The following is a 55,722-nucleotide window of genomic DNA, read 5'->3' as shown; positions in this document are numbered from 1 at the left end:
ATGAGCGGCATCGCCGCGCCCCTGGCCATCGACCTGATCAACACCCGGGCCACGGCCCTGCTGTCCTAGGTAGGCCAGGGGAAAAAAGGTCTTTCGCCCCCGCCGCCAAGCGGGTTATTTTAGCCGGGTCGGGCCGCGCGCCCGGCCCGCCCCTTTTTCATCCCCCTTAGCCGGAAGATGGCCTCATGGACGACAGCGACAGCATCAAAATCAGCTTGCCCTCGGCGACCAAGCCCCATGTCCCCCAGGAGGAGCGGCCCTTGGAGCAGTGCATCGCCGAGGCCAAGATGCTCCTGGTGGAGCTGGAGGGCGCGCTCAGCGACGGGCTGACCACCCTGCACCCCGACGGCTCCGAGAGCGTGGAGCTGTTCCGGGCCGACATCCTGGGCCTGGAAGCCTGGGTGGCCGCCGGGCGCCAGCTGGTCATCCTGGCCCGGCCCGGCCTGGCCGTGGCCGAGGTGTTGGCCGAGCGCTTGGGCGCGCTCTTGCGCACCACCGGCGGGGACAAGGACGTTTTGTTCAAGCAGGTGATCTGGGAGAACGAGATGCAGGCCGGTCAGGCGGCCTATATGGGGCGGGACATGGACGACCTGCCCGCCCTGGGCCTGGCCGGGCTGGCGGTGTGCCCGCCCGAGGCCTCGGCCTGGGTGCAAGGGGTCTGCCACATCGTAACCGAGGCCCCGGCGGGACGGGGCGCGGTGCGCGAGCTGGTGGACCGCCTGCTGGCCGATTACGTGCCCGAGGAAATCTGAGCATGTTCGATTCCGACAAGCCCGACGCCTATGAAAAGGTCTACCTCGGCCTGACCGAGCGCCTGGCCCAGATGGACCTGGCCCCGGCCGGGGCCAGCCTGGGCCTGGAGCGGCGCGGGTCCGAGTGGGCCGTTACGCTCCTGGGCCGGGAGTACCTGGTGGGCCCGCAGGGGGTGCGCGCGGCCGACGGCGGCAACTCCACCGTGTCCCAGCGCATCGTGCTGGCCTGGCTTCTGATCCACGGGGGCAGCGGCGAGCCGGCCGGGAGCTTCGTGCCCTACCGCGAGCTGCCCGGCGGGGCCGACTTCGCCCGCACCCTGAGCCAGCTGGTGGATGTTCGCCTGGCCGGGGCCTTTGCCGGCAAGCTGGCGCAGCTGAGCGCCGCCGCCGCCGAGCTGGGCGGCGAGGCCCTGCCCACCAGCAGCGCCTCGGACGGGGCCTGGCGCTTCCCGGCCCTGCCCAAGCTGCCCCTGGAGCTTCGCTTCTACGACGCGGACGAGGAGTTCCCGGCCGAGGCCAAGATGCTCTACGACATCACCGCGCCCAACTTCCTGGACCTGGAGTGCCTGGCCGCGCTGGGCCATATCCTGGTCTTGGAGCTGGAGCGGGCGGCGGGGATGTCCGCCACCGCTTGACCGGCGCGCCTTCAGCGGTCAAAGTTTGATATATGCGAATACTTCTGCATATATGCTGCGGGCCTTGCGCCATCATGCCGGTTCACGACCTGCGCCACGAGGGGCATGAGCTGCGCGCGCTGTTCTACAACCCCAACATCCAGCCCTACACCGAGAACCAGCGTCGCCTTCAGACCCTGGAGTCCTGGGCGGCCGGGGAAGAGTTGCCTCTCATCGTGCAGGACGAGTACGACCCCGAATCCTGGCTGCGAAATGTGGCCTGGCGCGAGAGCGAGCGCTGCGCCCCCTGCCTGGCCCAGCGCCTGGAGCGGGCGGCGGCGGTGGCCAAGCGGGGCGGGTTTGATGCCTTTAGCAGCACTCTGTTATACTCCAAACGGCAGAAGCACCGGCTCATCAAGGAGTTGGGCACGGCGGCCGGCAAGCGGCGGGGGGTGGAATTCCTCTACCGCGACTGGCGGCCTTTCTGGCAAGAAGGTATAGAACGCTCCAAGGCGGCTGGGATGTACCGCCAGCAGTACTGCGGATGCATCTTCTCGGAGCGGGACCGCTTTTTGGGGAGCCCCGCTGGTCCGACGGGGAGAAAACAATCGTGAGCGAGAAAAACGGCCCGGACATAATCCTGGAATTCGACGGCGGGGTGATGACCATCCGCACCGAAAAAGCGGTGTATCAGGTCAGCGTCAGCACCCTGGACCAAGGCGCGCGCCGCTTGCCCCCGGCCGGGGAGCAGCACGCCCTGCCGGGCATGGAAAAGCCGGCCCAAAAGGAGCAGCGCGAGCTGCCCCCGGGCGAGCGCCCCGCGCTGGGCCCACCGGCCACGGATTATTACGGCGAGCTGAGCCACGACCTCTACCGCGAGTTGGGCCACCTGGCGCGCGGCCTGGCCGCCTCGCTGAAAAAGCTGGCCGCCCCCGGAGGCAAGGGCCCCGACGCCGCCGAGCTGGGCCAGGACATGGGCCAGGCCCTGGAGCAGGCCCAGGCCGTGGCCGCCGAGCTGAAGCTGGCCGAAAAGGCCCGCGCCGCCGCCGCCGCCGAGCGCCGCAAGCTGGCCAAGGTGATCACCAACGGCAAGCCGGTGGCCAACCCCCTGGGCGCCCTGGCCGACGGCGCCGCCAGCCTCATGGGCGAGGTGTCCCGCGCGCGGGTGCAAAGCAACCAGGCGGCGGGCTACCGCTTCGGCCTGGAGAGCGTGTTCCAGGGCATCTACGACCATTGCATCAACCAGACGGTGCGCAAGCACATCCAGACCATGTGGGACGACCCCACCGAGTTCGACGAGCGCGCGGTGGAGCAGCTGCTCAACCAGAGCGCCCCGGCCGAGCCGCCCCCCGGCGGTTTGGTGCGCCTGCCGCTGCCCATGGTGCTGGCCGCCCTGCAACAGAGCACGGCCAACGCGCGCTTCTCGCAGATTTTGGCCAAGATGCAGGCCAACGCGGCTCAGCTCTTTCCGGACGAGAACCTCTACCTGGAGGCCGAGGTGCTCGGCCCCGGCGGCGAGGCCCCGGACCCCCTGCTCCTGGAGCGCCTGGAGGGCTTCCTGGACCGCGTGGCCCAGACCGCCCGGCGGCCCGGCCCTGGCCTGCCCGAGGAGCTCTCCGACCTCACCGACCTGTTCGACGAGTCCGAGCCCGGCGCGGAGAAGCAGGCCGCCGCCTCCCTGGAGGAGCTGAGCAAGACCCTGGCCTCCCTGGCCAAGATGGCCGCCGCCGTGCCGGGCGCGGCCAACAAGAGCGCGCCGGGCAACCTGCGGCCCATGGGCGAGGCGCTCATGTCCCTGCTGGCCCTGCTGGTGGGGCTCAAGGCCAAGCTCACCGCCCGCGAGGCCGACCCGGACATGAACGCCTTCCGGGCCGAGCAAAAGGCCCAGTCCGAGGTGGAGGCGGCCCTGAGCGGCCTGGAGCTGCCCCTGGACGGCGAGGCTTCTTCCCTGCCGGACATGAAGAAGGTGGACAAGCTTTTAGAGAGTCTCGGCTTCTAAAAGACGGCTTTTCCCGTTGATCGCCCGACGCCTTGCCGCCCCCCTCGGCAAGGCTCTTTTTTGTGGCCGCTTCGCAGCCTTGCCGACCGGGCCGGGGTGACGTAGGATATTTCCCGGCAACCACCGGAGATAAGCCATGCGCATCATCAAGGCCAGTCACAACTTCCCCGCCATCGTGCCCCTCCTGCGCGAGTTTCTGCCCGGCCACGACCTCGTCCCCGTGGGCGAGGAGGAGCTGGCCGAGGCCTGCCGCGGGGCCGACGTGCTCATACCCACCATGGCCCGCATCCCGGCCGAGGTGATCACCGGCTCCTCGCTCAAGCTCATCCAGCAGATGGGGGTGGGCCTGGAAGGGGTGGACATCGCGGCGGCCACGGCCCGGGGCATCCCGGTGTGCAACGTGCCCGCCGACCAGGCAACGGCCAACGCGGAGAGCACCTCTGAGCACGCGGTGTTTCTGATGATGGCCGCGGCCCGCCGTTTGGGCGAGCACCGGGCCCATTTGGACAGCGGCCCCTGGGGCGCGCCCTTGGGGATGGCCCTGCACGGCAGCAAGGCCCTGGTGGTGGGCCTAGGCCGGGTGGGTAAGGCCCTGGCTCAGAGGCTCGTCGCCTTGGGCATGAGCGTCAGCGCGGTCAAGGCCACGCCGTCGCCCGGCCTGGCCGAGGAGCTGGGCCTGGCCGAGCTGGGCGGGCCGGATGACTTCCTGCGTCTATTGGGCCAAGCCGACTTCGTCACCGCCGCGCTCACCGCCAACCCCGGCACCCTGGGCCTGTTCAATGTGGAGGCCTTTTTGGCCATGAAGCCCGGGGCCATCCTGGTCAACGTGGGCCGGGGCGGGGTGATCGACGAGCGGGCCCTGATCGGGGCCTTGGACGCGGGCCGTTTGGGCGGGGTGGGCCTGGACGTTTTCGCGGCCGAGCCCCCCGCGCCGGACAACCCCCTGTTGCACCACCCCCTGGTGGTGGCCACCCCCCATGTGGCCGGGGTCACCGCCCAGAGCTTCGCCCAGATCGGCCGCCAGGTGGCGGACAACATCCTGCGCCTGGAGCGCGGCGAAAAGCTGAAGTTCCGGGCGAACTAGGCGGGCCGTCAAGCTTTCTTCTTCTCTGCTGCCCCCGATAGCTGTGCTATCGGGGCCGTGAGGCTCTTGCCGAGCGGCAAGAAATCCCCGCCAACACGCTCCCCCAACCCCATTGACCCCACCCCCGCCCTTGTCCTAGGATAACACCCACACATCAACCGGGATTTGAGCAACGTGGGGGCAGCGGCCGCCGTGGGGGAGGCCGTTCCGGCTCGGCGTCCCAAAATCATCACAGCGAACACCACCGGCCGGGGGGCGCGGGCGAAGGATCATTCCTTTTGGGGGAGAGTCATGTCCGTGGATAAAAGCAAAAACGGCCAGGAGGTAACCAAAAAATATCTGTCCGAAAGGGTGGGGAAGCTCCTGTTGGATGTGGACGCCATGGTCGATTATGTGGGCGAAACCGGCAAGGAAATGTCCCAGGAACTAATCGGCGCCCTAGCGGAGTTGGACTGTGAACGCGGTGTGCTTACCACAGCTTCGGTAAATGGAGAGACTTGCGAGACTGAATACAGCAACCTGATCAAGGTGCACAATTTGCTGCTTCCTCTGGTTGCCCCGGCCACGCCTGCCTCATTGCAAGCCACCGAGCGCAAAGGGCTTGGACTTTTCATTAACAATTTTTCAGTCAACCTAATCCTTATCCTAACCACTTTCAGCCTTGTTGCTCTGTTGGTCCTATATGTCGGGGTAAAGACGGAGTTGTTTAAAACGGCAACTTCCGCTGCGTGGGCCAAGGCCGCCAATGACTGGCGACCCCACCTCATGATCCTCCTGGCAGCCATGCTGGGCTCTGGACTCTATTTTCTCAACGTGGCCCGTGGCTACATCCTAAATCGGACATTCAATCCGCAATATCATCTTGCTTATTACATTCGTTATTTCATGGGTGTTGTCTCCGGTGTCATCCTCGGCTGCTTTGGTCCGGAGTTGATCGACTTTGCAAGTGAAGAAGGTAAAAACGCGGACGAATTGAGTACTGTGGTGCTTGCCCTTGTGGGCGGTTTTGCGGCTGAGGCAGTCTTGCAGATTTTGCAAAGGGTGGGTGACACCCTGCTTACTTTAGTGCGGGGCAGCGACAAGGCTGTGGCCGAGAAAAAAGGGGAAGCCGCCAGAGCAGAGGCCGGCGCGGCCGTAGCCAAAGCCAAAGGCGAATTAGCAGTTAAGCTGCAGGGTATTTCCAATAATTTGGATGGAGAAAACAAACAAAAGATCAACGAGCTGATCAAGAAGATCACGCCCTGACCCCAACATCCGCGCACTACCCCCCCCGCCCCTTGCCGGGCGGGGGTTTTTGTTGGGTAGCGCCAGATGGCGCTTGAACTCAGGCAATCCCGCGTAGTTCAATAGGGCAATGGTGACTGCCCCGCCAGGTGGGGCAATTATGTGCCCAGCCCGGGGAGGAACCATGACTCGCTATTCGTTGCCGCTGATTGTGCTGATCGCCTTGTTGTTGGCCGCCGCGCCCGCCTGGGCCGTTGAGACCAACCCCGCCCTTTCCGCCCTCACCCAGGCCCAGGGGGAGCTGGAGCAGGGCAAGAAAATGGAAGCCTTCCGGACCACCGAAAAGGCCCTGTCCGCCTTGTGGGACCATATCCCCTTTTCCCTGGACGCCGTGGTTTTGACCGAGGGCCCCACTCAAGGCTATGGCCTGTTCACCCCCCGGAAGAGCAACACCTATCGCCAGGGGCAAACCATATACGCCTACGTGGAGCCCCTGGGACAGCGCATCAGGAAGAAGGGTGATCTGTACGTCTTTTCCCTGAGCGCGGACGTGGCCCTGCTCAAACCGGACGGCACCATCCTGTGGGGCAAGGACGATTTCGCCCAGTGGAAGTTCACCAGCCGGCGGGCCAACCGGGAGTTCTTCATCAACATCCGGCTGACCCTGAACAAGATCCCGGCCGGGGAATACCTGCTCTCCATCCGGGTGAACGACCGGCTCACGGGCCGGGCGGCCAGCCACAAGCTCAAGGTGGTCTTCGCCAAGTGAGCCGCGCAGCCCCGCCTATCGCATAAAAAACCCCCGCCCGTTGCCGGGCGGGGGTTCTTGCTTAACCTAGACAGGTGGTTTCTGAACTAGACCTCTTTGGTCAGCTCGGGCACCACGTCGAACAGGTCGGCTACCACGCAATAGTCGGCCTTGGTGTGGATGGGCGCGTCGGCGTCCTTGTTGATGGCCACGATGACCTTGGAGGAGCCCATGCCCGCCAGGTGCTGGATGGCGCCGGAGATGCCGCAGGCGATGTACAGGTTGGGGGTGACGACCTTGCCGGTCTGGCCAACCTGATCGGTGTGGTGACGCCAGCCGGCGTCCACCGCGCTGCGCGAGGCGCCCACGGCGGCGTTGAGCTTGCCGGCCAGCTCTTCCAGCAGCTTGAAGTTGTCGGCCTCTTTCATGCCGCGGCCGCCGCTGACGATGACGGTGGCCTCGGTGAGGTCGATCTTGCCTTCCTCGGCGGCCTGGACCTCGGCCACGGCGGCCTTGATCTCGCCCGCGTCCGCGCTGGCGGCTTCCACCGCCGCCTCGCCGCCCGCCTCGACCACGTCAAAGACGTTGGGGCGAAGCGATGCGATCTGCGGGGTGCCGTTGATGATGACGTCGGCGTAGACCTTGCCGGCGTAAATGGGGCGGGTGGCCTTGAGCTTGCCGTCGGCCACGGCCAGGGCGGTGCAGTCCACCGCGATGCCCGTGTCCAGGCGGGCCGCCAGGCGGCCGCCCAGGTCCTTGCCCTGGGTGCTGGCGCCAAAGAGCACCACGTCCGGGGCGCCGTCTTTGATCAGGGCGCCGGCGGCGTTGGTGTAGGCGTCGGTGGTGTAGGTGGCGAAAGCGTCGCCGTCCACGTAGAGCACCTTGGCCACGCCGTACTTGCCCAGCTCGGCGCAGGCGTCCTGCATCCCGGAACCAAGCACCACCGCGGTCACCTCGGTGCCCAGCTCGTCGGCCACCTTCTTGGCCGCGCTGGCCACCTCATAAGTTATTTTTCTGAACTCGCCGTCACGCTGTTCGGCGATGATCCAAACACCAGCCATGATATATGCACTCCCTTCGTGCGAAAGGTGATGACCTGATAAAGGCCCTTAGATGACCTTGGCCTCTTCCTTGAGCAGCTTGGCCAGGTTGGCGGCCAGCTCCCCAGGAGTCTCGCCTTCCACGGTCTTGCCGGGAGCCCGCTCGGGGGGCGGGTTCAGGGCGGCGATCTCGATGAAGTCGCTGCGCTCGGCGCCCAGGTCGGCCGGGGTCTTGGTCTCCAGAGGCTTTTTCTTGGCCTTCATGATGCCCGGCAGGCTGGCGTAGCGGGGCTCGTTGAGGCCCTTCTGCGCGCTGATCACGGCCGGCAGGGAGGCCTCGAGCACCACGGTCTGGCCCTCGATGGGCCGGGTGCCCTTAACCTTGCCGTCGGCCAGCTCCACCTTGGTGATGACCGAAAGCTGAGGCATGCCCAGGAACTCGGCCACGGCCGAGCTGACCACGCCCGAGTCGTCGTCCACGGCGCGCTGGCCGAAGAAAACGATGTCCGGGTTCAGGGGCTCGATGGCCTTGGCCAGCATCTTGGCCACGGCGATGGGGTCGGCGCCGTAGAGATCGTCGTCCTGAATGTGGACGGCCTTGTCCGCGCCCATGGCCAGGGCGGTACGCAGGGCCTCCACCACGCGGGCGGGGCCGGCCCCCACCACGGTCACTTCGCCACCCTGGTCTTTGACGATGCGCAGCGCCTCTTCCACGCCGAACTCGTCATAGGGATTCATCACCCACTTGATGTCACCGGTGTCGATGGACATGCCGTCGCCCGCGATCTTGATCACCGACTCGGTGTCCGGCACCTGCTTGATGCACACCACAATGTTCACTTAGTCACCCCTCCTTTCTTGAAAAACAATTGGGGTAGATATGGACTCATGGTCAAAGTCGTTAGGCCGTTTCCGGCCGGGCCAGCATGCCTTGGATGAAAAAGGAGCTAATCTGCTGGGCGGCCACGGCGGTGGAATACTTCTTAACCGGAGACAGGATCCAATAGCGGCTCATCTCGTCCAGGGCGCCGAAAAAGGCGCGCTTGGCCACGCCGGGCAGGATGTCCTTGCGGAACACCCCCTGCTCTTGGCCTTGTTTGATGATGCTGCTGATAAGGTTCAGGTACTGGTGGAAGCCGTCGTTCTTGTACTCCTTCATGAACTTGGATGATTGCCTCAGCTCCACCTGGATGATCTCGGCCAGCTCCTGGTTCTCCTCCAGCATGATCAGATGCTGCTGGGCGAAGCGCTCCAGCTTGACCGCCGGATCGGCCACAGTTTGCAGCGACTGGCGCATTTTGTCCAGAATATTGCCCATCTCCTCTTCGAACAAGGAGATCAGGATGTCGTCCTTGTTCTGGAAGTAGAGATAGATGGTGCCGTCGGCCACGTTGGCGGCGCGGGCGATCTCGCTGACCTTGGAGTTGTAAAAACCGTTCTGAGCGAAAACCTTGAGCGCCGCTTCCATGATGCGCCGGTGTTTGTCGCTATTTTTCTTTTTATCTTTCAAAGCTTTACATCCATTGCCTCCGGCCGGGCCGGGGCGAACAGGGGCAGCTACACTGAATGATGATTCATTCAAACATTTTGGTAGCACGCAGGCGGGGGGCTGTCAACGATTTTTTGAAGGCGGTTCATCGCCCTGGACCCCGCGCGGCCCGGCAAACATACAATGGAAATGAACCGCCTTCAACAAAAAACTGAACTCTCATTCAGCCCAGTGAACGCCCCCTTTTGCCTGCCGGTTGTATTGCGTCCCGGCCTGCTTTATGATGCCATTCATGCCCAGCCACGCACTCAAATCGCGCTCCCGCGCCCTGGTTCTGGCCCTGCTTTTGGCCCTGGGCGGCCTGCTGGCGGCGCCTCCGGCCGGGGCCAAGGTGCCCGAGCCCCTGGTGCCGCCCAAGGAGCTGCCCTATGCCGAGCGGGCCGAGCTGGAGGGCAAGCGCAACGAGCTTTTGATGCAGTGGGACGGCCTGGTGCGGGCGGTGCGCGACCACAACCAGCAGTGCGAAGGGGTGGTGCCTTCCTCGCCCCAGGGGGTGCGCTGCCAGGTGAAGCTCAGGGGCATCAAGGAGCGCATCGGCAAGCACCTCGACGCCGTGGAGCGCTACAACATCTCCGTGACCGCGGCCCAGATCCGCCAGGAACAGGGCCTGCCCGCCAACTAATTCTTACTGTCAATCCGTGTCTTGCTGGGCTGCGCCGCGCGCCGGTGGCGCTGGTATTTGTCCACCGCCTTGACGTGTTGGGCATAGGTCACCGAGAACTGGTGCTCGCCGTCGCCCTTGGCCACGAAGTAAAGATAGGGGGCCTTGGCGGGCTGGATGGCGGCCAAGAGCGCCTCGCGCCCGGGCGAGCAGATGGGCCCGGGCGGCAGGCCCCGCCGGGTGTAGGTGTTGTAAGGGGTGTCCTTTTCCAGGTCAGAACGGGTCAGGTTGCCGTCAAAGGCCGCGCCCAGGCCGTAGATCACGGTGGGGTCGGCCTGGAGGCGCATGCCCCGCTTCAGGCGGTTGGAGTACACCGCGCCGACCAGGGGCATCTCCCGGTTCACCGCGGTCTCCCTCTGAATGATGCTGGCCAGGATCACCACCTTGGCCTGGGCCATGCCGGCGGCCTTGGCCAAGGGAGCCAGACCGGCCCACACCTTGTCGAAGCGCCCCACCATGGCCGAGAGGACGGCCCGGGCCCCCAGATGGCGCGGGAAGCGGTAGGTGTCCGGGAAGAGATAGCCCTCCAGGGTGGGGTGGTCGATGCCCAGCCCGGCGGCGAAGTCCGGGTCGCGCCCCAGGCGCAACACCTCGCCCTGCTCGGCGATGCCCGACTCGCCCAAACGGGCCGCGATCTGGCGCAGGGTGTAGCCCTCGGGGATGAGCACGTAGTGCAGCTTCACCCGCCCCTGGCGCAAGAACTGAAGGATGCGCGCCGCGTTCATGGCCGGGGAAAGCTCGTACTCCCCGGCCCGGATGGGGCCCTCCTCGGCGGTGATGCGCCCGGCCAGGGCGAACCAGCGGGCGTTGTCCACCACCCCGGCCTTGGCCAGGATCTCGGCGGCCGAGCGCAGGTTGGCGCCCTTGGGGATATCCACCACCACCGCCACCCCGCTGGGGCTGGCCCTCCGGCCCAGGAGCCAGGTGGTGCCCACCAGATAGGCCCCGAACCCGGCCAGGCCCAGCAGCAGCACCGCCACCGCCAGGCCCACCGTGCTCTTGACCCCGGGCCTCAAGCGCGGGCCTCCAGCCAGCGGCGCAGGATAACCGCCGCCGCCGCCCGGTCCACCACCCGCTTGCGCTTGGCCCGGCTCACCCCGGCCTCGATCATCACCTCGTGAGCCTCCGCCGTGGACAGCGCCTCGTCCATCATCTCCACCGGCAGGCCCAGGCGGCGCTCCAGGCGCTTGGCCAGGGACACCACGCGCTCGCCCTCGGGGCTCAGGCCGCCGCCCGCCCGGGCGGGCAGGCCCACCACGAGAAGCGTGGCTCCCTGCTCGGCCGCGATCTCGCCGATGGCCTCCACGTCCGCGTCGCGGTTGATGCGCTCATAGACCGACAGCGGCGCGGCGGTGCGCCGCTCCGGGTCGCTAACCGCCAGGCCGATGCGCTTGAGCCCCACGTCCAGGGCCAGCACCACTCCAGGGGCTCGATTAGACATGGGGGTCATTATGCCGTGGACACGCTTGGTTAACAACCCGCCAGGCAAGAGGGAAGGGGGCGACTGAGGTGGAGGGGAAAGAAGAGGTTGGGAAATGAAAAAGAAAAATGTAGGGGCGGGGTTTATCCCCGCCCAAGAGCGCCTGCCCTGGCTATGGCACCCGCCGCACTGCCTGACATGCTTTTCCTGCTGCCCCCGATAGCTCTGCTATCGGGGTGGCGGCGCACCCGCGTTGCCACAAGAAATCTTCCGGGTGGCCCAGACCGCGTGTTGTCTGGGTCGCGTCGCCTCGGCGGCGCGACAAGAGGTGTGGCGGGCGGCCGCGATTATCTCTGGCGGCAAGATTATGGCGCAGCCTCCTCCCCAAATAAACCGGGCGGCGGCCCCCAAAAAGGATATAATCTAGAAAAATAGTATTTTTTTAGGAAATTAAAATATTGGCCGCCGGAGAGAGCGAGGGGCGGCGTCGCCTCCAGGCTCCCGGAAACACACCCAGGGTAAACGCGGCGGCTGCCTTGATTGCGGAATTGAAAGCGGTGTTCAAATGAAAGCTCTCCTGATCTACCCCCAAAACCCGGAAACTTTCTGGAGCTTCAAGTACGCCCTGAAGTTCATCTCCAAGAAAGCCCTGCACCCGCCCCTGGGCCTGGCCACCGTGGCGGCCATGCTGCCCGAGGCCTGGGAAAAGAAGCTCGTCGACGAGAACGTGGAGCCCCTCAGGGACAAGCACCTGCACTGGGCCGACTACGTGTTCATCAGCGCCATGGCCATCCAGCGCAAGTCCGTCCAGCGGCTGTTGGACCGCTGCCGGGCCATGGGGGTCAAGGTGGTGGCCGGCGGCCCCCTTTTCACCACCTGCCACCAGGATTTCCAGGGCGTGGACCACTTCGTCCTGGGCGAGGCCGAGATAACCCTGCCCCCCTTCCTGCAAGACCTGGAGGCCGGCCGGGCCAAGCCCCTGTACGCCACGGACCAATACCCCTCCCTGGTCGACACCCCCCCGCCCCTGTGGAGCCTGTTCAAGCTCAGGCGCTACGCCTCCATGAGCCTGCAATACTCCCGGGGTTGCCCCTTCCAGTGCGAGTTCTGCGACATCACCTCCCTGTTTGGCCGCAAGGTGCGCACCAAGGGAGCCAATCAGGTCCTGGCCGAGTTGGACAGCCTCTATACCGCGGGTTGGCGGGGAGCCCTGTTCATCGTGGACGACAACTTCATCGGCAACCGGGCCAAGCTCAAGGACGAGGTCCTGCCGGCCATGATCTGCTGGATGAAGCAGCACCGCCATCCCTTCGTGCTCTCCACCGAGGCCTCCATAGACCTGAGCGACGACGAAACGCTGATGAAGATGATGGTGCGGGCCGGTTTCGACGGGGTGTTCGTGGGCATCGAGACCCCCAACCCGGACAGCCTGGCCGAGTGCAGCAAGCTGCAAAACCGCAACCGCGACCTGGTGGCCTGCGTCAAGAAGATCCAGAGCTTCGGCCTGGAGGTGCGCGGCGGCTTCATCGTGGGCTTTGACAGCGACACTTCCTCGGTGTTCGAGCAGCAGATCGAGCTGATCCAGAACAGCCGTATCGTCACGGCCATGGTGGGGCTGTTGAACGCGCCCCGGGGCAGCCGGCTATACCGGCGCATAACCCAGGAGGGCCGCCTGCTCACCGAGGTCACCGGCGACAACACCGACTTCTCCACCAATATCATGCCCCGCATGGGCCTGGAGGCCCTGTCCCAAGGCTACAACGAGGTGATCAGCGGCATCTACTCGCCCAAGCCCTATTTCAAGCGGGTGCGCGACTACTTGCGGGATTACCGCGTCCCGGAGAAGAACCGGGCCCATTTCCACACCGGCTATGTGCGCCTGCACTCCGGCTACGCCTGGGCCTTCCCCAAGACCCTGCTGGTGCTGGGGGTCAAGGACTCGGCCCGCTGGCAGTATTGGAAGCTCCTGCTCTGGTCCCTGTTCCGGCGCCCCGGCCGCTTCCCCATGGCCGTGACCTTCGCCATCTACGGCTATCACTTCCGCAAGGTCTTCCACTCCTGCCTGTAGGCGGGGGGCCGGCACGCGCGGGGGGGCGCTACCGGCTCTTTTGCTCCTCTTGATAGGTATGGTAGGCCTTGGAGTCGAACTCCTCGCCCCGCTTTTTGGTAAAGCGCTCCAGCTTGACCAGGGCGTCCCGGATCTTCTGGACGTGGGCCGCGCTCTGGCCCAGGACCATTTTCTGGGCCCGGATGGTAGGGCCGGCGGCGCTGAGCTTGATCACCTGGTCCCGGATGGCCTTCCATTCCCGGAAAAGGTCTTGGGCCCGGTTGAATTGGGGGTTGTCGCCGGTGAAGAACTCGGCCATGGCCTGGAAGTCGCGGGTGATCTCCTCGGTCAGCAGGTCCACGGTCTTCACCTGGGGGGCCAGTTCGGAGAGGTCTTCGGCGAACACCAGGTTTTCCATGATCACCTGGGCGCGGATCAGGTTGCTGTCTATGCTCAGCACCAGGTTGCCGGCCGTGGCGGGTCGGTGGGGGGCCGGGGTCTCCTGGGCGAACCAGGGCCCCCACTTGCCTATCATCGACAGCAGCAGCAGGCTGCTCAGCAGGGCTATGCTCACCACCGTGTGAGCCTTGGTCCATCTGCGGTCGATAGGCATTATGGGGTTGTCGTCCGGTTAGGGTTGCAGAGAGCTCGGCGTGGCGGCGCGCCGAGGTCCGCTTGTGTCGGAGTAGGCGCTATTGCTTCATTCTACGGCATAAATCCCCCGCCGTGTGTCTTTGGTCGGTTTTACGGGGCATGGCGTCAGGCCTCGGATGGGGCGGGCGCGGGAAAGCCGTCGCGGCGGGGGCGAGTTGACAAGGCCGCATTAGCCGGTAGAGTTACCGCGAAGATAACCATATAGCCCAAGTGCGTGCTAACGACCCTGGCCCATCCCGCCAATCTTAATTAGCAGAAAAATTTAGGCTCTCTGGTTCCGCGTGGCCCTGTTCTCCCCGTGGGGAACGGCGTCATGTTTTGATAATCAGGAGGCGGCGCCTTCGGCCCCCCCTCCAATTTTGCATGGAAAAATCCTACGATGACCCCTAGTTCTTTTGATCAGTTGGCGCTCGGCGCCCCCCTGCAGCGCGCCCTGCGCGAGCTGTCCTATGAGACCCCCACCGCCGTGCAGGCCGCCGCCATACCTCCCCTTTTGGAGGGGCGCGACCTGCTGGGCTGTTCCCAGACCGGCACCGGCAAAACCGCGGCCTTCGCGCTGCCCATCCTGCACCGGCTCGCGGGCGACAAGCAGCGGCCCGCCGCGCGCCACGCCCGCGCCTTGGTGCTGGCCCCCACCCGTGAGCTGGCCATCCAGGTGGCCGACAGCTTCCGCGGCTACGGCCGCTATCTGCGCCTGAGCCTGGCCGTGGTGGTGGGCGGTGTGAACATGGGCCCCCAGATCAAGGCCTGCAATCGCGGGGTGGATGTTCTGGTGGCCACCCCCGGCCGCCTGCTCGACCTCATCGGGCGGGGCAACCTGCGCCTGAACAAGCTGGAGGTCTTCGTCCTGGACGAGGCCGACCGCATGCTGGACATGGGCTTCTTGCCCGACATCAAGCGCCTGCTGGCCATCATCCCCTCGGCACGGCAGAGCCTGTTCTTCTCGGCCACCATGCCCCCGACCATCGCCAGGCTGGCCGGTGAGATCCTCACCAACCCGGCCAAGGTCCAGGTGTCTCCCGTGGCCACTCCGGTGGAGCGCATCGACCAGCGGGTGTTCTTCGTGCCCCAGGCCGGCAAGCGCGCCCTGCTGGGCACGGTGCTCCAGGACTCCGGCACCCGCCGGGTGCTGGTCTTCACCCGCACCAAGCACGGGGCCGACAAGGTGGTCAGGCAGCTGGAGGCCAACCGGGTGAACGCCCAGGCCATCCACGGCAACAAGTCGCAGAACGCCCGCCAGCGGGCCCTGGCCAGCTTCCGCAGCGGACGCACCAGGGTGCTGGTGGCCACGGACATCGCCTCGCGGGGCATCGACGTGGAAGGCGTGACTCACGTGATCAACTACGACCTGCCCAACGAGCCCGAGTGCTATGTGCACCGCATCGGGCGCACCGCCCGCGCCGGGGCGGACGGGGTGGCCATATCCTTTTGCAGCGCCGAGGAGCGCAACTATTTGCGCGGCATCGAGCGGCTCATAAAGCAGCGGGTGCCGGTGCAGGGCCCGGGACCTTTCGCCCCGGCCAAGGCCTCCGCGCCGGCCAAGCCCTACGCGACCGCCAAGGCCTCCGCGCCCGCCAAGGCCTCCGCGCCCGCCAAGGCCGCCAAGACGGCCAAGGCCTCCGCGCCTGGCAAGGCCGCCGCGCCGGGCAAGGCCCCCAAGACGGGCAAGTCTCCGGCCAAGCGCGCCCGCCGCGCCGCCCGCCGCGCCTCGCGCCAGGCCAGCGCCGCGGCCTAGCCGCCTCCGGGCTCGCCCCGCCTCAAACGCCTTTTCCTGCCGCCCCGATAGCCCTGCTGTCGGGGCGGCGGCGTTCCCCGATGCCACAAGAAATCTTCCACCTTCCCATAGGGGCAGGAAGAGGGTGGGGAAAAAAGAAGGATTCTTCCGGGTGGCCCAGACAGCTTGCTGTCTGGGTCGCGTCGCTTTGGCGGCGCGACAAGAGGTTCGGCGGGCGGCCGCGATTATCCATGGTGGCAAGCTTATGGCGCAGGGAATGAAAAGAAAAACGTAGGGGCGGGGTTTATCCCCGCCCGAGAGCGCCCACCTTCACGGCGGCGTCCCATACCGTTACTCCCGCCATCCAGCTAATTCGGCAGGCCCATCCCCGCTCCCCGCTCCAGCCGCCGCCCCCGTCGCTTGACGCTTCCCGCACCCGGCCCATATATTTGGCTGTACCGAATCGTTATTTCGCCCGCATTGAAAGGCCCGCCATGAAACAGATCGTCCTGGGCACCGCCGGCCACATCGACCACGGCAAGACCACCCTGGTCAAGGCGCTCACCGGCATCGAGACCGACCGCCTCAAGGAAGAGAAGGCCCGCGGCATCACCATCGAGCTGGGCTTCGCCTACCTGGACCTGCCCGGCGGCCAGCGCCTGGGCATCGTGGACGTGCCCGGTCACGAGAAGTTCGTCAAGAACATGGTGGCCGGCGCGGCGGGCATCGACCTGGTGGCCCTGGTCATCGCGGCCGACGAGGGGGTCATGCCCCAGACCCGCGAGCACCTGGACATCTGCAAGCTCCTGGGGGTCAGCGAAGGCCTGGTGGTGCTCACCAAGACCGACATGGTGGACGAGGAGTGGCTGGAGCTGGTCATTGAGGACGTGGCCGAGTACGTGGAGGGCACCTTCCTGGAGGGCGCGCCCATCGTGCCGGTCAGCGGGGTCACCGGCCAGGGCATCGATGAGCTCAAGGCCGAGCTGACCACGATGGTGGAGCGCCTGGAGGAGCGCCCGGCCGTGGGGCCCTTCCGTTTGCCCGTGGACCGGGTGTTCACCATGAAGGGCTTCGGCACGGTGATCACCGGCACGGCCACCGGCGGCCAGATCAGCGTGGGCCAGGAAGTGACCATCTACCCCAAGGACGTGACCGCCAAGGTGCGCGGGCTCCAGGTGCACAACGACGAGGTGACCACCGCCCGGCGGGGGCAGCGCACCGCCATAAACCTGCAAGGCATCGAAAAGGCCGGGGTGGAGCGCGGCGACGTGCTGGCCACGCCGGGAGCCTTGAGCCCCTCGCTGTGGCTGGACCTGGAACTCAACGCCCTGCCCGACATGGCCCGTCCCATCAAGCACCGCGCGCCCATCCGCCTGCACACCGGCAGCGCCGAGCTCCTGGGCCGGGTGATGCTCCTGGACCGCGACGAGCTCCGGCCCGGCGAGAGCGCCTTGGCCCAGGTGCGCCTGGAGGCCCCGGTGGCGGTGATGGCCGGGGACCGCTACGTGCTGCGCTCCTACTCGCCGGTGCACACCATCGCCGGCGGCATCGTGCTGCACCCCCACCCCGGCCGCCGCAAGCGCAACCGCCCCGAGGTCATGGCCGACCTGAAGGCCCTTAAAAGCGGCGAGCCCCGTGAGCAGGTGGCGGTGCACGCCCGCCTGGCCGGGGAAAAGGGCATCACCGTGGACGAGCTCAGCCGCCTGGTGAGCCTGAGCCCCAAGGAGCTGGACAGCCTGGTGGGCGACATGCTCTCCAAGCAGGAGCTGGTACGCTTTGACAAAGAAGGCGGCCGCATGGTGGCGGCCACGGTGCAAAACGAGCTGTTCGATCAGGTCCAGGAGCTGCTCGGCGCCTATCACGCGGCCAAGCCCCTCAAGGCGGGCATGTCCCGCGAGGAGCTCAAGGGCCGTTTGCTCAAGTCCGGCGACGCCAAGCTCTTCGCCCACCTCATGCGCAAGCTGGAGGGCGACGAAGCGGTGGTGGCCGAGAAGGACCTCCTGCGCCTGCCCTCGCACAAGGTGAAGCTGGCCGGCGCGGATAAGGCCCTGCGCGAGAAGATCGAGCGGGCCTATGCCGAGGGCGGCCTCACCCCGCCCAACCTCAAGGACGTGGTGCCCGACCCGGCCCAGGCCAAGGAGATACTGGCCGTGCTGGTGGGCGAGGGCGCCCTTGTCAAGATCAAGCAGGAGCTTTACTACTCCGGCGGGGCCCTGGCCGAGCTCAAGCAGCGCCTCACTGATTTCCTCAAGGCCAACGAGCGCATCAACGCGGCCCAGTTCAAGGAGATAACCGGGCTCAGCCGCAAGTACATCATTCCGCTCCTGGAGTACTTCGACTCCATCCACCTGACCATGCGGGTGGGCGACGAGCGCATCCTGCGGGGCAAATGAGCGTGGGCGGCCCGGACCCCAAGGCCCTGTGCCTGGAGGTGGCCGCCCGCCTGGCCGCCAATCCGCCCGCGCCGCTAACCGGCGCGCCCGGCGGCGATCCCCTCCTGGGGCAGCTCGCCGCCATCCTGGCCCAGGCCCGCGCGGTGGTGGCCGCGCTGGAGCCCCTGTTGCCCGGCGGCGGGGTGGACGACCTGAACAAGTACGAGCACCTGGCCGCCATGCTGGAGCGCATCGCCCAGTTTCAGAGCTTCTCCCTGGCCGAGTACACCTTCCGCCTGCCCGGCGGCCGGCGGCCCGGGGTGCGCCTGTGGCTGGAAGAAGCCCAGTGGCAACGCCGGGTCAAGGTGCTCCTGTTCCACGACGTGGGGCGCTGGCAGGCCGACGCCGAGGGGCGCAAGCTCTCCCGCGAGCTGCTCACCCTGGAGCTGGGCGAGGATGGCGCCGCGCCGCTCATCCCGGCCGGGCTGGCCGCCTGGTACTCGCCCGCCTGGGCCTGGGCCGAATGCCTGGCCATGTCCCTGTGCCTGGCCGTGGCCGATCCGCCGGATTAGTCCTGGCCTCACACCGGGGCAGGCGGCATAATCAAGACAGCCGCCTGCCTGGGGATTAAACCAAGGAGACTAGGGATGAAAATCTGGGGATGCGTTTTTCTGCTCATCGCGGCCTTGAGCCTCAGCGCCTGCCAGGCACCCAAATCGGTGCACGAGGGCGTATCCAAGCCCGTGAGCTTCCTGGGGCCCGAAGTGGCGGCCAAGCTGAAGAAGGGGGGGCCCAACCAGCCCGCCTGGACCTACAGCAACCCCAAGGCCAAGTGGGCCTCCTATGACAAGCTGATGCTCGACCCGGTGACCTTCTGGCGCGAAGCGGGCAAGGCCAACCCGCAGATCACCCAAAAGGAGCGCCAGGCTCTGGCCAACTACTTCTACAGCGTCATCCACAAGGCAATGTCCCAGGAGCTGACCATGGTGCCCATCCCCGGCCCGGGCACCCTGCGGGTGCAGGTGGCCATCACCCGGGCCGAGCCCTCGGTGGTGGTGCTGGACGTGGTCTCCTCGGTGGTGCCCCAGGCGGTGGCCCTGTCCACCCTCAAGGACGCCATGACCGGCTCGCCGGCCTTCGTGGGCGAGGCGGCCATCGCCTGCAAGGTGGCCGACTCCCAGACCGGCGAGCTCCTGGCCGCCTGGGTGGCCAAGCGCGTGGGCGGCAAGCAGCTGGACCACGCCCAGATGAGCTCCTGGGGCGACGTGGAGCAGGCCATGTCCTTCTGGGCCTACGATGCGGCCTACCGCCTGTGCAAGGCGCAAAAGCGCGCCAAGTGCAAGCCGCCCGCCCAGCAATAGACCAATCGCCGAGCGCACTGCGGGGCGGGGTTAATCCCCGCCTCGTTCCTTTTTGGTCCTTTGTTCATGGGGCACAGAGAAGTGGGTAAAGGCAGTTGGTAAGGAAAAACTCCGGGTGGCCCAGACAGCTTGCTGTCTGGGTCGCGGCGCCTCGGCGGCGCGACAGGAGGTGCAGCCAGGTCCCCTGTTTTCAGTGGGTGGCACAGGAAGGACGTAGCCATCTCCTGTGAGCAGAGATTGCTCCACTCCGCTCGCAATGAAATACCTTCGGTTTCAATAAAACGATTGTCATTGCGAGGAGCGGCCCTTGGCCGCGACGCGGCAATCCCTGCCCCACCTCACCCGTCTTCTTCGAGGCGGGCTTTCCTCTGCATATTAAATGTTGTCGTTGAAAAATGTAGGGGCGGGGTTCATCCCCGCCCGAGAGAGCCTGGCCAATGCTCGCCCCGCCTCGCCTACTCCGTGGCCAGCCTCCGCACATACAACACCCCGAAGCAGCGGCAGGGCGGCTCCCCGCACACCGGGCAATGATGCCCCTCCGGGCTGGCCACCACCCGGTTCCAGTAGCCCTCCACGGCCAGGGCCTCTTCCATGCCCAGCTCCTCGACGATGCGCGCCGCGTTGGTGTGCCCGTCCGCGCTCTTCCAGGCCATGGCGCAAACCACCTCGGCCCCGCGCTGGGCCAGCTTGGCGTACATGGCCTCGACCAGGCGGCGGCCCAGGCCCGCGCCCTGCCCGGCGGGGTCCACCGCCGCCGCGTCCAGGATGCCGATCTGGGTGGCGGCCAGCAGCCGGTCGCGCTCCGGCGAGGGAGGCAGCTTGAGGAAATCGTCCGCCGGGCCGGGCTCCAGCACCATGGCCACGGCGAAGCCCATGGCCTCGCCGCCCTCGTCCAGGGCCACCTTGCAGAAGCGCCGCCCGCTCTCCAGGCAGCGCCGGAAGTCGGCCTCCCCGTGATAGTCCTCGCCCAGCTCCTGGCGGCAGATGCGCAGGACGCCGGGTAGGTGCTCCTCGGCTAGATCAATGATGCGGTGGCTGTTGCTCATGCCTGGCCCGGAAAGCTCTGCCCGTCCTCCTGCTCGGCCAGGGGCACGCTGGCGTGGCCGAGCACGATCTTCCAGCCGTCCTCGGTCTTGACCAGCACGAAGCTCTCGCGCACCTTGCCCTCGAAGGGCCCGGCCTCGGTCTGGGCCCGCACGTCGCACTCCATGGCCGCCCAGGCCACGCCGTCCTGGCCGCCGCCCTTGAACCAGTCCATGACCACCTGGCGGCTGGAGCTCTGGGACAGGTCGCGCTGGATCTGGGCCCGCATCTCCTCCCAGCCCACCTGCCGCTCGTCGGCCCCGGTTCCGAAGCCCAGGATGGTCTCGTCTTTCAGGAAGTAGCTCATCACCTCGTCCAGGTCGCCCCGGCCATAGGCCTCCCAAAAGCTGTCCAAGGTGATGCGCACCTCGGCTATGTTTTGCGGGGTCAGCTTCATGGCTTTCTCCTTATAGCTTCAGGCTCCCCTTCAGCTGGTTCACGTCGGCCACGCCCTCATTGGCGCAGAAGGCGGCCAGCTCTCCGGCGATGCGCCCGGCCGCGCCCGGCTCGGTGAAGCTGGCCGTGCCCACCTGCACCGCGCCTGCCCCGGCGATCAGGTACTCCGCCGCGTCCTCGCCGCTCATGATGCCGCCCAGGCCCACCACGTCCACCTCGGGGTGGCGCGCGGCCAGGGCGCGGGCCACCTGCCACACCATGCGCAGGCCCACCGGCTTGATAGCCGGGCCCGAGAGCCCGCCCACCACATTGGCCAGCTTGGGCGCGCGTCGCCGCGCGTCGATGGCCATGCCCAGCAGGGTGTTGATCAGGCTCACCGCGCGGGCCCCGGCCTGGGCCGCCGCCTCGGCCATGATCACCGGATCGGCGACGTTGGGGGTCAGCTTCACCCACACCGGCTTGCCGCCCGCCTCGGACACCGCGGCGGCGGTCACCTGGCCCACCGCGCCGGGAACGCAGCCAAAGGCCATGCCCCCTTCCTTCACGTTGGGGCAGGACACGTTCAGCTCCAGGGCGTCCACGCCGTCCGCCGCGCCCAACACGCGGGCCAGCTCGGCGAACTCCTCGATGCTCTCGCCGTAGAGATTCACCACCACCGCGCCGGGCTGCCCGGCCAGCCAGGGCAGCTTATCGCGCATGAACTCGTCGAGCCCCACGTTGGCCAGGCCGATGGAGTTGAGCATCCCGCTGGCGGTCTCCACGATCCTGGGCGGCGGGTTGCCCTCGCGGGGCCTTAGGCTCACGCCCTTGGTCACCAGCCCGCCGATGGCCCCGGGCTCCAGATAGGGGCTGTACTCGCGGCCGTAGCCGAAGGTGCCGCTGGCGGCCAGCACCGGGTTGGCCAGCTCCACCCCGCCCACCATCACCGCCATGTTGGGCGCGCTCATGCCTGCCCCTCCCAGTCGTAGCGGGCCCGCCAGGCGTCCATGCGCCCCGGCCCCACTTTGGCCTCCCAGGTAGCCATCATCTCCTCCAAAGGCACCCCGTAGCGCCAGCCGCGCTGCTGGATGTAACGGATGTGAGGCCGCCCGTCCAGGGTGAAGGCGGGCAAGAGCAGGTCCTCGCCGGGTACGAACTCCACCAGGCGCCAGCCCCGCTGGGCGCTCAGCTGTGCGTCGAAGCTGGGCGTGGCCTTTTGCCACTGGCCGCCGATGAACCACTCCACGAAGCTGTGGTACTGCAAGACGTTGTCGCCGGTGATCTCGTAGAGCTCCTCGGGAAGCTGTGCGTTTTCGATGTCCGCGAAGCCCAGCCGCGAGGGGATGCCCACCGCGCGGGCCAGGGCGCAGAGCAACGCCGCCTTTTGCACGCAGTAGCCCTTGCCCCGGGCCAGGGTGTTCAGGGCCAGGTACTGCTCGATGGGCTCGAAGGGCACCGATACGCTGTAGCGCACCGTGTCGCGCACGAACTCGAAGAGCTTTTGCGCGGCCTCCACGTCGTTCCGGCCGCCCCGCGCGGTCTGGCGGGCCAGGTCGAAGACCTCGCGCGGCTCGCACTGCACGCCCGGCGCGGGCTCCAGAAAGCTCTCCAGAGGCACTTCCTCGGGCATCACATCCTCCCCCAGTCCACCAGCTCCGCGTCCATCACCGGGCCTTCCTGACAGGCCCGCACATAGCCCCCGGCTGCGGCCGGGATGGCGCAGCCCAGGCAGGCCCCCACCCCGCAGGCCATGGGCGCCTCCAGGGACACCTGGCATTTCGCCCCGTGTTCACGGGCCAGGGTGGCCACCGCCTTGAGCATGGGCGTGGGGCCGCAGGTCAGCACCGCGCCGGGCTTTTGGGCCAGAGTCTCTTTCAGCAGAGCGGTCACCAGTCCTTTGAGGCCGATGCTGCCGTCTTCGCTGGCGTAGCCGAGTGTCACTTTCTCGGGGTCGAGGCGAGCGTCGAAGGTCTCCATCAGCGGCTCGAAGCCCTTGGCCCCGGCCATGCCGTAGAGCAGGCTTGTTTCTTGGCCCATTTCGCTCAGCCGCTGGGCGGCAAAGGCTAGGGGCGCGATGCCCATGCCCCCGCCCACCAAGACCGGCCGCGATGCCCCGCTCAGCTCGAAGCCCCGGCCCAGGGGCCCCCACATCACCAGCTCCTGGCCTTCGGCGGCCTGGGCCAGCAGGCGGGTGCCCCGGCCCACCACCTGGTAGAGCACCAGCACGCTCTCGCCCTCCACGCCGTGGATGGAGAAAGGCCGCGCCAGCAGCGGCTCCGCGCCGGGCGACACCCGGAGCATCACGAACTGGCCGGGCCGCGCTTTGGCCGCGATGGCCGGGGCCTTTAGGGTGATCAGGTACACCCCCGGCCCCACCGGCCGGTTGGCCAGCACCTTGGCTCGCAGGCTGGCGCTCATGGCCGCACCGCCAAAGCGGCCACGGTGCCGAAGCGCTCGGTCCCGTGGTCGCGGCGATAAGAGTAGTAGTCTCGGTCGCACACGGTGCACACTCCGCTGGTCTCGATGCGCTCGGGCCTCAGCCCGGCGGCGATTAGCTGGGCTCGGGTGGCCGCCTCTAAATCAAAGCAGTCCTCGCCACGGCGAAAGGCCAAAAACGATTCGGGCAGTTCGTTGCGCCAGTTGACGAACTGGCCGCAGCAGGCCCCCAGGCTGGGGCTCACCGCCGCGAAGAGCTCGTGGGGCTCCACCCCGTAGCGCTCCTGCAAAAAGGCCACGCCCCGCCCCGGCATCCCGGCCGCGTTGCCCCGCCAGCCCACGTGCAGATTGGCGATCACCCCGCGCTCCGGGGCGGCCAGCACCAGGGCCTGGCAGTCGGCCTGCTTGATGAGTAGCCCCACGCCCGGCCGGTTGGTGGCCAGGCCGTCGGCCTCGCCCTGGGGCCCCTCTCCATCCACGGCCAGCACCTCGATGCCATGCACCTGGTGGGCCCAGGCCAGGGCCTCCAGGCCCAAAGCCGCGCACAGCCGCTCCCGGTTGGCCTCGGCCTCGGGGGTGGTCCCGGCCAGGTCGCCCCAGGCCCGGTTGCTGGCCGCGGCCACCACGCCGGGCAGCGCGCCCAAGGCGGGCGGCCGCCACAGGGACGGGGGGCTTTGGTGGGCGGTTTGGTTCATGGCTTAAGCTTAGCTTCCGCGAGCCGGTGGCGGCAAGCGCCCCGGCTTACAGCTTGATGATGGGCTGGATGCGGGTGCAGTTCGCCCCGGCGGCACGGCACATGGCGAAGACCTCCTCGAATTTGTCGTCCGGCGAGGAGAGGATGGCGATGAACACCCGTTGCACCTGCTGGCGCTTGATGAGCCCGGGCAGGTCGTGGCGGTTGCCCAACACGGAGATGCCGTGAATCTCCAGGCCGCGCTTGGCCGGGTCGTCGTCCACGAAGCCCACCGGCACGTAGGGCAGGGCGGGGTTGTTCTTCAGCTCCCGGAGCAGCATGGCCCCGCCGTCGCCCGCGCCCATGATGAGCACCGGGGTGCCCTTCTTGGGGGACACGCTCTCGCTGAACACCCGCAAGAGAAAGCGGCATCCGGCCAGGAACATGAAGCACAGGAAGAAATCGATGATCACCGCGGCCCGCGAGAAGCCCTCGAAGCGGTAGAGCATCAGCACCATCAGCACCGCCAGCACCGAGCCCACCAGCACCGCCTTGGCCAGCTGGATCATGGCGTGCACGCTCACGTAGCGCCACTCGCCGCGATACACCCCGAAGACCCACAATGCCAGGAGCTTCACCCCCAGCACCATGGGCAGGCTGTGGGTGAGCAAATACATCTGGTCCTGGTTCAGGTGGCCCTCAAAGCGCAGCAGCCAGGAGGCGCTATAGGCCGCCGAGATGAGCAGCAGGTCCACCATGATTTGCAACAGCTGCTTCTTGTAGAGCACCAGCCGCCCCAGCACCGGGCTTTGCCAGCGATGGGCGGGCCGGGCGTTGGCGTCGTATACCTTCACCCCGCCCAAGAACACCCCGAAGAAGATGAACACCACCATGGCCATGGCCAGGATCACCACCGCCACCAGAGTGCTCACATATTGCAGCAGCAGCGAGCCCAGGCCGCCGGCCAAGCTGATCAGGATCAGCACCAACACCGCCTTGCGCTCGCTCATGCCCAAAAACACCAGGCGGTGGCTGGAGTGGTCCCGCCCGCCCTGGGCGATGGAGCGGCCGTGGGTGGAGCGCTGGAAGCTCACCAGGGTGATGTCGAACAGGGGCACCACCAAGACCCCCACCGGGATCAAGAGCGACAGGGTCAGGGGGCTGGCCCCGCCTGAGCCCATGATGGTGCAGGCGGCCAGGGTGAAGCCCAAAAACAGGCTGCCGCAGTCGCCCATGAAAATCTTGGCCGGGTTGAAGTTGTAGATGAGAAAGCCGCCCGCCGCCCCGGCCAGGCCGGCGGCGATGAAACCCATCTCCGGGAAGCCGCGCATGAACGAGATCACCGAGAGCATGGACCCGGCCACCAGGGCCACCCCCGAGCTGAGCCCGTCCATGTTGTCCAGGATGTTCACCGCGTTGGTGACCCCAACCAGCCACAGCAGGGTCAGCGGCACGTTGAGCCAGGGCCAGGGCAGCAGCTTGAAGCTCAGGCCCAGGGCCACGGCCACCGTGGCCACGATGAGCTGGGCCAGAAACTTCACCTGGGGCTTCAGGTCCAGGATGTCGTCCACCAGCCCGATGACGAACATGGCGCTGGCGCAGCCCACCAGGGTCATGCTGCTGGGGCCGGGCCGCCCCAGGATGAAGAAGGAGACCAGGAAGGCCAGATAGATGGCCACCCCGCCGTAGACCGCGGTGGGCTTGCGGTGCCAGCGGTCCTCGCGGGGCTGCACCACCCATCCCCAGCGGCGGGCCAAGAGGATCACCACCGGGGTGAGCAGGGCGGCCGAGGCCAGGGCCACGGCGAAGGAGATGATCAGCGGTATCAAGCGCGCCCCCCCAGGCTACAGCTTGCGATAATGGTCGATCACCGTTTGCACGATGGGCGCGATGCCCATCTGGGGAGTAAAGCCCACCAGGCTCTCCAGCCGGCTCACGTCGGGCACCCGGCGGGGCATGTCCTCGAAGCCCTCCTCGTAGGCCTCCTCGTAGGGCACCAGGCGGATGGGCGAGTCGCTGCCGGTCAGCTCCTTGACCAGCTCGGCCAGGCCCATGATGGATATCTCCTGGGTGGAGCCCACGTTGACCACCTGGCCCACCGCCTTTGGCTCGGCGGCCAGGGCGGCCAGGCACTTGACCACCTCGCCCACCTCGGAGAAGCAGCGGCTCTGGGTGCCGTCGCCGAACACGGTGATGGGTTTGCCCCCCAGGGCCTGGCGCACGAAGTTGGGCAGCACCATGCCGTAGCGCCCGGTCTGGCCGGCGCCCACCGTATTGAACAGGCGCACTACCACCACCGGCAGGCCCCGCGCCTTGTGATAGGCCAGGGCCAGGAATTCGTCGATGGCCTTGCTGCAAGCGTAGGACCAGCGGGCCTTGGAGGTGGGGCCCATCACCAGGTCGTGATCCTCGGCGAAGGGCACCTGGTCGTTCTTGCCGTAGACCTCGCTGGTGGAGGCCACGATGACCTTCTTGCCCTTCTTGTTGGCCAGCTTGAGGACCGCCTCGGTGCAGCCCACGTTGGTCTCGATGGTCTTGACCGGGCTCTCCACGATCAGGCGCACCCCCACCGCGGCGGCCAGGTGATAGATCACCTGGGCCCGGTCCACCATCTCGGCCAGCAGGGGCAGGTCGCGCATGTCGGCTATCTGGTAGGAGAAGTCGGGGTGCTCGCGCAGGGGCTCCAGGTTGGAGATGCTGCCGGTGGAGAGGTCGTCGATCACCTCCACCCGCTGGCCCAGGGAGAGCAGATGGGTGGCCAGGTGCGAGCCGATGAAACCGGCCCCGCCGGTGATGAGCACCTTTACGGGCTGAGACTTGAGCTGGTTCAAGCGAATCTCCTATTTAAACGGGGAAAGCACCCCGCTCATATCCTGCTTTTCCAGCTTGCTGCCCACCTCTTCGCCGCACACGGCGCAGTGGTAGGAGTATTTCTCGCCGCTGGGCAAAACCAGGAGCAAACGCCGGCGCACCGGCTGGGCCTGTTTGCAGCGGGGGCAGAATAGGCTGGTGGCCTCCAGGTCCTTGTAGGCCCCCTGGCGGCGGTTGGGGGGCATGCCTCCCCGGGGAATCATGTACTAAGCTCCAGATCGTCGATGAGTTGGTCCACCCAGGCCAGGAGCCAGTCGCGCTGCTGGCTGGTGGCGTAGGCGGTGCAGGAGCAGCGCAGGCTGGTGGCCGAGCGCACCAGAAGCTCCAGCTTCAGGCTGTCCAGCTCCAACACGGCGGCCACCCGGTGGGGGCCGCACTGCTCGTGATCCCGCTGCTCCGGGGCCAAGAGCTCCGGGGGCAGCTCCAGCCAGAAAACGTCGGGCAGCCCCGAGCTAACCAGTTCGTTTTGCAGATGCCCGGTCAGTTTTTCCATGTCCGGGGGCCGCAGCTCGTCCAGGATGATGGCTCGCATGTTTACTTCTCTCCGGCCAGCTGGGCGTCACGGGCCTTGCCGCCTTGCCAGGCGTCCCAGATGGCGTAGATCCACAGGGCGGCCATGAGCCCGCCCAGCACCCACAACCAGGCGGTGCCTTCCTTGATTAGTTGGGCCCGGAGCGCGCCGAACTTGTCCGGCCCGCTGTAGCCATCCAGGGCGATCACCGCTTGGGTGATCTTGTGCAGGGCGAAGCCCAGGGTGGCCATGAACAAGAGGCTGGCCGCGGCCACCAAAAAGGCGCCCTTGCCCACCTGGCGGTTTACCAGCTGCCCCAGGCCGGGGATCACCAGGCCCGAGAGGATAGGCGATACGATCGCCCGCTTCAAAACTTATTGCTCCCGCCCGTACACGGACAAATACTCCTCGACCCGCTTTACGTCGGCCGCCTCCAGGGGGCGCATGGTCCCGGCCACGTTCACCGGCTCTCCGGCCTTGGCCAGGAAATGCACCATCTCGCGGATGCCCAGCAGGGCCCACACGCGCACCCCGGTGGACTGCACGAAGGCGGCCAGGGCGTCGGGGCCGCGCACCCCCTCGGTGAGCTTGCCCTCGCTGTCGTACACCGCCTGGGTCTGCTCGCGGTCCACGGCCAGGAGCACCCCGGCGGTCTGGAAGGGCGCGCCCAGGCGCTTGCCCTCGGCGTCGAGCTTTTCCAATAGCTCCACCTTGGTGGCCATGGAGGTGCCCACGTCGTCGATGATCAGTATCTTGCTGCCGGCCTTCAGGGCGCCGGTGACGAACATGGCCTTTTGCCCGCTGGCCTCGCCGTGGGTCTTGGCCTCCTTGCGGTCGTAGTCAAAGGCCAGGTCCAGGCCCTTGTCCTGCCACAGGCACATGGCCGCGGCCTGGGCCAGGGCGCTGCCCTTGTAGCTGGGCCCCACGATCACCTCCACCTCGCCGGCCAGGTCGTGATCCGCGATCCAGCCCGCCAGGCAGCGGCCCAGCTCCATGATCAGGCGGCCGGTGTTGATCTTGCCCAAATTGACGAAGTAAGGGGTGGGCCGGCCGTCCTTGAGGCGCAGCTCCGGGGCGAAAAACAGGGCGCCGCTGGCGGCCAAAAGCCGGGCCAGGCGCTGCTGGTAGGGTTTCAGGTCGAACTGCGGGTCCAAGGCGAGTCCTTTCTGGCGCCACCATCTGGCGGCGCTGACTCAGGCTAGCGCAATCGGGGCCTCGGCGCAAGCGGTGCCGGGCGGGGCGATCTAGAGAAAGTTCGGCGTAACCACGTACTTATTGACCATGTGGTCCGGCTGATAGGACTCCTTGGCCTGACGCAGCCCGCTCAGGCCCAGGTCCTGCTCCCGGTTGATGTACTTCACGCCCGCCCAGGCGTTGGCCACGAAGAGCTTATTGATGGCCGCGTAGATGCCGTCGAACTGGGGATTGCCTTTTTCGATGTGCACCACCGCGGTGTCCGGGTTCAGGGGCTCGCCCAGGCTGAAGGCCTCCACCTTGCCGTCTATCAGTATGACCCCGCCGCTGTAGTCCAGATGGGCGTAGTGGGTCAGGGCCTCCACGATGGCCTGGTCCTCGCTGGCCAGGCCGGGGTCGGCGGTGCACTCGCGCAGTTGGCACCACTCCTCCTGCATGTCCAACACCTGGGTGATCAGCTCGGCCTCCAGGGGGCGGTACTCGAACTCATAGGTCTTGACGAACTTGTTGAAGTGGTTCTTTTTGCGGTGAAAGCGCCGCCCGGGCAGCTCGGCCAGCTCTTGAGCCAAGTAAATGTAGTCGCTGTTGGCCCGGTCCAGCTCGATGGCGAAGCGGTCGCCCTCGTCCAGGGCCAGGGCCAGGCGCTCGCCCACCCTCTGGAGCAGCGGGGTTTCGCCCATCCCGGCCAGGTCGCGGCACAGGGCCTCGGAAGCGGCCAGGAAGTCGCCGCCTCCGGCCGGGGGCAGGCCGAAGGCCGGGCCGCCCTCGGGCGACACCATCACCAACAGGCAGCCGGCCTCCTCCCGCCAGCGGGGCTGGTAGTGGTGGCGCCACATGAAAAGGTTGGAAAAGGTCAGTTCGCTGATGCAGGGCGGCCCCTCGTGCAGATGACGGTCGAAGACCGGCTTGGCGGCGAGGTCCAGCTCCTGGTATTCGGTTGAGGGCAAAGCGCGCTCCTTGAACATTTGCGGGTAGTTGGACTGGTTGCGCTATGTCTAAAGTTGTACCGCATAGGCCGCCGTGAGCCAAGCTCCCCATCGTTGACAACCGGAGGGTGCTATGCCATGTTTAGGGATTCTTTAAGCAATTAACTCGGGGAAAAGAAGTTCCATGGACCACCTGCGCGCCACCGACCCGGAAATCGCCCAACTAATCGAACAAGAAAAAGAGCGCCAGGCCTCGGTCTTGCGCATGATCCCCTCTGAAAACTACGCCTCCGAGGCGGTCCTGGCCGCCACGGGCAGCGTCTTGGCCAACAAGTACTCCGAAGGCTACCCGGCCAAGCGCTACTACCAGGGCCAGGAGAACATCGACGGCGTGGAGCTCTTGGCCATTAGCCGGGCCAAGGAGCTCTTCAAGGCCGAGCACGCCAACGTGCAGCCCTACTCGGGCAGCCCGGCCAACATGGCGGTCTACCTGGCCCTGATGGGCAAGGGCGGCCGGGTGCTGGGCATGGACCTGGCGGCCGGAGGCCACCTGACCCACGGGGCCAAGGCCAGCTTCTCGGGCATCTTTTACGAGTCCGCCGCCTACGGCCTGAGCAAGGAGACCGGGCGCATCGACTTCGCCGCCGCCCGCAAGGCGGCCCAGGAGTTCAAGCCCCAGATCATCTTCTGCGGGGCCAGCTCCTATCCCCGGGTCATCGACTTCGCGGCCTTTGCCGAGATCGCGGCCGAGGTGGGGGCCAAGCTGGTGGCCGACGTGAGCCACTTCTCGGGCCTGTGCCTGAGCGGCGACCACCCCGCGCCCTTCCCCCACGTGGACGTGATGACCTCCACCACCCACAAGCTCCTGCGCGGCCCCCGGGGCGGCATGATCCTGTGCAAGGCCGAGCTGGCCGCGGCGGTGGACAAGGCGGTCTTCCCGGGCATCCAGGGCGGGCCTCACAACCAGGTCACCGCGGGCATCGCCGTGGCCCTGCAGGAGGCCTCCCGGCCGGAGTACGCCCAGTATTGCCACCAGGTGGTGAACAACGCCAAGGCCCTGGCCGAGGGCCTGATGAGCCGGGGCTTCGAGCTGGTCACCGGCGGCACGGACAACCATCTGGTCTTGATCGACGCCGGCAAGGCCGGGCTGACCGGCAAGGCTCTTGCAAACGCTATGGAGCAGGCGGGCATCGTGGCCAACGCCAACAAGATCCCCTTTGACCCGCGCTCGGCCAACGACCCCTCCGGGCTGCGCATGGGCACCCCGGCCCTGACCACCCGGGGCATGGGCGAGACGGAAATGGACTTGATTGCCGGGCTGGTACACCAAACCGCGCTCAACGTGGAGGACGAGGCCGCCTTGGCCAACATCCGCGAGCTGGTGGCCGACCTCTGCGCCGGCTTCCCGGCCCCCGGCATCACCCCCGGCGTGGAGTGCTGATTTTTGAACCGCGCTTTTCATCGTGATTAAGCGCCCTTGGCCGGTCAATCCTTCCGGGGCGTTGCCTGGGTTCAAAAATTTGTACCAGAAGCGGCTTTAGGACTCAGGGGGCTGCCAAAGGCCCCCCAAGCCAACAACGCGGAATAAAAGGCAAAAAGACAATAAAAGGCTTTGGGCAACTGGTTGGCACTCTAATTGCTTGTATTAGAGCCCGACCAGCTTCTCAAAGCCTTTTCTCCTTTCCAAGAGCGCGCCGGGGCTAGCCACCCGGCGCTCTCTTTTTTTATGCAAGGCCTTCAATTCAGCCGCAAAAAGCGACCCGCCCCCCGGTGAGGCCTCCAAAGGCCACTCCGAGGAGCGGGTAAAGTTTTTTGTACCGCGCGGCAAGCGCGGGTTCAAACTATGGCATTACCGCGGTCACCAGGCGGGACAAAGCGCCCTTTTTCTTCACTTCGCTCTCCAGGTATTCCCGGTCCGCCCCCTGGGCCAGCTCGGGCCGGGCCTCCAGAATGGCCCCGGCGGCCATCTCGGCGGCCAGGGCGGTCAGCTCGGCGCACTGGGCCATGTGGGCCTTGGCGTCGTGCTTCACCTTCTTGGAGAGCACCCGGCAGCAGGTGGAGCCCCGCTGGGCCTTGAACTCGTCGTGCAGGCGCTTGCTGGCCGAGGCCACCGATTTGGCGGTGCGTCCTCCGGCCTTGCCGTTGCCCAGGAACAGGCCCAGGGACAAACAGCCCCCGCTCACCGCGCCGCAGAGGCAGCCCGACCCGCCCAGGCCGTTGCCCATCCCGGCGGTGAGGTTGTTGATCACCGCCTGGTCCAGGCCGCCACCCAGGGCGTGGTTCAGGGCGGTGACCACCGCCGGGGTGCAGAGCATGCGCCCCGAGGCGAACAGCTCCTTGGCCTTGCCCGCCACCTGGCGGCTCAACTCGGCGGACTCGGATTCTTTTCTAAGGGGCTCGGGTGGGTTCATGTTGCTTCCCGCGCGGAAATAATCCCCGGACAAAATTCGGTGAATTGCCTCCCCTCAATATTAAGGGCGCGGCAAGGCAGGGTAAAATCGTAAATAACGATTACTAATTGGAATATCTATCGGAATAATAAATAGGAAGGATCAGGGACAGCGGGCCTCGGGCGGGGCCAAAACCGCCAGGGCGCTGATGCGGGGCAGCAGGAGCCCCTCGGGCCGGGCCAGCTCGGGCAGGGCCGCGCCGGGGCTCAGGCTGGTTATCACCACCCGCCCCACCACCCGGCGGCCCTCGCCGCTGGGCCCCCGCGTCTTGAGGCCCCACATGTCGTGCAGCACCCGGGGCTGGCCGCCCGGGCTGCCCAGGTAGAGCATCACGTGGCCGGGCAAATATAAGATGCTCAGCCAGGGCACCCCCTCGCGCCGGATGGCCGCGATCTTGGCCGCGCCGCTCAGGCCTTCCAGCCTAACCACCCGGCCCATCTTGCCTTGGTCCGAGGAGTTGCGCGGCAGCCACAGGCCAAAGGGCATGAGCAGGTCGCGCAGCAGGGACGAGCAGTCGCGCCCGCCGCCCAGCCCGCCCCAGGCGTAGGGCTGGCCCATGAGCGGCGCGGCCAGGCCCGCCAGGCGCGCGGGCGTCAGGGGTAGGGGGAAGGGCCCCCCGTCCGCCTTGGGCAAATAGGCCGGGGCCAGGTCGGCCCGCCCTCCCGGCCGCGCCCGGGGGATGAGCACCCGCCAGGCCTTGGGGCTCTCCCCGCGCAGGGGCAAAAGCCAGCCCAGCTCCCCGTCCATGACGAAGCGCCCCTCGCCGTCGCGCAGGGCCGCGCGGTCGCGGGTCACGGCCAGGAAGGGCCCGCCTTGCCACACCGTGGCCTGCTCCCGGCTCAGCCGCCCCACCACCCTGGCGGGCAGCCAGCCCAGGGCCAGGGGGGTCTCGGCCACCAGCCAGTCGCCCCGGGGACTTTGGTGCCACACCCGCACCGGCGTCCCGGCGGGCAGGGCGGTCTGCTGCAAGCGGTCAAAGGGGTATCCCCCGCCCGCGCCGGGGCCGAAGTCCGGCCGCGCGGTGGGCAACACCCGCAGATCGCAGCGCTCCAGGGTCAGGCCTTGCCAGTTCGCGCTGGGGTAGGCCTGGGCGTGGGCCGCTTTTAGCAGCGCCTGGCCGTAGCCCACGGGCAGGGGCCGCAGGTTGGCCCCGACGCCCGGCTTCTCCCACAGGTGATGGCCCATGGCCAGCAGTTCGGCGCGATCGTGCTTGGGCGCGGCCCGCTCCCACACCGCGAAATACTCCCGCAGATAGGCCGCCGCCTGCTCCTTTTGCCAGGCGGGCCGCACCAAACAGCCCGTGGCCCCCAGGGCCGTGGCGTAGCCCGCCGGGTCCTGGGGCAGGCTGATCAGCGCCCCGGGCCCCGGCGCGGTGGCGCAGCAGGCCCCCAGGCCCAGGGCCAGGGCCAAAATCAGGGTCGCTGCGGTCAAACGGCGCGGGTAAGGCAAGAGAAGTCCCTCGGGTTGTGGTATTTATGCAATAGCATCTTACCAAACCCGGTTTGCGCGCAACCCCGGAGGAGTTCATGCAGCCCGAAGCCCGCCGCGATCTGTCCCTCGCCGCCGGCGCGGAAAATTTCAGCGACGCCCCCGAGGACATAGTGCTCTATGCCTATGACGCCAGCCGCCGGGCCCACCGCCCCGAGGCGGTGGTGCGCGGAGTGAGCACCGAGCAGATCGCCCGGGTCATGGCCGCGGCCACGGCCCACAAGGTGCCGGTGGTTCCCCGGGGCGCGGGCAGCGGGCTCACCGGCGGGGCCCTGCCCATGGCGGGCGGGGTGGTGCTCAACCTGGCCCACATGAACCGCATCATCAAGATAGACCCGGCCGACCAGGTGGCCGTGGTAGAGCCCGGGGTGGTCACCGCCGAGCTGCAAGCCGCCGCCGAGGCCCAGGGCATGTTCTATCCCCCGGACCCGGCCAGCGTGGACTTCTGCACCATCGGCGGCAACGCGGCCGAGAACGCGGGCGGCCTGCGCGCGGTGAAGTACGGCGTCACCCGCGACTACGTGCTGGCCCTGTGCGCGGTGTTGCCCACCGGCCAGGTCTTCCGCACCGGCAAGGCCACCATGAAATCGGTGGTGGGCTACGACCTCACCCGGCTCATCGTGGGTTCCGAAGGCACCCTGGCGGTGATCACCGAGTTGACCCTGCGCCTTTTGCCCAAGCCCGAAACCAAAGCCACGGTGAGCGCCCTGTTCGGCGAGCTGGAGCAGGGGGCCGAGGCGGTGCAGGCGGTGCTGCGCTCGGGCATCCTGCCCACCGCCCTGGAGTTCATCGACCGCACCAGCCTCATGGCCGTGGACGCCTACATCGGCCTGGGCCTGCCCGAAGGCACCGAGGCCATGGTGCTCATCGACGTGGACGGCGCTCCCGAGGTGGTGCCCCGCCAGGCACAGCGCCTGGCCCAGGTGCTCACCGAGAGCGGCGGCCAGGAGGTCAAGGTAGCCCTGGACCCCTCCCAGGCCGCCGAGCTGTGGCGGGCCCGCCGGGCCATGGGACCGGCCGTGTTCCACCTGGCCCCCAGCAAGTACAACGAGGACGTGGCCGTGCCCCTGGGCCGTTTGGCCGAGGTGCTCCGCGCCATCGAGGAGATCGGCCAGCGCCGGGGCCTGCCCATACCCACCTTCGGCCACGCCGGGGACGGCAACCTGCATGTCAACGTGATGTTCGACGCCAAGCAGCCCGACCAGCTGGCCGCGGCCAACGAGGCGGTGAGCGACGTCTTCGCCAAGGTGCTCTCCGTGGGCGGCACCCTCAGCGGCGAGCACGGGGTGGGCATCAGCAAGCTGGGTTACGTGGGCGCGGAGATCGACCCCGTGGCCCTGGGGATGATGCACGGCATCAAGAAGCTCTTCGACCCGGCGGGCATATTGAACCCCCACAAGGCCATCCCCGACCCGGAGATGCTGGCTTGACCCAGGGCCCTCAGAAAAAAGATCTGGAATAAGGGAACTCTCCGGGTGGCCCAGACAGCTTGCTGTCTGGGTCGCGGCGCCATGGCGGCGCGACAGGAGGTTCAGGCCAGCGCCCCGCCCCTCCCACACAGCCACGGGATAGGCGGCGAACAAGGCCATCACTCCAGCACCATACAGCCATAGCCGTCATTGCGAGCAGCGGCGGCCCAAGGGCTGGTAATGAAAAAGGCGGCCTTCCCGCCGTTGCGTGGCAATCTTCCCTGGTGCCCGGCCTCGCGCAGCACACCGGCTCCCGGCTCGCCACCGGGCCGCCGCTCCGCTGACCGTATGCTTCTGTAAAAACCCAAAATTTAACTTGTCATTGCGAGGAGCGGCCTTTTGGCCGCGACGCGGCAATCTCGGTTCGCCAGCAAGAAGTTCGGAAATGGATGACCACTCTTGGGCGGCCCAGACAGCTCGCTGTCTGGGTGCCGCGGGCACAAGAGGTCCGGCGGGCGGCAACGATCCACCCCGGCGGCCTGATTATGGCGCGGCCGCCCCTTGCAGGCAGAGATTGCCGCGTCGCCGCTGATGAGCGGCTCCTCGCAATGATAAACGCTTTTTTTAATGTAGGGGCGGGGTTCATCCCCGCCTGCCCGCTAGCAGGTATTTTGGAAAAAAGGGAGGCTCAGCCTGCTCACCGACACAGACCGGCCTTAGCGGCACAGCCAGGCGGCGGCAGGCAAGGCGTCCGGCGAGCGACAGCCGCAGGCGTAGCCATAGCTACGTCGAGGCTGGAGCGATGCCGGCAACGCAGCATCCCGCCGTCTGGCGCAGCCGCCTAATACAGCAAGTAGAGCACCCCCAGCATAACCACCAGAAACACGATGGACAGCGGCAGCCCCGCTTTCATGAAGTCCGTGGAGTGATAGCGCCCGGGCCCCATGTACAGGGCGTTCACCTGGTGGGTGGGCAGGATGAAGGAGTTGGAGGTGGCCAGGCCCACGGCCAGGGCGGCCAGGCGCGGGTCGGCCCCGGCGTCCAGGGCCAGCTCCACCGCGATGGGCACCAACAGCACTACCGCCCCCACGTTGCTCACCACCAGGGTAAAGGCGGTGGACATGATCCCCACCGCGGCCAGCACGGCCAGGGGCGAGAGGTGGCCCAGCAACCTGAGCGCCTCCTGGGCCACCCAGGCGGCGGTGCCGGTGTTCAGGGTGGCCTGCCCCAGGGGCATCAGCCCGGCCAGCAAAAAGATGGTGCGCCAATCGATGGAGTGATAGGCCTCGCTCACCGGGATCACACGGCAGACCAACATGCCCAGCGCGCCGGTCAACAGCCCCAGGCCCAGCTGCACCTTGAAGACCATGATCAGCACCAGCGAAACCGCCAGCCAGGCCCCGGCCACGGCGGCCCGGCCCGAGGCAGGCGGCTCCTCGCGCACCGGGGTGCAGAAGATCAGCCAGCCCTTTTCGGCCAGGATGCGGAAGCGGCTCCAGGGCCCCTCCATGAGCAGGCTGTCCCCGGCCCGTAGCTCCATGGCCTCCAGGCGCACCTCGCGGGGCTCCTTGCCCCGGAACACGGTCAGGGGGTTCAGATGGAACTTGCTGACGAAGTGCACCTGCCCCAGGGTCTTGCCCTCCAGCTCGGAGCGGGGGGCCACCACTGCCTCGGCCGCGCCCCAGAGCTGGGGGCTCAGGTCGTCGGCGAAGATCTCCAGCTCCGGCTTTACCTCCAGGCCAAAGTCGCGCACCAGGGTCTCCAACCCCTCCCGCCGGGCCAACAGGGCCACCACGTCGCCGGAGTAGAGCACGCTGCGCCCGTCCGGGGCCATGAGCTTTTCGTGGCCCCCGGATTTGATCAGGCCCACCAAATGCACCCCGTAGCGCCGGAGCATCACCTCGGCGGTGAGTGACTGGGGCAGCTCCTCGGGCACCACCGCCTCGAAGTGCCGCCCCTCCTGCGGGTGCAGATGGCACAACTCCTCGGCCGGCGGGGTCTGCCCCTCGGGCAACACCCAGCGCCCCAGCACCAAGAAGTAGATGATGCCCGCCGCCACCAGGCACACCCCCACCGGGGTCACCGAGAACAGGCCGAAGGGCTTGAGCCCCAGGGGTTTTATAAGATCGTTGAGCAGGATCAGGGGGCTGGAGCCCACCAGGGTGGTGGTGCCCCCCAGGATGGCCGCGAAGCCGATGGGCATCAACAGGCGCGAGATGGGGATCATCTGGTTGCGGCTGACGCGCTGCACCGCGGGCAGAAACAGCGCCGCCGCCCCGATGTTCTGCATGATGCTGCTGATGCCCGCCACGGTGGCCGAGATCAACACCATCACCCGCTTGGCCTTGCCGTGACTCAGCGACACCACCGGCTTGACCAGCATCCCCACCAGGCCGGTGCGGTCCAGTCCCGCCCCGATGATCATCACCGCGATGATGCTCACCACCGCGTTGGAGCTCAGCCCCGCGAAGGCCTCGGCCGGCTTGACCAGGCCCAGGAAGGGGGTGAGCACCATCATCATGATGCCCACCAGGTCCACCCGCACCCATTCGGTGACGAACAAAAGCACGGCCAGTCCGATGAGGGCCAGCACCAGAATCATGTCGGTGGTCAGGGCGAGGTGAGTCATAAGCCTCCTGGTTGCTTCCAGTTATACCGCCCCCCCGGGTGCTTGAAAAGCTCCCCTCCCCGATGTGCTAAGATTGCCTCATTGATCTGTCAGCAACTTAGGAGCGATACATGAGCCGCATCGTGGCCATATACGGCAGCCCCCGCCGGGGGGGCAACTCCGCCCGGCTCACCGACGAGGCCGTGGCCGGGGCCCGCGAGGCCGGGGCCGAGGTGGAAAGCGTGGTCCTCAGGGACCTGGAGATGAGCCCCTGTTTGGAGATCTACGGCTGCAAAAAGGACGGCCGCTGCGTCATCCAGGACGACTTCCAGGCCCTCTACGACCTGTGCCTATCCTGCGAGGGCATGATCCTCTCCTCGCCCATCTTCTTCTATACGGTTAGCGCCCACACCAAGATCATGATGGACCGCTTCCAGAGCCTGTGGGTCAAGAAGTACTGGATAGATAAGGTGAAGTTCGGCCAGTGGACCCCTCAGCGCAAGGGCCTGTTCATCTCGGTGGGGGCCACCCACGGGGCCAAGCTCTTCGAGGGCGTGCTGCTCACGGTGAAGTACTTCATGGACGTTCTGGACATGGAGCTGACCGACACCCAGCTGGTGCGCGGCCTGGACCTCAAGGGCGACGTGGAGGCGCATCCCGAGCTCCTGGCCGAGGCCCGCGCCGCCGGAGCCCGCCTGGTGGAGTCCCTGAAGGACCTGCCCGCCTAGCCCACTCCATTTCCGTTGCAGTTGTTGGCCTGCTTTAGCGCCTCTTCCCAGCTACCCCAGTGCACCAGCCCGCTGGGCGGCTCGGGCGGCTCCACGCTCAGGCCCATCTCGCGGGCCAGCTCGGCCGGGGGCACGGTGCCCCCCTTGCCCTTGACCACCAGCTTGGCCAGGGCCTGGGCGGCCTGGTGTCCGCCTTGGTGCATCTCGTGCTGCAAATAGATCCACTTCTCGTCCCACCACACGATGCGCGTGGTCAGCTCGAAGCGGGTGAATAGCTTAAGCGGCTTCCAGAAGCGGGTGGTGGTGGCGCCCAGCAGCGGGGTCCAGCTATTACGCCGGAGCACCGGAACCAGCCCGGCCCGCATGGCCAGGTCCAAGCGGCCCAGGTCCATGAGGGTTAGGTAGCGCCCGTTGTTCAGGTGCATCAGGGCGTCCAGGTCGCCGGGCCAGACCATCATCCTGATGCGCGAGGTGCCGCCCAGGTTCATGCGGGGGGCGGCCATGGCCAGGGCCCCCACCTTGCTGGCGCGTATCCAGGGGTACACGGTGCTTGCTCCTAGCGTGCGGGCGCCGGGGGTTCGCGGCTAGTTCCAGCCGCCGCCGAACGAGGCGTGGCCCTCGCCCAGCACGTGGTCGATCAAACGGCGGGCGATGGTGCTGCGCGGGGGGATGCCCGGCAGGGAATCGGGCCCGTACCAGCCCGCCTCCACGATCTCCTGGCCGTCGATGCTTATCTCCCCCCCCGCCCAGTTGCACACGAAGCCCACCATCAGCGAGTCCGGGAAGGGCCAGGGCTGGGAGCCGAAGTAGCGGATGTCCTTGACTCGGACTCCCACCTCCTCGTTCACCTCGCGGGCCACGGTCTGCTCCAGGGTCTCGCCGGGCTCCACGAACCCGGCCAAGACGCTCATGCGCCCGGCCGGGAAGCGGGGCGAGCGGCCCAGGAGCACCTTGCCCTCGCGGGCAACGGCCACGATCACCGCCGGAGACACCCGGGGATAGGCCACCAGGCCGCAGGAGGGGCAGCGCCGGGCGCGCTCGTTGGGGTCGTCCTGCATGGGCTTGGCGCAGCGGCCGCAGAAGCGGTTGCGTTTGGCCCAGGTCAAGAGCTGCTGGGCCCGTCCGGCCAGGAAGGTCTGCTCCTCGGGCCAGCCCATGGCCAGGCCGTAGAGCCCGTGCCACAGATGCCCCGGCGGCGGGGGAGTATCGTCGGCCAGCTCCACCGCGAAGCAGGGCCGTCCCTGCCACTCGCCCACGTACATGGCCTCTTCCGGCGTCAGGCCCAGGGCTTTGGCGGCGGGCTCCTGGGCCAGGCGGGGGGGCTTGTGCTCGCTGGTTAAGAGCTTGCCGCCGGAAAAGGCCAGCCAATACACCGGGCCGCCGTCCGGCGGCGGGGGGGTCAGGCTGGGGATCATATCCAGGGGCATGGCGTAAACCTCTCAAAGGGTGCGGTTAATAAACCTAGCACGCCGAAGGCCGCCGCGCCAAAGCGGCGGGCAGCCAGGGCCGGGCGTGGTAGATTTGTCACGCACTTAACCAGCCCACCGGGAGGCTAGGCTTTGCTTTCCAATTGGATATCCTTCGCCCGGCGCATGGGGCCCGCCTGGATCGTCAGCGCGGTGGCCTGCGGCCCGGCCACCCTGGCCAGCGTGTCCATCGCCGGGGCCTCCTTCGGCTACCAGCTCCTGTGGGTGGTCATACTCAGCGCGGTTTTCGGCACCACGGCCCAGTATTTGGCCGCCCGCATCGGCGTCCTGGAGGGCCGGGGCATCATCGCGGCGGCCAGCGACCGCCTGGGCCCCCTGTGGGGCTGGGTGCTCACCATCGACGCGGTGCTGGCCACCTACCTGGCGGCCATCGTCTTGATGAACGCCCTGGTGGGCATCACCGGCCTGGTCACCGGCCTGCCTTCGCCCTGGTGGGGCCTGGCCTACGCGGTGGTGCTCTCGGCCCTGCTCATGCGCGGGGGTTATGCCTGGCTGGAGCGTCTGTGCAAGGGCCTGGTGGTCCTGGTGGTGGCCTGCTTCGTTCTCACCGCCCTCAAGGCGGACATCGACCCCGTGGCCCTGGTAAAGGGTCTGGCGCCCAGCCTGCCCGGCGGGGCGGGCTCGGCGCTCATGGCCGCGGCCATCATGGGCGGCGCGGTGCACATCACCATCATCGGGATGCACACCTACAACACCAACGCCCGGGGCTGGACCAAGGCGGATCTGCCCCTGGCCCGCTTCGACACCATCGTGTCCATGGGCCTGGCCTTCGGGCTCTACAGCCTGGCCATCTTCCTGGTGGGCGCGGCGGTGCTGCACCCGGCGGGGGTAAAGGTGCGCCTGGCCGGCGACGTGGCCCGCGCCCTGGGGCCTCTGTTGGGCAGCGGCGCGTTGGCGGTGTTTTTGGCCGGGCTCTGGGCGGCCACCTTCAGCACCATCATGCCCACCTACCTGGCCGCGGCCTACTTCATCTTTGACAAGGCGGGGCTCAAGCCCGAGCGCACCGACAACCGCTTCCGGGCGGTGCTGGCCGGAGGGGTGCTGCTCTCCGCCCTGGGGCCCTTCATCAAGGGCGGCTTCTTCCTGCTCTTGCCGGTGATGCTGGCCCTGGGACTGTGCGGCACGCCCGTCATCATCGGGGTGATCCTCTACCTTCTCAACCAGAAGCGCTTCTACGGCAAGGACGTGAACTCGGCCTGGCTCAACCTGCTGGGCTTCATCACCCTGGCCATCACCACCCTGTTGGCCCTGCGCTTCATCCTGGCCCGCCTGGGGGTCATGTGATGCCCGCCCTCTCCTTGGCCGAGCTCACCGGCTCCTGGACCCTCATCGCCGGGGAGGTGAACTCGGGCAAGACCCGCCTGCTGGCCGGGATCATGAGCGCCTTCGCCGAGGCGGGCGTAGAGCCCCTGGCTCTCATGGACCTGGCCCCGGAGCTGACCAAGGGCGTTGGCGGCAAGCTATCTCCCCCGCCCGGGGTGGAGCTTACCCTCTACGCCCCGCCCATCGTGGCCCCCCGCCTCACCGGCAAGACGCCCGGGGAGGTCGCGGCCTTTGCGGCGCAAAACGCGGCGGCCATCGAGGAGGCCTTCGCGGCCTACCTGGCCGCCCCGGCGGTCGCCCTGTTCATCAACGACGTGTCGCTGCATCTGCAAGCCGGCGATCCGGCGCGCCTCTACGCCGTGCTCGAAGCCACCCCCACGGTGGTGATCAACGGCTACATGGGGGCCAGCCTGGGTGGCGGCGAGCTGGGCCGGGTGGAGCAGGAGCGCATGGCCGCCCTGGCCGCCCGTTGCGCCCGGGTCATCCGGCTTTAGCCCCGCTCTTGCCCCGGCCCCCGGCCTGGGGTAGCTTGATCCTCAGCCACGCCCCGCTCATCCCGGAGGATTGCATCATGTCCCGCCTCGTCTCCCTGGCCCTTACCCTGGGCCTGCTGTTCTGCCTGGCCGCCCCGTCCTTGGCGGGCCAAAAGCTCGTCTGGCAAGAAGTCAGCCACCTGACCGTGGTGCACAAGCTCAGCGCCCCAGACGGCGAGAAGCACCTCCTGGGGGTCTACCGCCACGAGGGGGTGTGCCTGTTCCCCGGCGGCGACAAGGCGGCCTATGAAAACGTGGGCGAGTTCGACGTGTACGAGAGCGAGGACGGCACCCGGACCCACCAGGGCTACGGCAAGATGGTGTTCGCCGATGGCTCTACCATCATCTTCCAGGCCTCGGGCGAGGAGTATTTCGTTCAGGGCCAGAAGCTGCCCAAGGTCAAGGGCGGCGGCAAATTCCTGGGCGGCACCGGGCGCTTCAAGGGCATCTCCGGAGCCTTAAGCTTTTCCGGCGGCTACGTCAGCGGCCTGAAGAAGGACGACACCGGCGGCGACGCGGTGTTGGACTACATCGCCGACTACACCCTGACCAAATAGCCCCCAAAAAAAGCCCCGCCCATTTCGGGCGGGGCCGTCGCGCCTGCTCGGCGCGCCTTAGTTCTCGAAGTTCACCTCGTCAAAGGCGGGCAAATCGCCCGCATCGCCCGCGTGGGCGCTCCAGAAATCCTGGATGCGCTTGGCCAGGGTGATGAACTCCTGGCGCTCCTCGGGCTTCTGGTCCACATAGGCGGCAACCGCGTCCACCGGGCTATCCACCCACTCGCTGGTGATCAGGTTCCGGTAGCCCTTGGCGGGCTGCCACTCGACCATAGCGCCGCAATATTTAAACAGGGCCATAATGTCCCTCCCGTCCTTGCATTCCCCCTCTGCCCAATAAGCTAAACAGGCGCGGCGGCTCCGCAAGGACGGGAGGCGCGTCTCATTCCTTGACCGCGTAGGTGTAGTACTTCAGCTCGCCGTTTTCGCTGCGCACCTCGATGCCGTGGTTCTCGCTCTCAAATCCCGGGAAGGCCCCGTCGAACTCCTGCATCATGGCCAGGTAATCGATGATGACCTGGCTCTTCTTGTCGAAGCGCTCGCCGGGCATGACGATGGGGATGCCCGGAGGATAAGGCACGATCATCACGGCGGCCACCCGGCCGGAGAGTTGGTCCAGGGGCAACAGGTCCACCTGGTCCTTGATCAGGGCGCGGTAGGCCTGGGCCGGGGTCAGGGCCGGGGCGGGCACCACGTCGTAGACCTTTTTCACGATGCGGGCCATGTCCTTGGCCTTGTAGTGCTCGTGCATGTCCTGGGCCAGGTCCTTGAGCCCCATGCCCTTGTAGCGCTCGGGGTAATCGCCGGTCAGGTCCGGGAAGAGCGCCTCCAGGGGCAGGTTCCGGTCATAGGCCCGCTTGAACTCGAACAAGGCGGCCAGCAGAGTGCCGGACTTGCCCTTGGTCACGCCCATGGAGAAGAGCATCAGGAAGGAATAGATGTTGGTCTTCTCCGGGACCACGCCGTCGGCCTCCAGGAACTTGCTTACCAAGGCGGCGGGGATGCCCTCCTTGGCCATGGAGCCGTCGGGGTTGATGCCCGGGGCCACGATGGTCACCTTGATGGGGTCGAGCATGGCCTGGCCCTTGCCCAGGCCCTCGAAGCCGTGCCACTTCTCGTTGGGGGCCAGCTCCCACAGCTTGGCCTGGTTCTCCAGCTCGGCGTCGGCCATCTCGGCGAAGGCCTTCTTGCCCTTGCCCTTGAGCGGCTGCCAGCAGGAGAAGAACCAGTCCTTGCCCTTTTCCAGCTCCTTGCCCACCGCGTAGAGCTTCTTGCGGAAGGCCACCGCCTCGGAGATGCAGTCGCCGATGAGCACCTTGCCCCGGCCGTCCTGCATCATGCGGGTGGCCACGTCCAGGCTGCCGATGATGCTGTACTGGGGGCTGGTGGAGGTGTGCATCATGAAGGCTTCGTTGAAGCGGTCCGGGTTCACCTTGCCCTTGGGGTCGGTCACGTGGCGGTCCTTCACGTGCACCATGGAGGCCTGGCTGAAGGCGGCCAGGAGCTTGTGGGTGGACTGGCTGGCGAACATGGGCGGCCCGCCCTTTTCGCCGGGATGGTCGTAGGTGGCGTAGCGCTCGTCATAGATGGGATGGAAGCAGGCGTAGGCGTACCAGGCCTCGTCGAAGTGCAGGCCCTGGGTGCAGTCCCTGAGCCCGTCCTTCACCTGGCCGGTGTGGTAGAGCAGGCCGTCGTAGGTGCTGTTGGTCACCACGGTGTGGGCCACCTCCTCGGGCTTCACCCCCTTGGTGAGCGGGTTGTCCTTCAGCAGCTTGGCGACGTTGGCCTTGGAGAACTGGCTGGCCGGGATGGGCCCGATGATGCCTTGATAGTTGCGGGTGGGGTTCAGATAAATCGGGGTGGCCCCGGTGAGGATCAGCGAGTGCATCATGGACTTGTGGCAGTTGCGGTCCACCAGGACCACGTCGCCCGGCGACACCCGGCCGCAGAGGATCACCTTGTTGGCCGTGCTGGTCCCGTTGGTCACGAAATAGGTCTGGTCGGCCCGGAAGGCCTTGGCCGCGTTGCGCTCGGCCACGCCCACCACCCCGGAGTGCTCCATCAAGGACCCCAGCTCGGGCACGCTGATGGAAAGGTCCGAGCGCAGGGTGTTCTCGCCGTAGAAGTTGAAGAACACGCGGCCCACCGGCGATTTCAAGAACGCGGTGCCCCCGGTGTGGCCCGGGGTGTGCCAGGCGTACTTGTACTCTTCGGAGTACTCCACCAGCATCTTGAAGAACGCGGGCATCAGCTTTTCGGCGTAATGCTCCACCGCCATCTCGACCCGCCCGGCGATGAACTCCGCCGTGTCCTCGGTGGCCCAGATGTAGCCGTGCACCAGGCTGTCCAGGCCCAGGGGGATGTTCTCCACGCTGTCGCGGTCCAGCATCAGGTAGAGCGGAACCTGGAAGTTGCGCGCTTTGGCCTCCTTGGCCATGGCCTCGGCCTTTTTCTTGTCCGCCGCGGTGCGGTTGCACAGCTCCCAGTCCAGCAGCACGCAGCCCACGTCGGGCCGTCCGGTCAGGGTCATTTCGCCGTCGCTCAGGGTCTCGGCCTCCAGGACCTCCAGGTCCATGGCCTCCAGCTCGTCGATGAGGTTGTCCAGGGCGCGGCCCAGATATCCCTCGGCTCCCAGACTGTCGGAAATAATCAGAACAGGAAAGTCCTTGTACCAGTCCATATTCCCTCTCCCGTGATAAGTGGGCCGCCGTCGGGCGGCGCGCAGGCGCGAATTGCAAGCTATCTTGAAAATGTTAACCCACCTGAAAGGCCGTGAACAAGCAGGAGTTTTGCGGGGATGTGCCCAATCGGGCCCATTTTCGCCCTCGGGCGCGGGGCAACGGGGAATAAGAAGCCGGGAAGAGGGGAGCGGGGGCAAAGAAAGCAGTAGGGAGAGGGAAGAAAATGGGCTCGCTTTGCGCCGTATGGCGCGTCCTGGCGAAGCCGTCCGCTAACTGCACCAGCTTTGGGCGATGGCCAGATAATCCTCCGCCGCCTCGGCAATGTTGGCCACCGGGCAGGTCTCGTCGATCACGTGGGCCTGCCCCGGGAGCCCGGGCCCCAGGATCAGGGCGGGCGCGCCCCCCAGGGCCCGGCTCAAGGCCCAGCCGTCGGTGAAGTAGGTGGCCCCGGCCACGGGCGGCTCCGCGCCGCGCCGCCCGGCGATGATGCCCCGCACCGAACGCGCCCAGGGGTCTTCCGGGTCGGTCCACAGCGCCTGGGAGTCGGCGCCGGCGCTTATCTTGGCCTCGGGCCCCAGGAGCGCGGCGATTTCGTCCTTGACCGCCGCCGGCTCCATGCCCGGCAGCAGGCGCAGGTCCAGGCCCATCTCGGCGTGGTCGGGCACCACGTTGGCGGCCCGCCCCCCGCTGATGGTGCCCACGTTCAGAGTGGCCCGGCCCAGGATGGGGTGGGGCGGCGCGCTGAAGGAGAAGGCGGCCAGCTTCATTACCGCGGCGGCCGCCTTGTGGATGGCGTTGTCGCCCAGCTCGGGCATGGAGCCGTGGGCCGCCTTGCCCTGGAAATCCAGCCGCAGGCGCAGGGCCCCCTTGTGGCCGAACATGAGCCGGTTGGCGGTGGGCTCGGCCACCAACACGGCCCCGGCCCCGCCCAAGAGCTCCGGCCGTCCGGCCAAATGCTCGGCCCCCAGGCAGCTGGTCTCCTCCCCGGCGGTCAGGGCCAAGACCAGCCCTCCCTTGGCGGGCCTCTCGGCCGCCAGGCGAATGGCGGCCCAGACCATGGCCGCCACCCCGCTCTTCATGTCGCTGGCCCCCCGGCCGTGGATCAGGCCGTTTTTGATCTCGCCGGAAAAGGGATCGCTTGCCCAGGCCTGGCCCTGAACCGCCACGGTGTCCAAATGGCCGGTCATCATGAGCGGCGGCTCGGGGCCGAAGCGAAGAGTGGCCACCAAGCTGGGGCGGCCGGGCGCGAACTCGCTCACGGCCAGCTCGAAACCAGCCTGGGCCAGCAGCGGGCTCAGCAGCTCCACCGCCGGGCCCTCGTCGCCGGGCGGGTTGCAGGTGTTCAGGCGGATCAGGCGCTGGGTCAGCTCTAGGGGGTCCGGTATCATGCCGGGGCTCCTGTCGGGGAGTTATGGCTCCATCTCACCACAGACGCCCCCCCTTGCCAAGGCCTCACAATGCCTGGCTGGATCTCCGCGGCAACAAGGGGGCCAAAAACGCTCCGGCCAATAAACACAGGCCGCAGATCGTGATGCCCGCCCCGAAGCTGACGTGCTCGCCCATCCAGCCGATGAAGGTGGGGACCACTCCGGCCCCCACCATGAAGGCCAGGGGCGTGGCCAGGGATACGGCCACCCCGCGCAGATGGGGCGGGGCCACCTGAGACAAGGCGGCGAAGCCCACCGGGAAGAAGCACACGGCCACGGTGGGCATGATGAACAGCGCGGCCACCAGCCAGCCGCCGGAGCCCAGGCCCGTCCCCAGGGTGGCCAGGCCGGTGGCGGTGAAGACCATCACCAGGGAGGCGCGGGGGCCGAAACGGTCGTGGGCCCAGCCGGCCACAAAGGCCAGCCCCAGGCCCGGCAGGCGCGAGAAGCCCACCAGCAGGTTGGCGTGTCCCTGGTCAAAGCCCTTCTCCACCACCAGGTACAGGGGCATCATGGTGTAGACCCCCAGGCTGGCCCCCACCCCCATGGCGAAAAACAGGATCATCAGCCACATGGCCGGCAGCTTGAGCAGGGTGGTCAGGGCGGCGGGGTTGGGCGGATGGCCGGGCGTCTCCCCGCCCCGCCCCCACACGGCGTAGGCCAGGCCCAGGGCCAGGGACCCGGCGCCGATCAGGGCCATGATCCCCTGCCAGGACAGGGGCCCCAGCAAAAGCTCGGCGATGAAAGGCGCCGCCACCATGCCCCCGGAGGGGGCCAGCTCGTGCACCGCCACCGCCTTGCCCCAGTCCTCGGGGCGCACAAAGGAGGTGAGGGCGGCCACCCCGGAGGGCAGGTAGAGCCCGGCCGAAAGTCCCAGGACCAGGCACATCAGGCTCAGGGTCCAGCGGCCGTGGGCCAGGGGGGCGCACAAGAGCACCAGGCCCACCGTCAGGGCCGAGAGCAGGATGGTGCCCCGGTGGGTCAGCCGCTGGCTTACCAGGCCCGAGCAGAAGACGGCGATAAAGTAGCCCATTGACATGGAAAGGAACAGGCTCCCGGCCTGGGCATGGCTCAGGCTCAGGTCTTGCTCCAAATTGGGCAGCAGGGGGGCCAAGCAGACCCGCCCCACGAAGTTGAGGAAAAAGATGCCCGCCAGGAACACCAGCGGCCCCAAGCGCCGCCGCATGGGCCCCGGCTCCAACGCCTGGTGTCTCATGCCGCCTCCATGCCCGCCGGGTCGATGGCGAACCAGGATGCATTGTGTCCCATCGCCGCCCACCTGTCCAGGCGGGCCTTGCCTGGCCAGGCCGATCTGCTAAAGTGAAAGGCGAATATCATCGTGGCCCACGCGGCCGGGAGGAATAACGTGATCAAGGAAGTCAAGCCCGTGCGCACCCTTATGGGCCGCCTGCCCAAGGGCGGCGACCTCTTGGAGGAACTCAACGCCTTTTGCCGCAAGGCCAAGGTCAGCGCCGGCGAGGTGCGGGCCATCGGCGCGGTGGAGCGGGCCACCCTGGGTTTCTACAACCAGGACACCCGCGAGTACGAGTTCCATCAGCTCGACGAGGCCCTGGAGATCGTGGCCCTGGTGGGCAACGTGTCGCTCAAGGACGGCGAGCCCTTCGTGCACGCCCACATCACCCTGGGCGACAGCCAGGGACGGCTCTTCGGCGGCCACCTGGCCCCCGGCGCGCCGGTGTTCGCCTGCGAGGCCATCGTCACCGAGTTCGCCAGCGAGACCCAGTTCGTGCGCACCCTGGACGGGCCCACCGGCCTGCCCCTCTGGGACCTGAAGTAAATCCCTTTCCCAAGCCGGTGTTCTCCGGACGCCGGCTTGGGTTATAATCCCTTTTCGACCCGCGCCGGGATCGTCCCCGGCGCTTGTGTTCTTCCGCCCGCCCCGGAGGTTGCCATGGCGCCCATCCGCACCCTGCTGCTGGCCGTGGCCTTGGTGTGCCTGTTGGCGGCGGCCTGCCCGGCGGCCGACCAGGCGCCCGCCCCCGCGGCCGAGGTCAAGGTGGCCCAGGCCCAGCCGGCCACCCGTTTGCTCACCTTCAGCGGCTACACCCGCGCCCGGGCCAAGCTGCCCGTGGTCTCGGAGGTCAGCGGCCGCTGCCTCAAGGTCTACCACGACGTGGGCGGCACCATCGGCAAGCGCGGCCTCTTCGCCAAGCTGGACGACACCTTCACCCGCCTGGACCTGGAGAACAACCAGGTGGACCAGCAGCGCCTGTCTAGCCGGGTGGCCTATCTAAAAAAAGACACCGAGCGCTACCGCAATTTGGTCAAGCGGGGCAGCGAGGCCCCCAGCCGCCTGGATCGCCAGGAGGACGAGCTGGCCCAGGCCACTTTGCAGCTGGCCGCGCTCAAGACCAAGGCCAAGATTCTCCTGGAGCGCCAGGAGCGGCACCTGATCAAGGCGCCGGTGGGCTGGCAGGTCATCGAGCGCAAGGTGGAGCCGGGCCAGTGGGTGGCCGCGGGCACCCAGGTGGGCCTGGTGGGCGACTTCCGCACCCTGCTGGTGCCCCTGGCGCTCAGCCCCGATGAATACGGCCAGCTCCGCCATCTGCATGGCGACATCAGGGTGTTCCTGCCCCACCTGGACCTGGAGGTGACCGCCAAGGTGGAGCGCCTCAGCCCGGCCTTCGATCCGGTCACCCGCAAGATTCTCCTGGAGCTGGAGTTGGGCCCGGGCCTCACCGAAAGGCGCGGCGGCCTGCGCGTGGAGCTGGCCTTGAAGGTGCCCGACCCCTCGGGCGCGGTGCTCTTGCCCAAGGGCGCGCTCACCGAGCGCTACCAAGAGCATTGGCTTACCCGCGCCGACGGACGCCAGGTGCGGGTCATCTACCTGGGCCCCGGCCCAAAGGGCACGGTGCGCGTCTCCTCGCCCCAGGTAAAGCCGGGGCAGAGTTTCCAGGTGAGGCGATAGAGACGGGGGGCAGGCGCTCATGAAGAACCTGGTTCGCTTCACCCTGGCCCAATCGGTCCTGTTCAACCTGCTATTCGTCATCCTCATGGTGGTGGGGGCTTGGGCCTTCCTCACCATGCCGGTGGAACGCTTCCCCAACGTCCAGATCGGCAAGGTCTACATAGACACCGCCTACCCCGGGGCCTCGCCCGCCGAGGTGGAGGCGCTGGTCACCCGCGAGATCGAGGACGCCCTGGACACCTTGGAGAACGTGGAGTTCATCAAGAGCTCCTCCTACCGCCAGCACTCCACGGTGGTGGTCAAGTTCATCGACGACACCGATTACGCGGCCGGGCTGGACCAGATCCGCTTCAAGGTGCTCCGGGTGCTGGACGAGCTGCCGCCGGAGGCCGACCCGCCCAGCTTCAACGCCATCGACGTGAACGATTGGCTGCCCGCGGTGAGCGTGAACCTCCTGGGCGAGCGTTCCAACCGCGCCCTCACCCTGATGGCCAAGGAGATCAAGATCGCCTTGCGCCAGATTCCCGGGGTCAAGGAGGTCAAGCTCCGGGGCGAGCTGGAGAAGGAGTTCCATGTTCTGCTGGACCCGGTGAAGCTCACCCGCCACGGCATCACCTTCGACCAGGCGGCCCAGGCCCTGGGCCAGAGCGGGATGTCCATCCCGGCGGGCGACTTCACCACCCCGGGCGGCGAGTTCGTCATCCGGGCCGACGAGCGCTACCGCACCCGCCAGCAGGTGATGGACGCCATCGTGCGCACCGACGCGGACGGCAGCTTCGTGCGCATCAGCGACCTGGCCAGCTCGGCGCTGCTCTCCTACCGCGACCCCACGGTGCTAACCTCGGTCAACGGCCAGGACTGCGTGACCCTGAGCGTGATCAAGAACCGGGACGGCAACGCCCTGGACATCGTGGAGGCGGTGCACCAGGTGCTGGAGCGCTTCCGCCCGGCCATGGAGCGCGAGAAGGTCTCCCTGGTGCTCACCCAGGACAGCACCGTGAAGATCAACGACGCCATGACCACCATGGGCTGGAACCTGTTGGTGGGCGTGTTCCTGGTCTGCGCGGTCATCGCCTATTTCATGGGCTTCCGTAACGCCCTGATCACCACGGTGGGCATCCCCTTCTCCTTCCTGCTCACCATGGTCTTCATGAAGTTCACGGGCAACAGCCTCAACGAGATCACCCTGTTCTGCTTCGTGTTGGTCAGCGGCATCATCGTGGACGACGCCATCGTGGTGGTGGAGAACATCTACCGCCACTACCAATCCGGCGAAAAGCTCAACGACGCGGTGATCAACGGGGCCAGCGAGGTGGCCTGGCCGGTGGTCAGCGCCACCAGCACCACGGCGGCGGCTTTCCTGCCCATGCTCATCATGACCGGCTCCACGGGGGAGTTCTTCGCGCTCATCCCCAAGGCGGTCAGCTTCGCCCTGGCGGCCAGCGTCTTCGAGTGCCTGTTCATCCTGCCGCTGCACTACCGCGACTGGGGCCCCAAGAAGCTCAAGAGCCACATCGACGAAGAGAAGATGGACTTCACCGGCGAGGGCGTGGCCATACGCGCCTCGCGCCGCTTCACCACCTACCTTCTGGAGCGCGCCCTGAGGCACCGCTGGCTCACCCTGGGCCTGGTGGGGCTGTTGTTCCTAAGCGCCATGGCCATCGCGGTGATCAGCGCCAGCGGGGCGGCCCAGCTGATCAAGGTGAAGTTCTTCCCGGACGACTACAGCCTCTACTACATCAACGTGGAGGCGCCCATTACCTGGCCCATCGAGCGCACCAACCAGAAGGTGAAGGAGATCGCGGCCAAGGTGATGGAGGGCGGCAAAGGCCAGGCCCGCAGCGCGGCGGCCATCACCGGCTTCTACATCAGCGAGGACTACGAGCCCATCTTCGGGGCCAACCTGGCCCACATCGCCGTCACCCTGCCGGCCAAGGACGACCGCCGTTTCGCCGACCACCCCACCAACGACCCGGTGGCCCACGTGGAATGGGTGCGCGCGCACATCAAGCCCCTGGCCACCGAGGGGCTCCGGCTGTGGGTGCGGCCCGAAAAGGACGGCCCGCCCGCGGGCAAGGACATTAACGTGCGCGCCGTGGGCCCCAACCACGAGGCGGTGAGCCGCCTGGCCGCCGACATCCGGGCCTATCTGGCCGGGCCGGCCATGCAGGGCTCGGTGATCGACATCTCCGACGACCGGGGCCAGCCCGCCCGGGTCTTCCGCTACCAGGTCATCCCCGAGCGCGCCGCCGAGTACGGGGCCACCCCGGCCCAGGTGGTCACCCTGGCGGGCACCATCTTGAACGGCCGCTACGTGGGCAAATACCGCCTGGTGGACGAGGACGTGGACCTCAAGGTGAAGCTGGACCCCGAGGCGATCACCACCCCGGAGCGCGCCCTGGACCTGCCCCTGCTGGAGCACCCCTCCGGCCCGGTGCGCCTGGGCGACCTGACCCATCCCAAGCTCTACAGCGACCTGGGCCAGCTGAACCGCTACCAGGGCGAGCGTGCGGTGACCATCACCGGCAACCTCAAGCCCGGCGCGCCCCTGTCCACCGGCACGGTGGTGCAGCGGGTCATGGGCCACTACCGCGAGATGGCCGCCGACTACCCCGGGGCCACCCTGTCCTTTGCCGGGGAGTTCGAGTCCACCCGCAAATCCTTCCAGTCGCTGCTGTACGCCTTCGGCGTGGCCCTGCTCATCATCTACGTGATCCTGGCCACCCAGTTCAAAAGCTACGTGCACCCCTTGATCATCCTCAGCGCGGTGAGCTTCGCGCTCATCGGGGTGATCTACGGCAAGTTCCTCACCCGCACCCTGTTCACCATCAACTCCTTCGTGGCCACGGTGGGCGTGGCCGGGGTGGTGGTCAACGACGCCCTGGTGCTGGTGGAATTTTTGAACAAGCGCCTGCGCTCGGGCTTGGACCGCCGCCAGGCGCTGTGGCAGGCGGTGAACATCCGCCTCAGGCCCATCCTGCTCACCACTCTGACCACCACCCTGGGCCTGCTGCCCATGGCCGTGGGCTTCCCGGAGTACAGCCTGGTGTGGGGCACCATGGCTTCGACCTTCGTCACCGGCCTGTGCACCGCCACCCTGCTCACCCTCATCGTGGTGCCCGTCATGTGGGACCTGGTGGAAGCTCACCTGGAAAAACGCTCCGCCAAGAAGGCCGCCAAGCTGGAGGCCAAGGCCGAACCTGTTTAGGCGGCTTCGCCGGGCGGCGGCTGCTTCGCTGGTTTCGCTTCTCCCTCTGTTGACCCCGACAGCTCGCTGTCGGGGTTGCCTCGCTCCGGCGAGGCAACAAGAAATCTCCCCCGGATTTCTTGCCGCCTCCCTACGGTCGGCGGCCCCGATAGCAAAGCTATCGGGGCCAACAAGGCATCAGCTGATTTAACAAGGGTGTCATTGCCAGGAGCGGCCTCTTGGCCGCAGCCCCGGCAATCTCTGTTCGCTAGCAGGCGGCCTCGGAATCTGAAAAGAGGTTGGGAAAAAGGGAATGCCTGGGTGGCCCAGACAGCTTGCTGTCTGGGTCGCGAAGCGACAAGAGGTCCGGCGGACGGCCACGCCATTGACTGGCGGCATCGTGGGGGCGGCGTCGCCTCTTGCAAGCAGAGATTGCTTCGCTTCGCCCGCAATGACAAATTTTGTTTTCGACGCGGCCAATGTAGGGGCGGGATTCATCCCCGCCCAGAGCCGCCGGCTATACAAAAGGGCGGGGATAAACCCCGCCCCTACACCAAGAGATTTTACCTGTTCTGTTGCCCCCGATAGCTCTGCTATCGGGGCCGCCGCGCTGCCGCGCGGCGGCAAGAAACGGCCCGACGAAGCCGCCCCTTATCCCAGCTTGAACAAACTCCCGAACTTCTGCGCCGCCATCATATCCCCGCCGATCTTCAGCTTGCCGGTCATCAGGGCCATGGCCGGGTTCAGCTTGCCGGTCACCAGCTTGAGCCAGTTCTTGTCCTTGAGGGTCATGCTGGCGGTGTACTCCTCCACCGTGCCCGTATCCACCGCGCAGGTCCCGTCCTTTACCCGCACCACCCAGTCGCCGGACTCGTCGCCGGTGATGTGGAACTGGAACACCAAATCCAGGCCCTGGGCCTTGTCGGCCCGGAAGGCGCCCGGCATCATGTCGAAAACTTGCTGCACCGTGGTGGGCATCATGCTCGGCTCCTTGCCAAAAATGGTCGCGCGGCGGCGACTAATGAATCATGGTTCATTTTAAACGCGCCGCCCGGTCCCGTCCAGAGTAAGTTTGTGCCCGGGACGAGGCCTTGCTATGATGAGGCCGTGCGGAGATGGCTTACCATATGGGCCCTGAGCGCTGCCCTGCTCATGCTCGGTCTGGCGGCCGGGTGCGGCGGCGCGCCCGAAGACCCCAACACCATCCACCTGGTGGCCTGGAAGTTCAACAACCCCGGCCTGTGGAGGCGCCTGGCCGAGAAGTTCGAACAGCTGCACCCGCCCCTCAAGGTGGCCCTGGAGATCGGCCCTCACTCCTCCACCGCCTATCATGACCTGCTCACCCAGAAGCTGAAGAACCGCTCCACCGGGGTGGACGTGTTCCTCATGGACGTGATCTGGCCGCCGGAGTTCGCCTCGGCCGGCTGGGCCCTGCCCCTGGACCAAATGCTGCCCCGCTCCGAGCGGGAGCGTTTTTTACCCGCCGCTTTGGAGGCCGCTTCCTGGCGGGGCCGTCTCTACGCCGCGCCGCTCTACGTCAGCGCGGGCGCGCTCTACTATCGCAAGGACCTCCTGGACCACCTGCGCTTCAAGCCGCCCCGGACCTGGCCCCAGCTGGTCAGTCAGGCCAAGCTGATCAAGGCCCACCAACGCGACCAGGAGCTGGCCGGCTACGTGGGCCAGTTCAAGCAGTACGAGGGCCTGGTCTGCAACATGATGGAGTTTATCTGGGCCGCCGGGGGCCGCGCCCTGTTGCCCGGCGGCGCGGGCGGAGGGCTCAGCCAGCCGCGGGATATGCGCGCGGTGCGTTTCGTGCGCGACGCGCTCATCGGCAAGGCGGCCCCGCGCGGGGTGCTGGCCTACCAGGAGCCCGAGAGCCTGGAGGTCTTCGCCCAGGGAGGGGCGGTGTTCATGCGCGACTGGTTCTACGCCTGGCCCATCCTCAACGACCCGGCCCGCTCCCAGGTGGCGGGCAAGGTGGGCCTGGCCCCGCTGCCCCGCTTCAGCGACGGCAAGGCCGCATCCTGCCTGGGAGGCTGGCTGGTGGGGCTCAGCGCCTTTTCCACCAAGCCGGAAAAGGCCTTCAAGCTGATCAAGTTCCTTTGCAGTGAGCAGGTGCAGCGCCGCCTGGTGCTGGAGGAAGGCCTGGCCCCGGCCCGGCGCGCCCTCTACGACGACCCCTGGGTGCTCAAGGCTCATCCCCAGTTCAAGCAATTCGCCCCCATGCTGGCCAACGCCCGCTCCCGCCCCCGCTCCCCGCTCTACCCGGCGCTAAGCCAGGCCTTGCAGGTGTTTTTCCACCGGGCCATCAGCGACGAGGATTCCGACCTGCCCCTGCTAGCCGAGGCCGGGGACGCCGAGATAAACCGCCTGCTGGGGCTGGCCAAGGAGGATTAGCCCATGGCCGCCCTGGCCCGGCCCCGCGGCGAAAGGCTCCTGGCCTGGGGCCTGCTGCTGCCTTGCCTGGCCGTGGTCTGCGCTTTTGCCTTCTGGCCCATCGTCTACTCCATGGTGCTCAGCCTGCACCGCATCATCCTAAGCCTGCCCGGCCTGGGCGCGCCCTTCGTGGGCCTGGAGAACTACGCCCGGCTGCTGGGCGAGCCGGCCGCGCGCCACTCGGCGGGCATCACTCTCATCTTCGTGGCGGTCAGCACCCTGTTGGAGGTGGGCCTGGGCACCCTCATGGCCCTGGCCCTGGACAAGAGCTTTCGGGGGCGCGGCCTGGTGCGGGCGGCGGTGCTGGTGCCCTGGGCAATCCCCACGGTAGTGGCTTCGCAGATGTGGCGCTTCATATTGAACGACCGCTACGGCCTTTTGAACTGGCTGGTTTTCGGCAATGACGTGAGCGCCTACCAGGCCTGGCTGGCCTCGCCGGGCTGGGCCCTGGCGGCGATCATCCTGGCCGACGTGTGGAAGACCAGCGCCTTTGCCACGCTCATCGTGCTGGCCGGCTTGCAGACCATCCCCCGCGAGCTCCACGAGGCTGCCGCCCTGGACGGGGCCGGGCCCTGGCAGCGTTTCCGCCACCTCACCCTGCCCCTGGTGCTGCCCGCCCTGGCCGTGGCCCTGGTCTTCCGCACCATGGACGCCTTCCGGGTCTTCGACCTGGTGTTCGTGATGACCCAGGGCGGCCCGGCCAATGCCACCAACGTGTTGCAGTACTACGGCTACAAGGCCATGTTCGCCGAGGGCTTCCTGGGCTACGGCTCGGCGGTGAGCGTGATGGTCTTCATCATCGTGTTGGCCGTGTCGTTGGTCTATCTGCGCCTGGTGGGGCGGCGGCTCCTCAAGGGAGAGGCGGCATGAAGCGGCGCGCCTGGCCCTGGGCCCTGGCCGCCGGGGTGATCTGCGCCCTGTCCCTGGCGCCCTTTGCCTGGCTGGTGCTCACCAGCTTCAAGAGCGCCGCCCAGGTCACCGCCATCCCGCCGGTGCTCTGGCCCTCCGGCGGCCTGGAGTTCTACCGCTCGGCCCTGAGCCGCTTCGGGCTGCTGCATTTCGTGCTCAATAGCCTGGTGGTGGCCGGCGGCACCACCATCATCAGCCTGGCCCTGGGCACCGGCGCGGCCTACGCCCTGGCCCGGCTGCGCCTGCCCGGGCGGCCCTGGCT

55 protein-coding genes (2 of these 55 cut by a window edge) are annotated in these 55,722 nt (G+C 67.3%); 26 read left to right on the top strand and 29 right to left on the bottom strand.

The genetic code is table 11. The features are described 5' to 3' along the window. The 8 genes from KQH53_03430 to KQH53_03395 all read left to right on the top strand — a co-directional run. On the top strand, window positions 1-69 hold the end of the coding sequence (locus KQH53_03430) for a hypothetical protein (GenBank protein ID MCB2225706.1). The gene continues 966 nt to the left of window position 1, outside the view; 69 of the gene's 1,035 nt are visible here — the last part of the coding sequence; the start codon falls outside the window, past its left edge; its stop codon occupies window positions 67-69. A 116-nt stretch (window positions 70-185) separates the two neighbouring features. Further along, the gene (locus tag KQH53_03425; protein ID MCB2225705.1) at window positions 186-752 is read left to right on the top strand and encodes a hypothetical protein; all 567 of its coding nucleotides are present in this window, start codon (window positions 186-188) and stop codon (window positions 750-752) included. Window positions 753-754: 2 nt separating this feature from the next. Beyond that, a complete protein-coding gene (locus KQH53_03420; protein ID MCB2225704.1) occupies window positions 755-1,387 on the top strand; it encodes a DUF3786 domain-containing protein in 633 nt (210 codons plus the stop codon). Between the two features lie 32 nt (window positions 1,388-1,419). Further along, a complete protein-coding gene (locus tag KQH53_03415) occupies window positions 1,420-1,980 on the top strand; it encodes an epoxyqueuosine reductase QueH (protein ID MCB2225703.1) in 561 nt (186 codons plus the stop codon). Next, the gene (locus KQH53_03410) at window positions 1,977-3,365 is read left to right on the top strand and encodes a hypothetical protein (protein MCB2225702.1); all 1,389 of its coding nucleotides are present in this window, start codon (window positions 1,977-1,979) and stop codon (window positions 3,363-3,365) included. Before KQH53_03415 ends, KQH53_03410 begins: the two co-directional genes overlap by 4 nt. A 136-nt stretch (window positions 3,366-3,501) precedes the next feature. Beyond that, window positions 3,502-4,449, top strand: a complete 948-nt coding sequence (locus tag KQH53_03405) for a 2-hydroxyacid dehydrogenase (GenBank protein MCB2225701.1) — start codon at window positions 3,502-3,504, stop codon at window positions 4,447-4,449. Between the two features lie 297 nt (window positions 4,450-4,746). Continuing rightward, the gene (locus tag KQH53_03400) at window positions 4,747-5,694 is read left to right on the top strand and encodes a hypothetical protein (protein MCB2225700.1); all 948 of its coding nucleotides are present in this window, start codon (window positions 4,747-4,749) and stop codon (window positions 5,692-5,694) included. 163 nt (window positions 5,695-5,857) lie between these two features. Then, window positions 5,858-6,442 carry a hypothetical protein gene (locus tag KQH53_03395; protein MCB2225699.1) on the top strand — a complete coding sequence of 195 codons (585 nt, stop codon included), beginning with the start codon at window positions 5,858-5,860 and terminating at the stop codon, window positions 6,440-6,442. 86 nt (window positions 6,443-6,528) lie between these two features. Here the strand turns inward: KQH53_03395 and KQH53_03390 are convergent, their stop codons facing one another. From KQH53_03390 to KQH53_03380, 3 genes are all read right to left on the bottom strand, one after another. Beyond that, the gene (locus tag KQH53_03390; GenBank protein ID MCB2225698.1) at window positions 6,529-7,482 is read right to left on the bottom strand and encodes an electron transfer flavoprotein subunit alpha/FixB family protein; all 954 of its coding nucleotides are present in this window, start codon (window positions 7,480-7,482) and stop codon (window positions 6,529-6,531) included. A 48-nt stretch (window positions 7,483-7,530) separates the two neighbouring features. Continuing rightward, window positions 7,531-8,301 (bottom strand): electron transfer flavoprotein subunit beta/FixA family protein, encoded by a 771-nt coding sequence (locus tag KQH53_03385; GenBank protein MCB2225697.1) that lies wholly within the window; start codon window positions 8,299-8,301, stop codon window positions 7,531-7,533. A gap of 61 nt (window positions 8,302-8,362) precedes the next feature. Then, a complete protein-coding gene (locus KQH53_03380) occupies window positions 8,363-8,929 on the bottom strand; it encodes a TetR family transcriptional regulator (GenBank protein MCB2225696.1) in 567 nt (188 codons plus the stop codon). A 313-nt stretch (window positions 8,930-9,242) separates the two neighbouring features. Between KQH53_03380 and KQH53_03375 the strand changes: the two genes are divergently transcribed. Further along, complete coding sequence (locus KQH53_03375; protein ID MCB2225695.1) at window positions 9,243-9,632, top strand: hypothetical protein; 390 nt, start codon at window positions 9,243-9,245, stop codon at window positions 9,630-9,632. Here the strand turns inward: KQH53_03375 and mltG are convergent. Together mltG and ruvX are read right to left on the bottom strand one after the other, a co-directional pair. Then, window positions 9,629-10,687 (bottom strand): endolytic transglycosylase MltG, encoded by a 1,059-nt coding sequence (gene mltG / locus KQH53_03370; protein ID MCB2225694.1) that lies wholly within the window; start codon window positions 10,685-10,687, stop codon window positions 9,629-9,631. The genes KQH53_03375 and mltG overlap by 4 nt on opposite strands. After that, window positions 10,684-11,112: a Holliday junction resolvase RuvX gene (ruvX, locus tag KQH53_03365; protein MCB2225693.1), complete on the bottom strand. Its 429-nt coding sequence runs from the start codon at window positions 11,110-11,112 to the stop codon at window positions 10,684-10,686. The genes mltG and ruvX overlap by 4 nt, the downstream gene beginning before the upstream one ends. Before the next feature lie 544 nt (window positions 11,113-11,656). On the opposite strand from ruvX, the gene KQH53_03360 reads away from it, so the two are divergent. Then, window positions 11,657-13,159 (top strand): B12-binding domain-containing radical SAM protein, encoded by a 1,503-nt coding sequence (locus KQH53_03360; GenBank protein MCB2225692.1) that lies wholly within the window; start codon window positions 11,657-11,659, stop codon window positions 13,157-13,159. Between the two features lie 28 nt (window positions 13,160-13,187). Here KQH53_03360 and KQH53_03355 read toward each other — a convergent pair whose 3' ends face one another. Continuing rightward, window positions 13,188-13,751 carry a hypothetical protein gene (locus KQH53_03355; GenBank protein ID MCB2225691.1) on the bottom strand — a complete coding sequence of 188 codons (564 nt, stop codon included), beginning with the start codon at window positions 13,749-13,751 and terminating at the stop codon, window positions 13,188-13,190. Between the two features lie 420 nt (window positions 13,752-14,171). Here KQH53_03355 and KQH53_03350 point away from each other — a divergent pair, with 420 nt between their 5' ends. The 4 genes from KQH53_03350 to KQH53_03335 all read left to right on the top strand — a co-directional run bounded on the left by KQH53_03350 (window position 14,172) and on the right by KQH53_03335 (window position 19,239). Beyond that, window positions 14,172-15,527, top strand: a complete 1,356-nt coding sequence (locus KQH53_03350) for a DEAD/DEAH box helicase (GenBank protein MCB2225690.1) — start codon at window positions 14,172-14,174, stop codon at window positions 15,525-15,527. A 473-nt stretch (window positions 15,528-16,000) separates the two neighbouring features. After that, window positions 16,001-17,899: a selenocysteine-specific translation elongation factor gene (gene selB / locus KQH53_03345; protein ID MCB2225689.1), complete on the top strand. Its 1,899-nt coding sequence runs from the start codon at window positions 16,001-16,003 to the stop codon at window positions 17,897-17,899. Continuing rightward, the gene (locus KQH53_03340; GenBank protein ID MCB2225688.1) at window positions 17,896-18,450 is read left to right on the top strand and encodes a hypothetical protein; all 555 of its coding nucleotides are present in this window, start codon (window positions 17,896-17,898) and stop codon (window positions 18,448-18,450) included. The genes selB and KQH53_03340 overlap by 4 nt, the downstream gene beginning before the upstream one ends. Window positions 18,451-18,525: 75 nt before the next feature. Further along, window positions 18,526-19,239, top strand: a complete 714-nt coding sequence (locus KQH53_03335; GenBank protein MCB2225687.1) for a DUF3313 domain-containing protein — start codon at window positions 18,526-18,528, stop codon at window positions 19,237-19,239. 455 nt (window positions 19,240-19,694) lie between these two features. Here KQH53_03335 and KQH53_03330 read toward each other — a convergent pair whose 3' ends face one another. The 13 genes from KQH53_03330 to KQH53_03270 all read right to left on the bottom strand — a co-directional run bounded on the left by KQH53_03330 (window position 19,695) and on the right by KQH53_03270 (window position 29,329). Next, entirely contained in the window at window positions 19,695-20,285 is a 591-nt protein-coding gene (locus KQH53_03330; GenBank protein MCB2225686.1) for a GNAT family N-acetyltransferase, read from the bottom strand. Then, the gene (locus KQH53_03325) at window positions 20,282-20,719 is read right to left on the bottom strand and encodes a nuclear transport factor 2 family protein (protein MCB2225685.1); all 438 of its coding nucleotides are present in this window, start codon (window positions 20,717-20,719) and stop codon (window positions 20,282-20,284) included. Before KQH53_03325 ends, KQH53_03330 begins: the two co-directional genes overlap by 4 nt. Before the next feature lie 10 nt (window positions 20,720-20,729). Further along, window positions 20,730-21,665, bottom strand: coding sequence for a dihydroorotate dehydrogenase (locus KQH53_03320; protein ID MCB2225684.1), 936 nt, complete (start codon window positions 21,663-21,665; stop codon window positions 20,730-20,732). Then, window positions 21,662-22,327 carry a transglutaminase-like domain-containing protein gene (locus KQH53_03315; protein ID MCB2225683.1) on the bottom strand — a complete coding sequence of 222 codons (666 nt, stop codon included), beginning with the start codon at window positions 22,325-22,327 and terminating at the stop codon, window positions 21,662-21,664. The genes KQH53_03320 and KQH53_03315 overlap by 4 nt, the downstream gene beginning before the upstream one ends. Beyond that, a complete protein-coding gene (locus tag KQH53_03310) occupies window positions 22,327-23,115 on the bottom strand; it encodes a dihydroorotate dehydrogenase electron transfer subunit (protein MCB2225682.1) in 789 nt (262 codons plus the stop codon). Before KQH53_03310 ends, KQH53_03315 begins: the two co-directional genes overlap by 1 nt. Next, the gene (locus KQH53_03305) at window positions 23,112-23,828 is read right to left on the bottom strand and encodes a polyphenol oxidase family protein (protein ID MCB2225681.1); all 717 of its coding nucleotides are present in this window, start codon (window positions 23,826-23,828) and stop codon (window positions 23,112-23,114) included. The genes KQH53_03310 and KQH53_03305 overlap by 4 nt, the downstream gene beginning before the upstream one ends. 46 nt (window positions 23,829-23,874) lie before the next feature. Further along, window positions 23,875-25,635, bottom strand: coding sequence for a hypothetical protein (locus KQH53_03300; protein MCB2225680.1), 1,761 nt, complete (start codon window positions 25,633-25,635; stop codon window positions 23,875-23,877). 15 nt (window positions 25,636-25,650) lie between these two features. Continuing rightward, window positions 25,651-26,637 (bottom strand): GDP-mannose 4,6-dehydratase, encoded by a 987-nt coding sequence (locus tag KQH53_03295; GenBank protein MCB2225679.1) that lies wholly within the window; start codon window positions 26,635-26,637, stop codon window positions 25,651-25,653. A gap of 9 nt (window positions 26,638-26,646) precedes the next feature. Next, window positions 26,647-26,862 (bottom strand): hypothetical protein, encoded by a 216-nt coding sequence (locus KQH53_03290; protein ID MCB2225678.1) that lies wholly within the window; start codon window positions 26,860-26,862, stop codon window positions 26,647-26,649. A gap of 14 nt (window positions 26,863-26,876) precedes the next feature. Next, window positions 26,877-27,209 carry a hypothetical protein gene (locus KQH53_03285; GenBank protein MCB2225677.1) on the bottom strand — a complete coding sequence of 111 codons (333 nt, stop codon included), beginning with the start codon at window positions 27,207-27,209 and terminating at the stop codon, window positions 26,877-26,879. Between the two features lie 2 nt (window positions 27,210-27,211). Then, entirely contained in the window at window positions 27,212-27,559 is a 348-nt protein-coding gene (locus KQH53_03280) for a hypothetical protein (protein ID MCB2225676.1), read from the bottom strand. 3 nt (window positions 27,560-27,562) lie between these two features. After that, entirely contained in the window at window positions 27,563-28,342 is a 780-nt protein-coding gene (locus tag KQH53_03275) for a hypothetical protein (GenBank protein ID MCB2225675.1), read from the bottom strand. Window positions 28,343-28,432: 90 nt separating this feature from the next. Next, entirely contained in the window at window positions 28,433-29,329 is an 897-nt protein-coding gene (locus KQH53_03270; GenBank protein MCB2225674.1) for a DUF2156 domain-containing protein, read from the bottom strand. A 163-nt stretch (window positions 29,330-29,492) separates the two neighbouring features. On the opposite strand from KQH53_03270, the gene KQH53_03265 reads away from it, so the two are divergent. Beyond that, complete coding sequence (locus KQH53_03265; protein MCB2225673.1) at window positions 29,493-30,749, top strand: serine hydroxymethyltransferase; 1,257 nt, start codon at window positions 29,493-29,495, stop codon at window positions 30,747-30,749. A gap of 400 nt (window positions 30,750-31,149) precedes the next feature. Here KQH53_03265 and KQH53_03260 read toward each other — a convergent pair whose 3' ends face one another. Together KQH53_03260 and KQH53_03255 are read right to left on the bottom strand one after the other, a co-directional pair. Beyond that, the gene (locus tag KQH53_03260; protein MCB2225672.1) at window positions 31,150-31,719 is read right to left on the bottom strand and encodes a C-GCAxxG-C-C family protein; all 570 of its coding nucleotides are present in this window, start codon (window positions 31,717-31,719) and stop codon (window positions 31,150-31,152) included. Between the two features lie 141 nt (window positions 31,720-31,860). After that, window positions 31,861-33,207: an SH3 domain-containing protein gene (locus KQH53_03255; GenBank protein MCB2225671.1), complete on the bottom strand. Its 1,347-nt coding sequence runs from the start codon at window positions 33,205-33,207 to the stop codon at window positions 31,861-31,863. A gap of 77 nt (window positions 33,208-33,284) precedes the next feature. Here KQH53_03255 and KQH53_03250 point away from each other — a divergent pair, with 77 nt between their 5' ends. Beyond that, a complete protein-coding gene (locus tag KQH53_03250) occupies window positions 33,285-34,676 on the top strand; it encodes an FAD-binding protein (protein MCB2225670.1) in 1,392 nt (463 codons plus the stop codon). Window positions 34,677-35,496: 820 nt separating this feature from the next. Here the strand turns inward: KQH53_03250 and KQH53_03245 are convergent. Continuing rightward, window positions 35,497-37,284, bottom strand: coding sequence for an SLC13 family permease (locus KQH53_03245; GenBank protein ID MCB2225669.1), 1,788 nt, complete (start codon window positions 37,282-37,284; stop codon window positions 35,497-35,499). 110 nt (window positions 37,285-37,394) lie between these two features. Between KQH53_03245 and KQH53_03240 the strand changes: the two genes are divergently transcribed. Further along, on the top strand, window positions 37,395-37,991 hold the full coding sequence (locus KQH53_03240) for a flavodoxin family protein (protein MCB2225668.1): 597 nt from the start codon (window positions 37,395-37,397) through the stop codon (window positions 37,989-37,991). Here the strand turns inward: KQH53_03240 and KQH53_03235 are convergent. Continuing rightward, complete coding sequence (locus tag KQH53_03235; protein ID MCB2225667.1) at window positions 37,988-38,536, bottom strand: thioesterase family protein; 549 nt, start codon at window positions 38,534-38,536, stop codon at window positions 37,988-37,990. The two genes, KQH53_03240 and KQH53_03235, sit on opposite strands and share 4 nt — an antisense overlap. A gap of 39 nt (window positions 38,537-38,575) precedes the next feature. Then, a complete protein-coding gene (gene nudC, locus KQH53_03230) occupies window positions 38,576-39,418 on the bottom strand; it encodes an NAD(+) diphosphatase (protein MCB2225666.1) in 843 nt (280 codons plus the stop codon). 132 nt (window positions 39,419-39,550) lie between these two features. On the opposite strand from nudC, the gene KQH53_03225 reads away from it, so the two are divergent. The 3 genes from KQH53_03225 (at window position 39,551) to KQH53_03215 (ending at window position 41,891) form a co-directional block, all read left to right on the top strand. Beyond that, window positions 39,551-40,762, top strand: a complete 1,212-nt coding sequence (locus KQH53_03225; GenBank protein MCB2225665.1) for a divalent metal cation transporter — start codon at window positions 39,551-39,553, stop codon at window positions 40,760-40,762. After that, window positions 40,762-41,295, top strand: a complete 534-nt coding sequence (locus tag KQH53_03220; protein MCB2225664.1) for a hypothetical protein — start codon at window positions 40,762-40,764, stop codon at window positions 41,293-41,295. Before KQH53_03225 ends, KQH53_03220 begins: the two co-directional genes overlap by 1 nt. 77 nt (window positions 41,296-41,372) lie before the next feature. Beyond that, the gene (locus KQH53_03215; protein MCB2225663.1) at window positions 41,373-41,891 is read left to right on the top strand and encodes a hypothetical protein; all 519 of its coding nucleotides are present in this window, start codon (window positions 41,373-41,375) and stop codon (window positions 41,889-41,891) included. A 57-nt stretch (window positions 41,892-41,948) separates the two neighbouring features. Here the strand turns inward: KQH53_03215 and KQH53_03210 are convergent, their stop codons facing one another. From KQH53_03210 to KQH53_03195, 4 genes are all read right to left on the bottom strand, one after another. Continuing rightward, window positions 41,949-42,191 carry a hypothetical protein gene (locus KQH53_03210; protein MCB2225662.1) on the bottom strand — a complete coding sequence of 81 codons (243 nt, stop codon included), beginning with the start codon at window positions 42,189-42,191 and terminating at the stop codon, window positions 41,949-41,951. Between the two features lie 82 nt (window positions 42,192-42,273). Further along, window positions 42,274-44,571, bottom strand: coding sequence for a hypothetical protein (locus tag KQH53_03205; GenBank protein ID MCB2225661.1), 2,298 nt, complete (start codon window positions 44,569-44,571; stop codon window positions 42,274-42,276). Window positions 44,572-44,841: 270 nt separating this feature from the next. Beyond that, window positions 44,842-45,960 (bottom strand): M20 family metallopeptidase, encoded by a 1,119-nt coding sequence (locus KQH53_03200; GenBank protein MCB2225660.1) that lies wholly within the window; start codon window positions 45,958-45,960, stop codon window positions 44,842-44,844. A gap of 64 nt (window positions 45,961-46,024) precedes the next feature. Beyond that, the gene (locus KQH53_03195; protein MCB2225659.1) at window positions 46,025-47,215 is read right to left on the bottom strand and encodes an MFS transporter; all 1,191 of its coding nucleotides are present in this window, start codon (window positions 47,213-47,215) and stop codon (window positions 46,025-46,027) included. A gap of 150 nt (window positions 47,216-47,365) precedes the next feature. On the opposite strand from KQH53_03195, the gene KQH53_03190 reads away from it, so the two are divergent. The 3 genes from KQH53_03190 to KQH53_03180 all read left to right on the top strand — a co-directional run bounded on the left by KQH53_03190 (window position 47,366) and on the right by KQH53_03180 (window position 52,136). Beyond that, window positions 47,366-47,797: a DNA-binding protein gene (locus KQH53_03190; GenBank protein MCB2225658.1), complete on the top strand. Its 432-nt coding sequence runs from the start codon at window positions 47,366-47,368 to the stop codon at window positions 47,795-47,797. 114 nt (window positions 47,798-47,911) lie between these two features. Then, window positions 47,912-48,928 (top strand): HlyD family efflux transporter periplasmic adaptor subunit, encoded by a 1,017-nt coding sequence (locus KQH53_03185; protein MCB2225657.1) that lies wholly within the window; start codon window positions 47,912-47,914, stop codon window positions 48,926-48,928. A 19-nt stretch (window positions 48,929-48,947) separates the two neighbouring features. After that, window positions 48,948-52,136, top strand: coding sequence for an efflux RND transporter permease subunit (locus KQH53_03180; GenBank protein MCB2225656.1), 3,189 nt, complete (start codon window positions 48,948-48,950; stop codon window positions 52,134-52,136). Window positions 52,137-52,766: 630 nt separating this feature from the next. Here KQH53_03180 and KQH53_03175 read toward each other — a convergent pair. Then, on the bottom strand, window positions 52,767-53,096 hold the full coding sequence (locus KQH53_03175) for an SCP2 sterol-binding domain-containing protein (protein MCB2225655.1): 330 nt from the start codon (window positions 53,094-53,096) through the stop codon (window positions 52,767-52,769). A 126-nt stretch (window positions 53,097-53,222) separates the two neighbouring features. Here KQH53_03175 and KQH53_03170 point away from each other — a divergent pair, with 126 nt between their 5' ends. The 3 genes in view from KQH53_03170 to KQH53_03160 are tightly spaced (at most 3 nt apart) and all read left to right on the top strand, a layout consistent with a single transcriptional unit that may run on beyond the window. Continuing rightward, the gene (locus KQH53_03170; protein MCB2225654.1) at window positions 53,223-54,512 is read left to right on the top strand and encodes an ABC transporter substrate-binding protein; all 1,290 of its coding nucleotides are present in this window, start codon (window positions 53,223-53,225) and stop codon (window positions 54,510-54,512) included. A 3-nt stretch (window positions 54,513-54,515) separates the two neighbouring features. Next, complete coding sequence (locus tag KQH53_03165; GenBank protein ID MCB2225653.1) at window positions 54,516-55,421, top strand: sugar ABC transporter permease; 906 nt, start codon at window positions 54,516-54,518, stop codon at window positions 55,419-55,421. Further along, window positions 55,418-55,722: the start of a carbohydrate ABC transporter permease gene (locus KQH53_03160; protein MCB2225652.1), read on the top strand. 514 nt of this gene lie beyond the right edge of the window; the window shows 305 of its 819 coding nt (coding positions 1-305); its start codon is at window positions 55,418-55,420; its stop codon lies off the right edge, out of view. Before KQH53_03165 ends, KQH53_03160 begins: the two co-directional genes overlap by 4 nt.

This window comes from Desulfarculaceae bacterium, assembly GCA_020444545.1.
GTDB lineage: Bacteria > Desulfobacterota > Desulfarculia > Desulfarculales > Desulfarculaceae > Desulfoferula.
The sequence above is the reverse complement of the archived record's forward strand: the minus strand, read 5'-3'. Positions and strand labels throughout refer to the sequence as shown.

What these genes read in the sequence shown, in the direction of transcription:
- KQH53_03425 (MCB2225705.1), top strand. Translation starts at nt 186, where the DNA reads ATGGACGACAGCGACAGCATCAAAATCAGCTTGCCCTCGGCGACCAAG.
- KQH53_03420 (MCB2225704.1), top strand. Translation starts at nt 755, where the DNA reads ATGTTCGATTCCGACAAGCCCGACGCCTATGAAAAGGTCTACCTCGGC.
- KQH53_03415 (MCB2225703.1), top strand. Translation starts at nt 1,420, where the DNA reads ATGCGAATACTTCTGCATATATGCTGCGGGCCTTGCGCCATCATGCCG.
- KQH53_03405 (MCB2225701.1), top strand. Translation starts at nt 3,502, where the DNA reads ATGCGCATCATCAAGGCCAGTCACAACTTCCCCGCCATCGTGCCCCTC.
- KQH53_03395 (MCB2225699.1), top strand. Translation starts at nt 5,858, where the DNA reads ATGACTCGCTATTCGTTGCCGCTGATTGTGCTGATCGCCTTGTTGTTG.
- KQH53_03390 (MCB2225698.1), bottom strand. Translation starts at nt 7,482, where the DNA reads ATGGCTGGTGTTTGGATCATCGCCGAACAGCGTGACGGCGAGTTCAGA.
- KQH53_03380 (MCB2225696.1), bottom strand. Translation starts at nt 8,929, where the DNA reads ATGGAAGCGGCGCTCAAGGTTTTCGCTCAGAACGGTTTTTACAACTCC.
- KQH53_03375 (MCB2225695.1), top strand. Translation starts at nt 9,243, where the DNA reads ATGCCCAGCCACGCACTCAAATCGCGCTCCCGCGCCCTGGTTCTGGCC.
- ruvX (MCB2225693.1), bottom strand. Translation starts at nt 11,112, where the DNA reads ATGTCTAATCGAGCCCCTGGAGTGGTGCTGGCCCTGGACGTGGGGCTC.
- KQH53_03360 (MCB2225692.1), top strand. Translation starts at nt 11,657, where the DNA reads ATGAAAGCTCTCCTGATCTACCCCCAAAACCCGGAAACTTTCTGGAGC.
- KQH53_03355 (MCB2225691.1), bottom strand. Translation starts at nt 13,751, where the DNA reads ATGCCTATCGACCGCAGATGGACCAAGGCTCACACGGTGGTGAGCATA.
- KQH53_03350 (MCB2225690.1), top strand. Translation starts at nt 14,172, where the DNA reads ATGACCCCTAGTTCTTTTGATCAGTTGGCGCTCGGCGCCCCCCTGCAG.
- selB (MCB2225689.1), top strand. Translation starts at nt 16,001, where the DNA reads ATGAAACAGATCGTCCTGGGCACCGCCGGCCACATCGACCACGGCAAG.
- KQH53_03340 (MCB2225688.1), top strand. Translation starts at nt 17,896, where the DNA reads ATGAGCGTGGGCGGCCCGGACCCCAAGGCCCTGTGCCTGGAGGTGGCC.
- KQH53_03335 (MCB2225687.1), top strand. Translation starts at nt 18,526, where the DNA reads ATGAAAATCTGGGGATGCGTTTTTCTGCTCATCGCGGCCTTGAGCCTC.
- KQH53_03330 (MCB2225686.1), bottom strand. Translation starts at nt 20,285, where the DNA reads ATGAGCAACAGCCACCGCATCATTGATCTAGCCGAGGAGCACCTACCC.
- KQH53_03325 (MCB2225685.1), bottom strand. Translation starts at nt 20,719, where the DNA reads ATGAAGCTGACCCCGCAAAACATAGCCGAGGTGCGCATCACCTTGGAC.
- KQH53_03320 (MCB2225684.1), bottom strand. Translation starts at nt 21,665, where the DNA reads ATGAGCGCGCCCAACATGGCGGTGATGGTGGGCGGGGTGGAGCTGGCC.
- KQH53_03315 (MCB2225683.1), bottom strand. Translation starts at nt 22,327, where the DNA reads ATGCCCGAGGAAGTGCCTCTGGAGAGCTTTCTGGAGCCCGCGCCGGGC.
- KQH53_03310 (MCB2225682.1), bottom strand. Translation starts at nt 23,115, where the DNA reads ATGAGCGCCAGCCTGCGAGCCAAGGTGCTGGCCAACCGGCCGGTGGGG.
- KQH53_03305 (MCB2225681.1), bottom strand. Translation starts at nt 23,828, where the DNA reads ATGAACCAAACCGCCCACCAAAGCCCCCCGTCCCTGTGGCGGCCGCCC.
- KQH53_03290 (MCB2225678.1), bottom strand. Translation starts at nt 26,862, where the DNA reads ATGCCCCCCAACCGCCGCCAGGGGGCCTACAAGGACCTGGAGGCCACC.
- KQH53_03285 (MCB2225677.1), bottom strand. Translation starts at nt 27,209, where the DNA reads ATGCGAGCCATCATCCTGGACGAGCTGCGGCCCCCGGACATGGAAAAA.
- KQH53_03265 (MCB2225673.1), top strand. Translation starts at nt 29,493, where the DNA reads ATGGACCACCTGCGCGCCACCGACCCGGAAATCGCCCAACTAATCGAA.
- KQH53_03260 (MCB2225672.1), bottom strand. Translation starts at nt 31,719, where the DNA reads ATGAACCCACCCGAGCCCCTTAGAAAAGAATCCGAGTCCGCCGAGTTG.
- KQH53_03250 (MCB2225670.1), top strand. Translation starts at nt 33,285, where the DNA reads ATGCAGCCCGAAGCCCGCCGCGATCTGTCCCTCGCCGCCGGCGCGGAA.
- KQH53_03245 (MCB2225669.1), bottom strand. Translation starts at nt 37,284, where the DNA reads ATGACTCACCTCGCCCTGACCACCGACATGATTCTGGTGCTGGCCCTC.
- KQH53_03240 (MCB2225668.1), top strand. Translation starts at nt 37,395, where the DNA reads ATGAGCCGCATCGTGGCCATATACGGCAGCCCCCGCCGGGGGGGCAAC.
- nudC (MCB2225666.1), bottom strand. Translation starts at nt 39,418, where the DNA reads ATGCCCCTGGATATGATCCCCAGCCTGACCCCCCCGCCGCCGGACGGC.
- KQH53_03220 (MCB2225664.1), top strand. Translation starts at nt 40,762, where the DNA reads ATGCCCGCCCTCTCCTTGGCCGAGCTCACCGGCTCCTGGACCCTCATC.
- KQH53_03215 (MCB2225663.1), top strand. Translation starts at nt 41,373, where the DNA reads ATGTCCCGCCTCGTCTCCCTGGCCCTTACCCTGGGCCTGCTGTTCTGC.
- KQH53_03210 (MCB2225662.1), bottom strand. Translation starts at nt 42,191, where the DNA reads ATGGCCCTGTTTAAATATTGCGGCGCTATGGTCGAGTGGCAGCCCGCC.
- KQH53_03205 (MCB2225661.1), bottom strand. Translation starts at nt 44,571, where the DNA reads ATGGACTGGTACAAGGACTTTCCTGTTCTGATTATTTCCGACAGTCTG.
- KQH53_03200 (MCB2225660.1), bottom strand. Translation starts at nt 45,960, where the DNA reads ATGATACCGGACCCCCTAGAGCTGACCCAGCGCCTGATCCGCCTGAAC.
- KQH53_03195 (MCB2225659.1), bottom strand. Translation starts at nt 47,215, where the DNA reads ATGAGACACCAGGCGTTGGAGCCGGGGCCCATGCGGCGGCGCTTGGGG.
- KQH53_03185 (MCB2225657.1), top strand. Translation starts at nt 47,912, where the DNA reads ATGGCGCCCATCCGCACCCTGCTGCTGGCCGTGGCCTTGGTGTGCCTG.
- KQH53_03180 (MCB2225656.1), top strand. Translation starts at nt 48,948, where the DNA reads ATGAAGAACCTGGTTCGCTTCACCCTGGCCCAATCGGTCCTGTTCAAC.
- KQH53_03175 (MCB2225655.1), bottom strand. Translation starts at nt 53,096, where the DNA reads ATGATGCCCACCACGGTGCAGCAAGTTTTCGACATGATGCCGGGCGCC.
- KQH53_03165 (MCB2225653.1), top strand. Translation starts at nt 54,516, where the DNA reads ATGGCCGCCCTGGCCCGGCCCCGCGGCGAAAGGCTCCTGGCCTGGGGC.